Raw genomic sequence first — 56,900 nt, 5'->3', positions numbered from 1 at the left:
CTGGCCGACGGGCAGGCCGACGAGTTGCGCGCGCTCCGGCAGGGCGGCGGCGACGGCCCGGTGCTGGATACCGTCATCCGCGCGGCGGGTGCGCTGCTCGGTACGGCGGCTGCAGACGTCGCGGCCGACGCTCAGTTCACCGATCTCGGCGGTGATTCATTGTCGGCGTTGACGTTCGCGAATTTGCTCAACGACATCTTCGACATCGAGGTTCCGGTCGGCGTCATCGTGAGCCCGGCCAACGACCTGGCCGCGCTTGCGGCTTATGTCGAGAGCGAGCGGCAGCCCGGCACCAAGCGTCCGACGTTGGCGTCCGTTCACGGCCGCGGCGCGTCCGAGGCGCACGCCGCTGATCTGACGCTGGACAAGTTCATCGACGCGCAGACGCTCGCCGCCGCTTCGTCGCTGCCGGGCCCGAGCACCGAGGTGCGCACGGTGTTGCTCACCGGCGCAACCGGATTCCTCGGCCGCTACCTGGCACTGGAATGGTTGCGGCGAATGGATCTCGTCGGCGGCAAGGTCATCTGCCTCGTTCGCGCCAAGAACGACGATGCCGCACGGGCACGCCTCGACGGCATCTTCGACAGCGGTGATGCAGAACTGCTGCGCCTCTACCGCCGGTTGGCCGCCGAGCACCTCGAGGTGATCGCCGGTGACAAGGGCGAGGCCAACCTCGGGCTCGATCACCAGACGTGGCAGCGGCTCGCCGATACCGTCGACCTCATCGTGGATCCGGCGGCACTGGTCAACCACGTCCTTCCGTACGACCAGCTGTTCGGGCCCAATGCGCTCGGCACCGCCGAACTCATCCGGATCGCGCTGACCACCAGGATCAAGCCGTTCGCGTACGTGTCGACCATCGGCGTCGGCGCGGGCATCGAACCGGGCAAGTTCACCGAGGACGGAGACATCCGGGTCATCAGCGCCACCCGCAAGGTCGACGACAGCTACGCCAACGGCTATGGCAACAGCAAGTGGGCCGGTGAGGTGCTGCTGCGCGAGGCGCATGACCTGTGCGGCCTGCCGGTTTCGGTGTTCCGCTGCGACATGATCCTCGCGGACACCACTTACGCCGGGCAGCTCAACCTGCCGGACATGTTCACCCGCATGATGCTGAGCCTGGTCGCCACCGGTATCGCACCCGCGTCGTTCTATGAACTCGACGCAGGCGGGGACCGGCAGCGGGCGCACTATGACGGTCTGCCAGTAGAATTCATCGCCGAGGCGATTTCCACGCTGGGTGCAAATGTGGTCGACGGATTCGAGACTTACCACGTGATGAATCCGTACGACGACGGCATCGGCCTCGACGAGTTCGTCGACTGGCTGATCGCCGCCGGGTATCCGGTTCAGCGCGTGGGCGACTACGCCGGCTGGCTGGCGCGTTTCGAAACGGCAATCCGGGCACTGCCGGAACGGCAGCGACAGGCCTCGCTGCTACCGCTGCTGCACAACTACCAGCATCCGGCGAAGCCGATCCGCGGATCGATGGCGCCGACCGACCGGTTCCGTACTGCAGTGCAGAGTGCGAAAGTCGGGCAGGACAAGGATATTCCGCACGTAACGCCCGGGGTCATCGTCAAGTACATCACCGATCTGGAATTGCTCGGCCTGCTCTGACCCGTTAGGACGCAAGCGCCACCGCAAGGAGCCCGACCGCGATGAGCGGGAAGGCTCCTTGCGTGACTGCGGCACGCGCCTTGTCGGGCGAGGAGGCCAGCAGCACCACCGCCGCTGCCAGCATCGACCCGACTCCGGTGAAGATCAATGCGCCGCCAACCGCAGTGTGTCCCAGGCATATTGCGACGATGCCGATCGCCGTCACGATCGCCAGAAACAAGTTGTAGAACCCCTGGTTGAATGCGAGCAGCTTGGTGGTCTCGGCTTCTTGCGCCGTGGTGCCGAAGGTCGCACGGGTGCGCGGCGACGTCCACGCCAGCGACTCCATCACGAAGATGTACACATGCAGCACCGCGGCCAGCCCAGCGAAAATCAAAGCGGCTGTCAGCATTCGGCTCTCCTCTGGCTACTCGAACAACCCCTGTTGACCCAGCGTCGGCACGCCGCTCGGCGGGCTCATCCCCAGGTGCGTCCACGCCGATGCCGTCGCGACGCGACCGCGGGGCGTGCGCGCGATCATCCCGGCCCGCACCAGGAACGGCTCGCAGACCTCCTCGACGGTGGCCGCTTCCTCACCGACCGCGACCGCCAGCGTCGAAACGCCGACCGGGCCTCCGCCGAAACTTCGGGTCAGCGCCGACAGCACGGCGCGGTCCAGCCGGTCGAGTCCGAGCTCGTCGACGTCGTACACCTCGAGCGCATATTTCGCGATGTCGCGGGTGATGACGCCGTCGGCACGAACCTCGGCGTAGTCGCGCACCCGGCGCAGCAGCCGATTCGCGATTCGCGGTGTACCACGTGAGCGGCGGGCGATCTCGGTGCTGGCTTCGGAGCCGAGTTCGATACCGAGGATGCCTGCCGAGCGGGCGAGCACCCGCTCCAGTTCGGCGGGCTCGTAGAAATCCATGTGGGCGGTGAAACCGAAACGGTCACGCAGCGGCCCGGTCAGCGCGCCCGACCGGGTGGTTGCGCCGACGAGTGTGAACGGCGCGACCTCCAGCGGAATCGACGTTGCGCCAGGACCTTTGCCGACAATGACGTCAACACGGAAGTCCTCCATCGCGAGGTAGAGCATCTCCTCGGCGGGCCGTGCGATGCGGTGGATCTCGTCGATGAACAACACATCGTGCTCGACGAGGTTGGACAGCATCGCGGCCAGGTCGCCTGCGCGCTCGAGTGCGGGACCGGAAGTCACACGCAACGCCGAGCCCAATTCGCCGGCGATGATCATCGCCAACGACGTCTTGCCCAGCCCTGGCGGGCCGGACAGCAGGATGTGATCGGGGGTGCCACCGCGGTTCTTGGCGCCCTCGATGACCAGCTGCAGCTGTTCGCGGACCCGGGCCTGGCCGATGAACTCGCCCAGCGACCGCGGTCGCAGGCTGGCGTCGATGTCGCCTTCGCCGACGGTCAGTGCCGCAGAGACCTCGCGGTCCTCCGGTTCCTCTTCGGTGTCGCTGTCGAAGCGGCTCATTTGTTTCCGAGCATCGACAGCGCCGAACGCAACGCCGTCGACTGCGTCGCCTCCGGCTCATTGGCCAGCACCTTGTCGGTGGCCTCCTCGGCCTGCTTGAGCGCAAAGCCAAGGCCGACAAGTGCTTCCACGACGGGGCCGCGTACGGCGTGGCCGTTGACGGCGGGCAACCCGACAGCGGCCCCCACCGGACCGACCTTGTCACGCAGTTCGAGCACCATTCGTTCGGCGCTGCGCTTGCCGATCCCCGGCACCCTTGTCAACGCGGTCACGTCGCCGTCGGCGAGTGCCTGCCGCAGGGCGGGCGCATCGTGGACGGCCAGCGTGGCCAGTGCGATCTTCGGTCCCACGCCGGACACCGACAGCAGAGTGGTGAACAGGTCGCGCGCGTCGGCGTCGGCGAAGCCGTAGAGCGTCATCGAGTCCTCGCGCACGATCATCGCGGTCACCAGCCGGGCCTCGGTTCCGCGTCGCAGCGCGGAGAGCGTGGACGGCGTCGCGTTGACGCGATACCCGACACCGCACGCCTCGATGACGACATGGTCGAGTGCCACGTCGAGAACTTCCCCGCGAATGGATGAGATCATCGTGCCGCCTTGAGTCGTGCCCGATACTTCTTCTTCTGTTCGGCGGCCATGGCTTCAGCCGCCGCCATCCGCGCCAGCATCGGCGCGCGCCAACAGTGACAGATGGCAAGCGCCAGCGCGTCCGCAGCGTCCGCCGGTGTCGGTTTGGTCTGCAGCGTGAGGATTCTGGTCACCATCGCGGTGACCTGAGCCTTGTCGGCGTTGCCGTTGCCGGTGACCGCGGCCTTCACCTCGCTGGGAGTGTGGAAGTGGACATCGATGCCGCGTTTGGCGGCGGCCAGCGCCACCACCCCGCCCGCCTGAGCGGTGCCCATCACCGTCGAGACGTTCTGCTGGGAGAACACCCGCTCGATGGCGACGACCTCCGGGCTGTGGGTGTCCATCCAATGCTCGACCGCGTCGCTGATGATCAGCAGGCGCTGGTGCAGCGGGGCGTCCGACGGTGTGCGGACGACGTCGACGTCAAGCGCGATGACCTGTCGGCCCTTCCCACTCTCGATCACGGAGAGCCCGCAGCGCGTCAACCCGGGATCTACTCCCATTACGCGCACGTCAAACCCCTTCACGTGAACACCTGTTCGACGGCAGCCTAGCGTGGTTGACCGACGTCACCTGGGAAAGACACGCCCCTTCCTGGCGATGTGACGACAGCGCCGATCCTCGCTAACGTCGCGAGGGACCTGACGTCAACCCCGTGGAGCTGAACTCACACGATGCCCGACGAGACAGAACTGCAGTCCGCAACAAATCTCGCCGTCACACTGGCCTGGGTCGCAGCAGCTGTGGTGGCGGCATATCTGCTGGGAGTGGTCATTTCCTGGGCGCTGTTGCGCATCGGCCGCCGCAGCGGTGTGATCTGCGACATCGCCGAATTGACCCGAATGCCGCTGCGATCCGCCCTGGTGGTCTTCGGCTCATCGATCGCCGTACAGCGCACGTCGGACCCCCGCAGCGACAGCTGGCGCGGCTGGCTGGACCACACGCTGCTGATCCTGTTGATCGCCACGATCACCTGGCTCGCCGTGAGCCTTGTGCAGGTCGCCCAGCGTCGCGCGATAGCCAGATACGGAGGCGGCGACGTAGAGATCTCCGACGAAGATCGGCAGTGGCGGCGAATTCGCACGCCGGTGCTGCGCAGCGTCGCCACCGCCCTTGTCGTCATCCTGGGCGGCGCAGCGATCCTGATGACGTTCCCCCGGTTCTCCGACATCGGCACCACGGTGTTCGCATCGGCCGGCGTGCTCTCGGTGGTCGCGGGCCTCGCTGCGCAGACGTCCCTGGGTGCGGTGTTTGCAGGCATGCAGATCGCCTTCTCCGGCGCAATCCGCGTCGGCGACGTGGTGCAACTCGAGGACGGCCAATGGTGGGGCCGCATCGAGGAGATCACGCTGAGCTATGTCGTCGTGCGCCTCTGGGACGAGCGCCGGCTCGTACTGCCGTGCACCTACTTCACGACCGAGCCGTTCGAGAACTGGACGCGCAGTGCCACCGAGATCATGGGAACCGTCGAATTCGATGTCGACTTCTCCGTGGCGTTCGATGACATGCGCGCCGAATCGGACCGGCTACTCGCCGAGAGCGATCTCTGGGACGGCCGCCGTGGCGTGCTTCAGGTGACCGACGCCGTCGGCGGCATGGTGCGGGTGCGAATCGTGGTGAGCGCCCCCAACGCCGGCGCGCTGTTCGACCTTCGGTGCGCGGTGCGAGAAGGCATGGTCAGCTGGGTGCAGCACAATCGGGTGCTGCCGACGCAGCGCATCGAGGCCGCCGAGACGATCGCCGAGGCCGAACCGCGCAACGACGGAGACGGCGCGACGAAGCGGGTGGCGTCGGGCCTGTTCTCCGGCAGCCCCGAGGCCGATGCGCGGGCGCGCGCGTTCGACCACACCGACAACCGCGACGACGACTACGCCGCTCCCAACGGCCGCCGCTGAGGGCTACCCGTCGATCTGCGCGAGGATCTCGTCCGGGATGTCGGCGTTGGTGAAGACGTCCTGGACGTCGTCGCTGTCCTCGAGCGCGTCCACCAGTTTCATGATCTTGCGTGCGCCGTCGGCGTCGAGCGGCACGGTCACTGATGGCTGGAAGCCGGCCTCGGCCGAGTCGTAGTCGATACCCGCGTCCTGCAGCGCGGTGCGCACTGCGACCAGATCGCCGGGCTCGGAAAGAATTTCGAAGCTGTCACCCAGGTCGGTGATTTCTTCGGCGCCCGCTTCCAGCACGGCGGTGAGCACATCGTCCTCGGTCAGCTCGTTCTTCTCGAGTGTCACCACACCCTTGCGGGAGAACAGGTACGACACTGAGCCGAGGTCGGCCATGTTGCCGCCGTTGCGAGTCATCGCGACGCGCACCTCACCGGCGGCGCGGTTGCGGTTGTCGGTCAGGCATTCGACCAGCACCGCCACGCCGTTGGGCCCGTAGCCCTCGTAGGTGATGGTCTGCCAGTCGGCGCCACCGGCCTCCTCACCTGCGCCGCGCTTGCGCGCCCGCTCGATGTTGTCGTTGGGCACCGAGCTTTTCTTGGCCTTCTGGATGGCGTCGTAGAGCGTCGGGTTGCCGGTCGGATCACCGCCGCCGGTGCGCGCTGCGACCTCGATGTTCTTGATCAGCTTGGCGAAATTCTTACCACGCCGGGCATCGATGATCGCCTTCTTGTGCTTGGTGGTGGCCCACTTGGAATGGCCGCTCATGGGTGTACTACCTCTTTCACTACTGCCTCTTTCACTACTGCGAAGTCGCGAAGTCCGATCAATGAGTCTACGTGGACCGGTTCATCGGATCTCGCCCTCGATGTAGTGCTGGAGGTTCGGCGCGATGGCGGCGACGAGTTCATCGTCGCTCATCGAGGCGAGCGGTTCGATCTTCCAGATGTAGCGCATCATCGCCAAACCCATGAGCTGGGAGGACACCAGGCCGCTTCGCACCGTCCGGTCGCGCTCGTCGACGCCGAGCTGCGACACCCCCATCAGGCTTGTCTCGACGACCCTGCGCAGCTTCTCGCGGGTGGTCGGCTCGTGGGCGGCGGTCTGCAGCACGGCGCGCAGCACGGGCCCGATTTCGTCGTCGGCCCATGCGCCCAGCATCAGCCTTAGCAGCGCCGTGCCGAGTTCGGGTACCGGCGTGGCCCACGTCTTCGCCACGATCTGTAACCATCTCTGCGGCGGGCTCGTCGCGGAGTCGAGCAGGCCGTCCTTGTTTCCGAAGTAGTGATAGACCAGCGCCGGGTCGACGTCCGCGGCCCTCGCCACGGCACGGATCGTCGTGCCGGCCCAGCCGGTCTCGGCGAACGCCTCGCGCGCCGCGGCCAGGATCTTGGCCGCCAGCACCCCGCGTGCGTCCCGCGGGCCGGGCGGGATGGACTTCTTCGCCATTTTTGCCGCCTCCGAAGTTTCCTCTTGCCGTGAGACTTATTTCATCGTATCGTGAAACTAGTCTCAACGCACCGTGAATCAGGAGCAGAAATGACCGCCACCCAGGACGCCGACGTCACAGTCGTCGGCGCAGGCCCCGTTGGCCTGGTCGCCGCCTGCGAGCTGGCCCGTCGAGGAGTGCGTGTGCGAGTCATCGACAAGCTGGACAAGCCCACCGACGAGTCGCGTGCGATCGCCGTCCATGCCCGCAGCCTCGACATGTTCGACCGGATGGGCGTCCTCGACGACTTGATCGCCACCGGGGTCAAGGCGAAGGGCATGAACATGTTCGCCGGCCACAAACTGATGTTCCGCGCGCCGCTGGACAGTGTGGACAGCCCGTTCGCCTTCACCCTCGTCACGGCACAGACCGAGACCGAACGCATTCTGACCGAGCACCTGAGCACACTTGGCGTCACCGTTGACCGTGGGCTCGCGCTCACGACGTTGGACCAGGACAGCGACTCCGTGCATCTGAGTTTGCAGCGGTCCGACGGAACCACCGAGCAGGTCCACACGTCGTGGGTCATCGGCACCGACGGCGGCCACAGCACCGTGCGCCATCTGGTTGGCACCAAACTGCACGGTTCGTTCAAAGGCGAGCGCTTCATCCTCGGTGACGTCGAGGTCGAGCCACACTTCGACAACACCAACATGTACACCTACTTCTCTCCCGACGGGCCGGTCGTCACACTGCCCATGCGTGGCGGACGGGTGCGGTTCCTGGCCCAGATCCACGACGCACCGGGAACGCCGTTGAACCTGAATCCCACGTTGGCGCAGTTGCAGAAGATTGTCGACGAGCGGATCGGCGGGGTCACCATCACGACATCGCACTGGCTGTCGTGCTTTGAGATTCACCATGGCCAGGTGCCCGATTACCGGTGGGGACGGGTGTTCCTCGCCGGCGACGCAGCCCATATTCACAGCCCGGCCGGCGGCCAGGGCATGAACACCGGCATGCAGGACGCTTTCAATCTGTGCTGGAAACTCGCGACGGTGATCAACGGCGAGGGTGGCGAGGCCCTGCTGGACAGCTACGACGACGAGCGACGCCCTGTCGGCAAGCGCGTCATCGGCTTCACCGGCTTGCTGACCAAAGTGGCCACGCTCAAGGGTGTTGCCCGAGTGGCACGCGACGCGGTCGTCCGCGCGGCGGGCCATATTCCGCCCGCTGTCCGCGTGATGGCGAGCAACATCGAGGAGACGAACATCGCATACAAGGGCAGCCCCGCCGTGCTGGCGTCCCATCCTCGGCACACGAAAGTTGCTGCAGGTCAGCATGTTCCGTACATCGCCGACTCAGACCTGCCGAAGCAGATCGGTGCGGCGTCGGGGGTTGCCAACACCGACCACACCATCCTGACCATCACCGGGGGTAAGCCGGCACCCGCCGCAGGCCCTGCCGGCCAGATGCAGGTGCTCATCACCTCCGACGAGACTCCGGTCGGTGGTTACGACGCCGTCCTCGCGGATCCGGATGGCTTGGTCGCCAAGCGTTATGGCCTGCGCGACGGTGGTCGCGTGGTGGTTCGGCCCGACGGCTACATCGGCGCCGTCACCGAACTCGACGATCAGACCGGGATCGCCGACTATTTCGCACAAATCCGACGGGTGAGCGATCTACGCGTTTGACATCGACCCGCAGGCGATGTTCGAGGACCGCTTCGAAACGCGCGAGCGCTACGCCGATTCCGGTGATCATGTCACCGCGGTGACGGCTGGAGTCGGAGCCTTCGGCTCACGTCGGCAATTCGCCGATGGCGTGGATGAATGGCGCCGACGACTACTTCGTCCCCAGCCGAACACCCCCGTCTTCGAAGGCGAGTACACCTGAAACCCGGCACCCCGTCAGTGTCGCCACGACCGGTGAGCCGAGGTCTTGGCCGATGACCGTCGGTTGGCCGTAACGTCAATTCGCGCAGAATAGATCGCTGAGCAAATTGTCAGGCTAGAACGAGATTTCGCGCGAATATATCGCGCAGGACGCGATGACACGTTTGCTGAATTGCTACTCTGCCTAAATGCAGGCGCAGTGCCATATGAGTCGCCGATGAATGCGGCGCAACGATGGTGGCGCGGTCCTGATCACTACTACTGGTTGACCGCTTTTCTCGCCGCGCGCGGACTCCAGAGGATTACCTGCCGGGTCATCGCGCTGGTCATGTTGGGGTTGAGCGCCGTTTCGGTGACGCTGATTTGGAGCCCGACCGGCCCGCACGGCACGCCCAGCCAGTGCCTCGCGGTCGGGGTGGCCGCGTGCTGTTGGGTAATGAGCATTTTGTGGCTGCGCTCCCGCTGGCCTACCGCGCGCCAATCCCGGTTTTGTGTGTGCCTCGGATCGGTCTGCGTCGCCACTTCATGTCTGATTCAATCCGATCCGCTGGCCGGGCTGTTCGGTGCGACAGCGTTCACGCTCGTATCCATCTACGCCGCGGTATTTCACACCACCAGATGGCTGGCCGTGACCTGGATAGCGACCGCCGTGACGCTGACCGTGCTGGCGATCAAACTGGCCGGAACCGACCTGGCGTTCGCAATCTCCGCCCTGCTGTTGGTCGGCTTCATCGTCATGTTCGTCTCGCTCACCGGCCGGGCCGCGATCTGGCTCGTCGACGCCGACATCCTGCACGAGAACTTCGAGCCACTCACAGGGATGTTCAACCGCGACGGCTTCTACGAAAAGGCCACCACGCTGCTGGCATCGCGCAGCCGCGGCGACGACCGGTTCCTCGCCGTCGCTGTGGTCAACCTCGACAGCTTTTCCCTGGTGGGGGAATTCTCCGGGGTGAGCGGATCCAACCGCGCCCGCGTCGAGATCGCCGCCCGCCTGCGGGAGACCGCGCGACGCGACGCGGTGCTCGCGCACATCGCCGACTCCGAGTTCGTCATCGCCGACCTGTTCGACAGCAACGACGCGTCGGCGCTGATCGAGCGGGTTCGCGGCACGATCTCGGGCTCCCCTTCCCGCCTGTCGGCCAGCATCGGTGTGGTGACGACACCTCTGCAGCCACTCGTGCAGCTGCCTCCGCACGACGTGCTCGACGAACTCATATCGATCGCCACCAACGCGATGTACGTATCACGCAAGGGCGGCGGGAATCAGGTCACCTACGTTCGTGGTCCGTCGCTCACCGTGCTCGACGATCCCGGCAACGACGAATGGTTCGACACCGAGGAGCCGGCCTAGCGCTCACCCGTCACGCGCGGCCGGTGACGATATCGACGAAGAGCCGGTGGACGCGGCGGTCGCCGGTCATCTCGGGGTGAAACGACGTCGCCAGCATCCTGTCCTGGCGGACCGCGACGATGTGGTCGGCGGCTCGGCCGAGTACCCGCACGTCAGGACCGACTCGTTCCACCCACGGTGCCCGGATGAACACCGCGTGCACCGGTCGGTCAAGGCCGTCGAAGTCGATGTCGCCCTCGAAGGAGTCGACCTGCCGCCCAAAGGCATTCCGCCGCACGGTCATATCGATCCCCTTAAGCGGAGCGGCCTCGCGTCCCGCAACGCCTGCGTCCAGGATTTCGCTAGCCAGCAGGATCATTCCGGCGCAGGAACCGTAGGCGGGCATCCCCTCGGCGAGCCGGGCTCGCAGCGGCTCGAGTAGTTCGAACTCGCGGAGCAGATGCGTCATCGTGGTGGACTCCCCGCCGGGGATGACGAGCCCGTCGACGGCGTCGAGTTCGCTGCGGCGCCGGACCGTCATGGCCTCGGCACCCGCCTCGCGCAGCGCTGCCAAATGCTCGCGGGTGTCACCTTGCAGCGCCAGCACGCCGACGCGGGGCCCGCTCACTGCCGTGCCGAGGTGAAATCGCGCTTGTAGCGGGTCAACCCCTCCTGCATCACCGCCGCGACCATCTCGCCGGACTGGGTGAAGATCTTGCCCTGCGTCAACGACCGGCCACCGGAGGCCGACGGCGACGACTGGTCGTACAGGAGCCATTCATCGGCGCGGAACGCACGCATGAACCACATCGCGTGATCCAGCGACGCAACCATCAGATGCTTGCGCTCCTCGAGGTGAGTCACCTGTGCCGAGCCCAACAACGTGAGGTCGCTCATGTAGGCCAGCGCGCAGATGTGCAGCACCGGATCGTCGGGCAGCGGGTCGCGGTGCCGGAACCACACCTGCTGTTGTGACGCCTTGCCGGGCAGCAGCTTCAGCTCGTCGCGCGGCACCATGCGCACATCCCACTCCGCGAACTGCTGGAATCCGGCTTCGTCGAACACGCCGCCCTTGGAGATGAAATTGGGCAGATCGTCGGGCGGCACCGCGAACGGGGCGGCGTCCTGGTGCTCGATCCCGCTCTGGTCGGTCTGGAACGACGCCGACATCGAGAAGATGGTCTCGCCGTGCTGGATCGCGTTGACCCGCCTCGTCACGAAGGAGCCGCCGTCGCGCAGGCGTTCGACGATGAACACCGTCGGTGCCTTCGCATCGCCTGGCCGCAGGAAGTATCCGTGCAGCGAATGCACCTGGAACTTCGGATCGACGGTCCGCACCGCCGATACCAGAGACTGACCGGCGACGTGTCCGCCGAATGTGCGCTGCAGAAAACCGGATTCGGGGCTGAACACCCCTCCGCGGTAGATGTTGACCTCGAGTTGCTCGAGATCGAGGATCTCCTCGATCGCCATGCAGTTATCTTGGCTCTTCGCGCCGAGCACTCATCGTGAGGGGCCTACCATCCCCGCTCGGCGAGCCGATGCGGGGCCGCGATCTCCTCGACATTGATGCCCACCATGGCCTCGCCCAGCCCGCGCGACACTTTGGCCAGCACGTCGGGGTCGTCGTAGAACGTGGTGGCCTTGACGATCGCGGCGGCGCGCGCCGCGGGGTCACCGGATTTGAAGATGCCCGAGCCGACGAACACGCCCTCGGCGCCGAGCTGCATCATCATCGCGGCGTCGGCCGGCGTGGCGATACCGCCGGCGGTGAACATCGTCACGGGCAGTTTGCCCGCCCGGGCCACCTCGGCCACCAACTCGTAAGGCGCCTGCAATTCCTTTGCCGCAACGTACAACTCGTCATCCGACAGCGAAGTCAGCCGGCGGATCTCGCCGCCGATCGCGCGCATGTGCGTGGTCGCATTCGACACGTCGCCGGTGCCTGCCTCACCCTTGGAGCGGATCATCGCCGCGCCTTCGGTGATGCGGCGCAGCGCCTCACCCAGATTCGTCGCGCCGCAGACGAACGGCACGGTGAACTTCCACTTGTCGATGTGATTCGTGTAGTCGGCCGGGGTGAGCACCTCGGACTCGTCGACGTAATCGACGCCAAGGCTCTGCAGTATCTGCGCCTCGACGAAGTGACCGATGCGGGCCTTGGCCATCACCGGGATGGTGACCGCCGCGATGATGCCCTCGATCATGTCGGGGTCACTCATCCGCGACACCCCGCCTTGGGCGCGGATGTCTGCGGGCACCCGCTCGAGCGCCATCACCGCGACGGCGCCTGCGCCCTCGGCGATGCGGGCCTGCTCGGGGGTGACGACGTCCATGATGACGCCACCCTTGAGCATCTCGGCCATGCCACGCTTGACACGGGCAGTGCCGGTCTGACCGCCTGCCCCGTTTGATCCGGCTGCGGTATCCACTGCTATCTCCTCCAAATGGCTACTGATCCAGTCTAAAGGGGGCGGCAAATCCGTTGAATTCGGTGCGCACGCGAGACGAAACGATTCCAGTCAGCGGATCGACTGCAGCTGCCGCTGCGGCCCGGCGCCCTCGGCGTCGGCCAGCGCATTCGCCTCTTGAAGCAACTCGCCGAGCTGCAGCGGGTAGACGGTCTCCCCCTCGGCGACCAGCTCATCGATGATTGTCTCATCGCACCAGCGGTGCCCGTGGATGTAGCGCCGTTCCAGTGCGGTCCGCCCCGAGGCGGACGGCTCGAACCGGCTGGTCCGGTGGACGAAGAACATCTCCTCGCTGCGGATGACTGAGCCGTTGAAGTCGATGACGGCGTCCCGTCGCCACACCGGCCCGATCATGTCGGCCGGCTCCACGCGCAGGCCGGTCTCTTCGGCCAGCTCCCGCACCGCAGCCTCGGCCAGCGTCTCTCCCGGCTGGGCCGCGCCGCCCACGGTGAACCACCACCGCGGTGCCGGCTCGTCGTTGCCATCCGGCTGCGCCGGGTCCGAGCCGCAGAACAGCAGTACCGCTCTGCGCTCGTCGAGCAGCACCACGCGGGCCGACGTCCGGCGGCTGACCATGCCGACGTCGCGGTCGGCATGCTCTGCGATTTCGAAATAGCCTGGCAGCGCGGCTGTTCCGCCGAGCCGAAGCAAGCGCACCGCCAGTCGCTCGCGCAGTGCCAGTGTGTCGCGCACCGCGTCGTTGTGAAACCGGCGGGCCAGTGTCACACGCGCCTCGGCGTCGGCCAGCTCGGCGACGAGCGCCACCGGTAGCGACGCCGGGTCCACCAGCGCGAGCGCCGCCGACAGCTCGTTCTCGGTGGATTCCCTTGCGGCTCGCGGGGCGCGCTCGGCGGCGTCGGCAAGCGCCTTCAGCCGCCTGCCTTCAGGGCCTGCGCCGTAGGCGTCGACGGCGACCGCGCGGGCGACCACGGCACGGCGGGCCAGGGCACCGTCGAGCGCCTGCCAGGACAGGTCGTAGCGGACGTGTAGCCGGTCCAGCCGGTGCGCCGTTTGATACGCCCACGCTCCCACCAGCAGCAACACCACAAGCAGCACGACAAGCGTCGTCACCACGAGCCAGGTCATCAGGTCGCTACGCTCCTACCCGCCGAACCCGCCACCTGCACCTTTGCCCCCGCCCCGGCAACCGTCTCGTAGACCCGCGTGATCTGGCCCGCCACCACCGACCAGTCGTACTGATGCACTGTCTTGCTGGCCGCCTCGATGAAGCGGCTGCGGGCGGCGTCGTCCTCGAGCACCTCGATGAGGCCGGCGGCGAGACCGTCGGCGTCGTCGACCGGCACCAGCCGCCCGGCCTTGCCGTCCTCGAGCACGCGGCGGAACGCGTCGAGGTCGCTGGCCACCACGGCGGTACTCGCGGCCATCGCTTCGACGAGCACGATGCCGAAGCTCTCGCCGCCGGTGTGGGGTGCACAGTAGACGTCGGCGCTGCGCATCGCGGACGCCTTCTGCGCATCGTCGACCTGGCCGAGGAAACGAAGGTGCTCGGCCAGCGGCCCGGTCTTCTCGCGCAGCTCGTCCTCGTCGCCGCGACCCACGATCAGGACCTCGATATCGGGAAAGCGCTCGACCAATGACGGTAGCGCCGCCATCAGCACCGCAACGCCCTTGCGCGGCTCGTCGAACCGGCCGAGGAACAGCACCGACTTTTCGGGCCGGGGGTATCCGTCCAGACGCGGCGCCGACGCGAACGACGCGACGTCGACGCCGTTGGGTATCTGGACGGCGTCAGAGCCCAGCGCCTCCATCTGCCAGCGCCGAGCCAGATCCGACACCGCGATGCGACCGATGATCTTCTCGTGGTAGGGCCGCAGGATGCCCTGAAAAACACTGAGCGTCAACGACTTCGTCGTCGACGTGTGAAACGTCGCAACGATCGGCCCCTCGGCGGCCTGCAGCGCCAGCATCGACAGGCTGGGCGCGTTGGGCTCGTGCAAATGCAGCACGTCGAATTCCCCGTCGGTGAGCCAGCGCTTGACCTTCCGGTGCGTGGCGGGGCCGAACCGCAGCCGCGCGACCGACCCGTTATACGGGATGGGAACGGCCTTTCCCCCGGACACGACGTAGTCGGGCAGCTCGACATGCGGCGACGACGGGGCGAGCACGCTGACCTCGTGACCGCGCTCGCGCATCACCTCGGCGAGTTGCAGGACGTGGGATTGCACGCCACCGGGAACATCGAACGAGTATGGGCACACCATGCCGATGCGCATCACGAATCGCCCCTGAGCTTGGCCTGCCTCTCCTCGGACAGGTCGGCCAGCCACTGCGGTTGCAGCATGTGCCAGTCCTCGGGATGGGCTGCGATACCCGCGGCGAACCGGTCGGCCATCGCCTGGGTGATCACCGTGACGTCGCCTGACGATGTATCCAATGGCGACGACACGTCGAAGACCCAGCTGTCGCGGGTGTTGTAACAGTGCGTCGGCAGCACGACCGCGCCGGTCTCGATGGCGAGTTTCGCCGCCCCCGCGGGCATCCGGGTCGGCTCCCCGAAGAAGTCGACCTGCACGCCGGATCGGGTGAGGTCGCGATCGGCCATCAGGGCGACGATTCCGTTGTCGCGCAACCGCTCGGTGAGCACTTCGAACGGCGGGCGCTCACCGCCGGTGAGGGGCAACATCTCGAAGCCAAGGCTTTCCCGGTAATCGATGAACCGCTGATACAAGGATTCCGGTTTGAGCCGCTCGGCGACGGTGGTGAAGGTTCCGAAATGCGCAACCATCCACACCCCGGCCATATCCCAGTTTCCGCTGTGCGGCAGCGGCATGATCACCCCTCGACCGGCGTCGAGGGCGGCCCGGACGTGTTCGCGCCCCAACAGACACGGCTCGAGCCGATCGCGCAGCTTCTCCTTGTCCATCGACGGCAATCGGAATGCCTCCCGCCAATATCGGGCGTAAGAGGCCAGCGAAGCACGAATCAGCCCGCCCGGCACCCTGGCGGGCGGCACTCCGAGCACGCGGCCCAAGTTCTTCCGGAGCTGCGCCGGGCCCCCGTTACGGGATGCGTAGATGGCGCCGGCGTCGAAAGCGTTGCGCGCCACCAACTCCGGCATCGCGCGCACGACTCGCCAGCCGGTGGCGTAGCCCAAATCAGCGATTTGGCCGCCGAGCGACAAGCGGCTACCCCCGACACGCACGGGAGGAGCAACAGGTTCTTCCGCCTGCGGTCCAGTCGGGGTGGTGGTCACGGTTCGTCCCCCTGCTCGCCTGAATTGCCTGTGAACTCGGAATCGGCCTTCTGCAGCGGCTCCATCGCCCCGGGGGAGGTGCGAACGGTGTGCACGCGTTGGCCCAGGGTGATCAGGCTCGCCACCGCAAGCAGCCATGCGGCGACATGCAGCAGCCACGGTATGTGCAGGAACGAAACGCCCGACAGCCCCGCGCCGGTGAGCACGATGACCAGTCGTTCGGGCCGCTCGATCAGTCCGCCCGCCCCGCTCAGTCCGCTGGCCTCGGCGCGGGCCTTGACGTAGGAGATCACCTGCGAGGTGACCAGGCAGATCATCAGGGCCACCACGAGCGATGTGCTGCGCATCCCGAACGCCGCCCACCACAGCAGCCCGCAGAACACCGCGCCGTCGCCAATCCGGTCGCAGGTGGCGTCGAGCACCGCGCCGAACCGGGAGCCGCCGCCGCTCTGTCGGGCCATCGCGCCGTCGAGCATGTCGGCCAGTACGAAGACGGCGACCGCGAACGAGCCCCACCACAGCTGCCCCATCGGGTACAGCGTCAAGGCGGCGATCACCGCACCTGCGGTGCCGATGATCGTGATGCTGTCGGGGGTGAAGCCCGCCCGCAGCGCGCACTTGGCGACCGGCGTCGACAGTTTCGCGTACGCCGCCCTGGTCATCAGGTAGAAGTCGCTCACGACTGGTTGGCCCATTCTGCGGCGAGCAGCTCGCGGGTGTCGCGTAACAGCTGCGGGACGACCTTGGCGCCGCCGATGATCGTGATGAAGTTCGCGTCGCCGCCCCACCGGGGCACCACGTGCATGTGCAGATGCTCGGCCAGCGAGCCGCCCGCGGACTTGCCCAGGTTGAGTCCGACGTTGAAGCCATGCGGGTTCGATACCGACTTGATGACGCGAATCACCTTCTGGGTGAACGCCATCAGCTCTGCACTCTCCTCGCTGGTGAGGTCCTCGAGCTCGGACACCCGCCGGTACGGCACCACCATCGAATGGCCCGGGTTGTACGGATAGAGGTTCAGCACGACGTAGACGAGCTCGCCGCGCGCCACCACCAGACCATCTTCGTCGTTCAGCGTCGGGATGTCGGTGAACGGCTGCGTCGACGCCGCCGACCCGCCCTTCATCGGGGCCTCCGCCAGATAGTTCATCCGGTACGGAGTCCAGAGGCGCTGCAGATGATCGGGCTCGCCCACGCCGTGGTCAACGACCTTGTGCTCGTCGTTATCGGTCACGTCCGCGTGCCCGCCTCGACGAGCTCCGCTGTGGGAGCGGCGTTTTCGCGGTCGGCGATCCACCCTGCGATGGTTTCGACGGCCTCGTCGCGTGGCATCCCGTTGACCTGGCTGCGGTCGCCGAACCGGAAGCTCACCGCGCCTGCCTCGACGTCGCGGTCACCGGCCAGCAGCATGAACGGCACCTTCTGGTTGGTGTGATTGACGATCTTCTTCGCCATCCGGTCATCGCTGGTGTCGACCTCGACCCGGATTCCGCGTGACCTCAGTTGCCCGGCAACGCTTTCCAGATACTCGACGTGTGCATCGGCGACCGGTATGCCGACCACCTGAACCGGCGCCAGCCATGCCGGGAACGCGCCCGCGTAGTGCTCGGTGAGGATGCCGAAAAACCGCTCGATCGACCCGAACAGTGCGCGGTGGATCATCACCGGCCGCTGCCTGCTGCCGTCTGCGGCCGTGTAGGTGAGGTCGAACCGCTCGGGGAAGTTGAAGTCCAGCTGAATGGTGGACATCTGCCAGCTGCGGCCCAGCGCATCCTTGACCTGCACGGAGATCTTCGGGCCATAGAACGCGGCGCCACCCGGATCGGGCACCAGGTCCAGCCCGGATGCGGCGCCGACCTCGGCCAGCACGCTGGTGGCTTCCTCCCACATGTCGTCCGAGCCGACGAACTTGTTCGGGTCCTTGGTGGAAAGTTCCAGATAGAAATCGGTCAGGCCGTAGTCGCCGAGCAGATCGAGCACGAACCGCAGCAGGGACGTCAGCTCGTCGCGCATCTGCTCGTGGGTGCTGTAGATGTGCGCGTCGTCCATCGTCAGACCGCGCACCCTGGTAAGCCCGTGCACCACGCCTGAAAGCTCGTTGCGGTAGACAGTACCGAACTCGAAGAGCCGCAACGGAAGTTCCCGATACGAGCGGCCTCGCGACCGGTAGATCAGGCAGTGCATCGGGCAGTTCATCGGCTTGAGGTAGTAGTCCTGCCCTGGCTTACGCACCGTGCCGTCCGCGTTGAACTCGGCATCGAGGTGCATCGGCGGGAACATGCCGTCGGCGTACCAGTCCAGATGCCCGGAGATCTTGAACAACTCCCCCTTGGTGATGTGCGGGGTGTTGACGAACTGGTAGCCGGCCTCGCTGTGCTTCTGACGCGAGTAGTCCTCCAGCTCACGGCGGATGATGCCGCCCTTGGGGTGGAATACGGCCAAGCCCGAGCCGATTTCGTCGGGAAAGCTGAACAGGTCCAGCTCGGCGCCAAGCCTGCGGTGGTCGCGTCGCTGGGCTTCCTCGATCAGCTCGAGATGGCGGTCGAGGGCTTCCTGCGACTCCCATGCCGTGCCGTAGATCCGTTGCAGGCTGGCGTTGTTCTGGTCACCGCGCCAGTACGCGGCCGAACTGCGGGTGAGCTTGAACGCCGGGATGAACTTCGTCGTCGGGATGTGCGGGCCGCGGCACAGATCGCCCCAGACCCGGTCGCGGGTACGGGGATTGAGGTTGTCGTAGGCGGTGAGCTCGTCACCGCCGACCTCCATCACCTCGGGGTCGCCGGACTTGTCGTCGACGAGCTCCAACTTGTAGGGCTCGTTGGCAAGTTCTTCGCGCGCTTGGTCTTTCGAGTCGTATACCCGCCGGGAGAACAGCTGGCCGTCCTTGACGATCTGGCGCATGCGCTTCTCCAGCGCCTCCAGATCCTCGGGTGTGAAGGCCTGGGCGACGTCGAAGTCGTAGTAGAACCCGTCGGTGATCGGTGGCCCGATGCCGAGCTTCGCTTCGGGGAACAGTTCCTGCACCGCCTGGGCCAGCACGTGGGCCGCCGAGTGCCGAATCACGCTGCGGCCGTCGTCGGTGTCGGCGGCGACCGGCGTCACCTCGACATCGGTTTCCGGTGCCCAGCTCAGGTCGCACAGCCGGCCGTCGGCATCACGGACCACGACGACGGCATTGGAGGCACCCCGGCTCGGAAGTCCCGCGTCGCGAACCGCCGCCGCAGCGGTCGTCCCGGCAGCGACCCGGATCGGGGCTGCGGGGGCGGGGCTGGGGGCGGCGGTCATCGGTCACTCTCTGTAGAAGTCGTGCTCCTCGCGTACGCGGGGATCGTGTGGGTGTTACGAACGCGACCCATGCTATCGGTGCAGGAGGTCAGTCCCCGACCCCGATCGGGCTGTTCAGCCACGGATGTTCGATGCCGACGAACTCGGCGGACCAGTCGAGCGCCCCGAGCAGCCACAGCGTCGCAGCCACGATCAACGCGGTGACCAAGCCGCCGAGGATCTGCACGAACTTGCCCTGTCGGTGAAACCAGTCCATGACCTTGTCGTAGCGCTGCTTGGCGTAGGCCAGCAGCCGCCGCGCCCAGTCGAATTCGGTGGCCAGGATGCCGAGTCCGATGAAAACGATGGCCCACCCTGGCCCGGGATACGGGATGGCGACGATGCCGAGGCCGAGGACCGCGAGCCCGATCACTCCGACCACGATGCGGTAGCCGAACTCGGCCCTGGGGCGCTCCCGCAGCCGGTCGCGCCAGCGCGCCCAGTGGCGTTTGGTGGCCGACCACCTGGATCCGATGTCGCCGCCGCCGCGGCTCCGCGACTCGGTGCTGGTTTCGTCGCCTGTCACGGCTGCCCAGGGTTGAGTGTCAGGAACAAAGCCTCTGCGTCGCAGAGCACCTCATCGTGGTCGAGGAGCCGCCCCGTGACGAAGATCTTGCGGCCCTCGCTGCGGTCGATCCTGGCGTCGACTTGCAAATCCATGTCGATCGGGACGATCTTGCGATAGTTCACGTGAAGGTATGCGGTGCGTTGTTTGAGGCTGCGGGTGAGCCGGAACGCGGCGAAGCCGAGGACCGAGTCCCACATCAGCGCGAGCGCCCCGCCGTGCACCGCTCCGTTGCGGCCGAGGTGGAAGCGACGAAAGCGAACCGTGCCGTCCACCTCGTCCCCGACGGTCTTCAGGTCGGCGGGCACCTGCATGATGTTCCCCCGGTTGGGCAGGTCCATGCGCCGCCCCGACGGTGTTGTCCATTCGTCGGCGTCGTAGGGCGCCAGCAGGCCGGACACCGCCTCGATCATGTCGGCCGCCTCGGTGATCACGTGGTCTGGCGCATCCACCGCGCGGGTATGGTCCCCCAGCGTGCGGACGGCCTCGATGAACCGGCCGTAGTCCGGGCCGCCTCGGGTGGTGGGTTCGGGCGGGTTGAACCCGCCACCGGCGTGCGCCGCATTGGTGTCGGTGGCCACCCGCTCACCGTATTGCCTGCCGCGATTCGTCGATCGTCGTGGTCACCGACACGACCTGCGGCGCGGACGGTGCCGACGAGAAGCCGAAACTCACCGGCGGCCGCAGCGGTGCCAGCCCACCGAAGGGCGAACCTCGGTAGTGGCCGTCGATCGCGGTGATGCGCCGCGACCGCCGCACGCCGTAGTACTCGACTCGGCCGTTGCCCGCGGTCCCGTAGGTGTGCACCCCCGGCAGCACGCGCGCCGCGACCGGGTCGATCACCCGTAACCAGCGCGGCGAGGTCGCCAATCGCCGCGGCACCAGCCGCAGCAGATGGTCGACGCGTGCGGGTCCGCCGATACGGAAGCGCGCGTCGAAGTTCTCGGTGGTGACCACGAGCTGCCCTGCGCCGAAACCCGCCGACACCGCGCCCACTTCGACCCGGTCGAATCGGTAGGTCGATCCGACGAACTCGGCGACGCTGTCATCGGGAGCCAGCAGCACGCGTTCGTCGTCGGCGCACTGCAGCATGACGTCGGTGAAAGTGCCGAACGGCGACTCGTCCCAGGCGCCGACGACGATGCGCAGCCCGGAACCCGTGCCCGCGCCTGCGATGTGTCCGGTGAAGGCCAGCCGCACCGCTAGCCGGATTCCGCGCCGGCCTTGCTCAACGTCTCGAATTCCTGGTCGGAAAGCGTGATCTCGGCCGCGGCCACGTTCTGCTCCAGATGGCTCACCTTCGACGTGCCCGGAATGGGCAGCATCACCGGCGAACGCTTCAGCAGCCACGCCAGGGCGAGCTGCGACGCTGTGGCTCGGTGGTCCGCGGCGATGCGCTGCAGCGGGCCATCGGGTGCCGCGAGCGGTCCGGCGGCGAGCGGGAACCACGGAATGAAGCCGAGCCCTTGGGCCTCACACGCCTCGAGCACCGGCTCGGCCGCGCGGGCGGTGAGGTTGTACATGTTCTGCACCGACACGATCGGGGCGATCTTCTGGGCCGCCTCCAACTGCGTGACGTCGACCTCCGACAGGCCGATGTGGCGGATCTTGCCCTCCTGCTGCAGCGCGGCGAGCTCACCTATCTGATCCTCGAGCGGGAACTTGTCGTCGATGCGGTGCAGCTGGAACAGGTCGATCCGTTCGAGGCCGAGGCGCCGCAGGCTCAGCTCCACCTCCTGGCGCAGATAGGCTGGAAAGCCCAGCGGAACCCAGACGTCGGGACCGGTCCGCAGCAGCCCGGCTTTGGTGGCGATCACGAGATCGTCTCGGTACGGCGAGAGAGCCTCGCGAATCAGTTCCTCAGACACGAAGGGGCCGTAGGAGTCCGCGGTGTCGATGAAGTTGACGCCGAGGTCCACCGCGCGCCGCAACACGCGGATGGCTTCGTCGTGATCCTCCGGCGGCCCCCACACGCCCTTGCCGGTGATCCGCATGGCACCGAATCCGAGTCGATTGACGGTGAGATCGCCGCCGAGGGCAAAGGTTCCTGCGGCTTGGGCGACGGATGAAGTGGTCACCTTTCAGACCGTACGCCGGGTGGTGACATGGTGTCGGGGTGAGATTGACCGACTTGTCGGCACTGCAACTGACATACCGCGAAGTGGGTGCGACGGCGGGCCCGTTGCCCGAGGGCTATCACCATGTGCGCAAGTCGGCCGTGATCGGCCGCGGGCGTCCGCGATTCGACGAGGCGGCGGCGAAGGTGATGCGGTGGGGAATGCTGCGCGGGGCCGGCGTGCGCGTCGACGCGAGCAGCGAGGTGGCGGCCGTCGGGTCCGAGGTGCTGGTCGGGCTCGGGCCGCTACGTGCACCCTGCCGGGTCGTGTACGTGGTCGACGAGCCGGACCGCCGCGGGTTCGCCTACGGCACCCTTCCGGGTCACCCCGAAACCGGCGAGGAGATGTTCGGCGTCCGCTACGACTCCGCGACCGACGAAGTGCACGCCGAGGTCGTTGCGTTCTCCCGGCACGGCACGTGGTGGAGCAGGCTCGGCTCGCCCGTCACGGCGTTGGCGCAACGCGTCATCACGGCGCGCTACCTGACGGCGCTGTAGCCCACGCCTCCGGAGGGACGACGGCCCGCGCGGCGAGGTCGAGCTGATAGGACATGATCGCCAGCGTGAACAGGCCGACCGACATGTTGAGCAACGCGCCGAAGCCTTCCGTGGCGAAGTCGACCAACGCGTTGAGCAGCGTGAACACCAGCGCGGCGTTGCGCAGCCAGACCAACGGCCACACGCTGTCGGAACGGCGCCGCACGATCATCGCGGGCAGCGCCATACCGAGCGTCAGACCCGCGCTGACGAGCAGGATGACCGACGAGATGCTCATCCCGTCCAGTTCGAGGGTCATTCGATCGTCCTCGTAGTACCAGCCACCGAGCGCGACGCCGAGCGCACCGAAGACGACACTGAAGAACGCGCCGACCACTATCAGCCAGCCGAGGATCGGCACCCACCGGGGGCTGCGCAGGAAGTCGGGGACCAACCGAATCGCACGCTCCTGCAACGCATGCAGGCGATCGGACGCGGGGTCGGCAGACAGCAGCAGCGCCCGCACCGCGGCCACCTCGTCGGCGTCGGCTCCCCCTGCGCCGGCCCGTTCGGCGAGGCTCAACCCGATCTCACGGCGCCGGACGGCCAGCCCGCGCGCGACGCCGTAGGCTGCGACCGTCGCGGCCGACGCCAGGCACTCCCTGGCGCTGAGCGGCCGGAAGTCGCGCACGATCCGCGCGCCGACCAGAATGACGACCACCAGGATGTACATGATTTCGGCGGCGGGCCCGTAAAAGTAGTCGTTGTTCTTAGTGACGAACTTGCCGACCTCATCGAGGAACAACCCGAACCCGATGCCGCCGAGTATCACGCATGCCGCCCGGGCGCCGAAGCCGAGCATCAACCAGCCGATCAGTAAGGCAAGCATCATCAAAGCCCCGCCGTAGAGCGCGTGGGCGATGTGCAGGTCACCCCCGCCGACCTGCGGATAGCCCGTCAGCGCAAGATACAGACGGGTAATCAGGATGGTCGCGATCGCGATGATCGTGAACGCTTCCGCGGCACCGGGACCGGTCGCGCTTCGGGTGATAACACCGTGGCGGTGACGCCGTTGTCCATACATACGCTCTCCGCCTTACGCCCGCGTTAGCCTAAAGCAACTTATCGGAGCAGAATGATCGGATGACAGCGGTGAACGATCCAGCTGAGGTGGTAACGGCCCACCTGCGCATCGCCGAGATCGTGCAAGAGCTCTACGGCCGCGGGGACGTCGATTCCGATACCGTCATCGCCGAGCTGGCCGAGCACGCCGCAGTCGAGATACCCGGCGCGCAATACGCCGGGGTGACGGTCACCCGAAACGGCAGGCAGATCGACACGCCCGCCGCGACGCACAAGTGGCCGATACTGCTCGACGAGATTCAGCAGCGCCATCGCGAGGGACCGTGCCTGACGGCGGCCTGGGAAGAGAAGACCATCCACGTCAAGGACCTCGAGACTGACGAACGGTTTCCGCGGTATGCACGGGATGTACTGGCGAAGACTCCAATTCGCTCGGTGATGTCCTTCCAGATGTGGATCGCGGGCGAGACGATGGGTGCGCTCAATGTCTACGCCGAGTCAGCGAATGTGTTCGGTACCGAAACGCGTGAAATCGGCCTCGTCTTCGCGGCTCACTCCTCGGTCGCGTGGAATGCGGCCCGCCGCGACGAGCAATTCAAGAAGGCGCTGGCGAGCCGCGATGTCATCGGGCAGGCCAAGGGCATGCTGATGGAGCGTTACAGCGTCAGCGCAATTCAAGCGTTCGACCTGATGCGCAAGCTGTCGCAGGACTCCAACACGCCGTTGATCCAGATCGCCGCCGACCTCGTGGAAAAGCAGCAGTCCTCGATCGAATAGCGTGTTTCGTCCCGTGTGGCCGGGGAAATCCACCCGGCATGAGTGTGGAATCGAAACCGGCTGCCGATGCCTCGATCGGCGAATTGATGAGCCAGTTGTCGACGCAGACGTCGCGCCTCGTACGCGATGAGATGCGGTTGGCGACCAAGGAGCTACAGCAATCCGCGAAGCACGCCGGCGTCGGCGCCGGGTTGTTCAGCGCGGCGGGTCTGCTGTCCATCCTGGGCCTGATGACGTTGATCGCCGCCAGCGTGGCGGCACTGGCGCTCGTGCTGCCGGTGTGGGCCGCCGCCGTGATCGTTGCGGTGGTCCTTTTCCTGGCGGCGGGCGTCGCGGCGCTGGTGGGCCGCAAGCAGGCAGCGGAGATCGCGCCGCCGCCGAAGGAAAGCGTCGAAAGCCTCAAGGCGGACATCAAGGAAGTGAAGGACGCGCGCTCATGACTAAACCCGAACCCGCTCGTCCAGAGCCCGGTCCCGACGCGGACATCGACGACATCCAGACCGACATCGAGCAGACGCGCAAGGAACTCGGCGAAACCGTCGAGGCCTTGTCGGCCAAGATGGACGTCAAGCAGCGAGCCAAGGAGAAGGCCGCCGAGACCAAAGAGGCCGTCGTCGACAAAGTGCACACGGTTCAGCACGCGACCATCGACGACGGGCGCGCAAAGGTCACGGTGCCGATGGCCGCGGTGGCCGTCGTCGGCGCCGCGACGCTGGTGTGGTTTCTACGGCGGCGGCGCCGCTGAGGTGGCTGCTAGGTCTTGCTCGGGACGGCAGTCACCAGGCCGCCGTCCATGACGAATTCGCTGCCGGTCGAGTATGACGACTCGTCGCTGGCCAGGAACACGATGAACGTGGCCACCTCTTCCGGTTCCCCGGGACGGCCGAGCGGAATGGTCACCATGTCCTCGGGTAGGTGCGCGGTCATCGGGGTGCGGACGAACCCGGGATGCACCGAGTTGACCCGGATGTTCTTGGGCGCCAACTCGAGTGCGGCCGACTTGGCCAGCCCGCGCACCGCCCACTTGGACGCCACGTAGGGGTGAACAAAGGGGGCACCGCGGAGGCCCTCGATCGACGACACGTTGATGATGGAACCGCCGCCCGCATCGATCATGGGCTGGACCGCCGCGCGCATGCCGAGGAACGTGCCGGTCAGATTGACGTCGATGACCTTCTGCCACTCGTCCAGGTCGAACTTCTTCAGCGGCCCGAGCGCCACGATGCCCGCGTTGTTCACCAGCACGTTGAGCTTGCCGAATTCGCCGACGGCGACGTCGACGGCGGCCTGCCACTGGTCGGGCTGGGTGACGTCGAGGTGGACGTAGCGCGCGCTGTCGCCGATGTCATCGGCCAGCGCCTTGCCCTCGTCGTCGAGGATGTCGCCGATCACGACCTTGCCGCCCTCGTCGACGAGCATCCGCGCATGCGCGGCGCCCATACCCCGCGCGCCGCCACTGATGAGCGCAACCTTTCCGTCGACGCGTCCCATGCGGTGTTCTCCTTTGTCGTTGTCGGGCGCCTTATCTGGCGTCGAAAAGTCCCTTGCCGGTGATCAGCGGCAGGTCGATTGTCGTCCTGATCCCCGGTGGCGCGGCCACCACCGCAGGAATCGCGTTGACGACCCTGCCCGCGCCTGCCGCGATGGCGGCGTAGTTGTGGTCGCCCTTCCGGCTGGTCGGGCAGATGTCGACGGTGTACGACGGTTCACCGACAATCTCGACCTTGTAGGAACCGCCCGGCTGTGCGGGCTGGGGCCATTCCGGAGCCAGGTCCTCACGGAGCCGTGTGACGTGGTCGATGACGATGGCGGGCTTGCCCTTGACCATGCCAAGGATCTCGAAGCGCAGGGCCGCCTGGCCGCCCTCGGGGATGTGCCCGGCGGCGACGTCGAAAGCCTCCGGCGCCGGTATCCGCGTACACGCATCTTTGATCTCGTCGACCTCGATGCCGAAGCCGGCCGCCAACTGCCTGATCGTTGTGCCCCACGCCATCCCAAGCACACCGGGTTGCAACAACATTGGCGTCTCATCGAGATTCCAGCCGAACCCCATCACGTCGAACATCACGGTCGAGCCGTCGTAGGTGGCGTAGTCGGCGATTTCCATGCAGCGCACCTGTTCGATGCTCTGACACGTGCTCGCGATGGCGAAGGGGATCAGATCGTTGGCAAACCCGGGATCCACGCCTGAGATGAACAGACTCGAATTGCCCTGTCGCGCAGCTTCTTCGATGGGAGCGATGTACTTGTCGGGCATGACGCCCCACGGGTACTGGAACACGCCCGGAGACGTGCCGACGACGTTGATTCCCGCGGCCAGGATGCGCAGGACGTCGGTCACCGCCTCGGGTATCCGGTTGTCGCCCATCGCGCAGTAGACGGCGCAGTCCGGTTGCGCGACCAGCAGTGCGTCCAGATCGTTCGTCGCCGCAATACCGGTCGAGACGTCGAGACCGGCGAGTTCGCCCGCGTCCTTGCCGACCTTGGCGTCCGACGACACCCATACCCCGGTGAGTTCGAAGCGGGGGTCGCTGATCAGGTGGTTGAGCGCGATGCGCCCCGCGTTGCCGGTGCCGATGTGTGCGACGCGGATCGCCATTGCTGTCTCCTCAAGGCCGCGGCTGGACAGCTGTCCAACTTATCGGATGCGACCCGAGGCAAACAAGGCAGGTCACCGGCGTGTGCCGGTACCCGCCGAGGCTGCGAGCCCGGGACCAGCTGGAGTGCCGGACAGTTGTCCAGCACTCCAGCCGGCGCCACTACGTCTGCAGCCTGCGACGCCCGAGGTAGAGGGCCAGGCCCAGGGCGGCCAGGCCCAGCCCGCCGACCACTCCTGCCGCCGCCGTCAAATACATCTGCGTGCGGTCGGCCGCGGACTCGTCGGAGGCCAGCTGCATCCGGTAGTCGCCCGGCAGCGGCGCCTCCTGCGGATCACCGAGCCCGGGGTACTGCTGGGTGCGATGCACCTCGAACTGGCGCTCGCCCGTCGGCGAGGTGGTCCACTGGCCCCAAGCCGGCGTCGCTCCGTCGAGCAGCACCTTCCGTCCGCCGTATTGGACGTCGTCGCCGAGGTCGACGATCTGGTTCACCCGGAACGGCTGGTAGGTCGCGTTGGAGTACCGCACCTGCACCGGCACGTTGTCATAGCGCAACAGCGGAGGGGGCGGCACGAACGGCGCGCCGATTGGCGGGATGTAGCCGCCACCGAAGAATGTGCCGACGGCCACGTCTGCGGCGAGGTTCGCCGAATTGAGCACCACCGCGGTGAAGCTGTAGGCGGCCAACGCGGCAGCGTCGATGACGGCCCGTCCCAGCGGCGGGACGATCACGATGCGGGGCGCGCGTTCGTAGATGTAGACGATCCGCACGGGCGCGCGGTAGGGATTGCAGAAGACGGGCCGATACCAGTCGTCGTACTCGACCCATCTCCTGTCCCACTGCCGGACCTTGTGGTCCCAATGCTTCTTATCCCAGTCCCAGTCACGGTCGTGGTCACGGTCACGGTCCCAGTCACGGTGGCCGATCGAGAATTCCGAACCCGCCCTGAATTCAGACTCAACCGGGCCGAGCTTGGTCTTGCTGTCCACGTTGATCGCGCTCGACAGGAAGTCGACGTCGTTCTTCTTCGCCGGTTCCGGCTTCAGCTCAACCGGTTTCGACTGCCTGGCGAACTCGATGTCCTGCTCCGGAGCCTGCATGGTGTCGGGCTGGGCGGTAGGGATCCGCTGTGCGGCCTTCGACACCGTCGACGGGTCGCTCTTCGTGTCGCCGGTGGCGTCGCGTGCGCCGTCGGCTCCCGGCTTCACCTGATCGACTGCGGGTGGCTGCTTGCCGTCGGGAGCGTTGTCCTTGCCCCCGGGCGTCTGCCCGGACGCCGGATACCTGGGCATCTGCGCATCCTGCTTCGGGTCGCTCGGCGCGGCCGGCTGATTTGCGGCAGGCAATGGAGCCGGGTCATCGACCTTCGGCGTGTCGACCTTCGGCGTGTCGACCTTCGGTGTGTCTGTCGGCACGTCCATCTGTGGCGCATCGGGTTTCGGCGCATCCACCTTCGGCGCCTCCGCCTTGGGCGGATCGACCTTCGGCGCCTCCACGACTCGCGGTGCCTCTTTCTTCGGCGGCGCGGGCGCCTGAACCTGCGGTGCGGGAGCTAGAGGCTGAGGTGGCGGCGCCTGGATCTGCGGGGCGGCCGCTTGAGGTTGCGGGGCGGCTTCAGGCGCAGGCGCGGGCGCTTGAATTTCGGGAGCCGGTGCGAGCTGCTTAGGCGGCGCTTCGACCTTCGGCGGGGCAGGCGCCTCCTTCGGCGCAGGCGGCGCTTCCACAGGGGCCTGCTCCTGAACCTGAGGCGCCTCCGGAACGACGACCGTCGGCGTCGGGATGACCGGGCCCGGATCACTGTGGTCGCCGGGTTTGGCGAAGGCCGGCGCGACACCCCCGCTGAGCGCACTCAAGGAAATGACCGCTCCGGAGGAAAGCACAGCGACTGCACTTCGCCAAGAGCACGTTTTAAGTGGGGTACGCATCTGAGTATCGACTCCTCTGGTCTGACAGAGGGTGGCGTCAGCCGCCACCACTGCTTTGCAGCCATCTCCCCCGACACTGGAAATGGACCCAGCAGGCGCCGCGACGTTCCTGGATTTGGTTGGACCGACGCCTGTGGCGGGGCGACGTTTCCGTTCCAACAGTTAGATCGCTCGCCTAAGGAATGCGTTACAGCCTTACGATCAGCTCACACCTCAACGCGATCGGAGTGCTCAATGGAGACGCGCGACCGACTGTTCATCGGCAACGAATGGGTGGCGCCGGCTACCGAAGCCACCATCGATGTCATCTCTCCGATCTCTGAAGAGGTGTACGCCCGCACACCTGACGGATCGCCGGCCGACATCGATCGAGCGGTCGCCTCTGCCCGCGACGCATTCGACAACGGTCCGTGGCCCACAATGACGCCTGAGGACCGGGCCGACGCCATCGCCGCGCTGTCGCAGGCGCTGCAGAAGCGCGGCGCGGAGATCGCCGACGTCGTCACCAACGAGAACGGGGCCCCTGCCTCGCAGTCGATGGGTATGCAGGTGTTCGCGGCCACAATGGTTCTCGACATCTACGCCGACATCGCGCGCAGCTATCCATGGAGCGACGAGCGTATCGGCGCCATGGGTCAGAAGGTCGTGGTGCGCCGTGCACCCGTCGGCGTCGCGGCGGGGATCATTCCGTGGAACGTGCCGCTTTACATCATGGCGATGAAGCTCGGGCCGTGCCTCGCGTCGGGCTCGACGATGGTGCTCAAGCCGGCACCCGAGACGGCGCTCGACCCATACCTGCTCGCCGAGGCGGTGCTGGAGGCCGGGCTTCCACCTGGCGTTATCAACATCGTCACAGCGTCGCGCGAAGCCAGCGAGCACATCGTCACCCACCCTGGTGTCGACAAGGTCAGCTTCACCGGATCGACGGCGACGGGCGCACGCATCGGCGAGCTGTGTGGTGCCCAGATCAAACGCGTGACGCTCGAGCTGGGTGGCAAGTCGGCGGCGATCCTCCTCGAGGACGTAGACCTCGACGCGCACCTGCAGAACATCATCATGTCGGGAATGATGAACAACGGGCAGGCCTGCGCCGCGCAGACCCGCATCCTCGCACCGCAATCGCGCTACCGGGAGACGGTCGACGCGCTGGCCGCGGGCGTGGGCGCGATGCAGGTGGGCGACCCCAATGATCCCGCCACCGCCGTCGGCCCTGTGGTGGCCCGACGGCAGCGCGACAAGATCGTCGGAATGCTCGAGTCGGGCAAGGAGGAGGGCGCCAAGGTGGCGGTCGGCGGCGGCACCCCGGCGCATCTGGACAAGGGCTGGTTCATCGAGCCGACGGTTTTCTATGACGTCGACAACGCGATGCGCATCGCCCGTGAAGAGATCTTCGGCCCGGTGCTGTCGGTGATCCCGTACGAGAACGAGGACGACGCCGTGCGCATCGCCAACGATTCGGAGTACGGCTTGTCGGGGTCGGTGTGGACGGCCGACGTCGAGCACGGCGTGGAGATCGCGGCCCGGCTGCGCACCGGCACCGTACCGGTCAACTCGGGGCTGCTGCTGGACTTCAAGTCGCCGTTCGGCGGCTTCAAGAAGTCGGGCATCGGGCGGGAATGCGGCCCAGAAGGCGTCGACCCGTACATCGAGTACCAGTCGATCATCTACCCGAGCTAGGCGAGCCTGCGGCGACGGCCGGTACCGTCGCGATGTGATCCCGTTGGTCCGGGTTGGGCTCGTTGTCGCCTCGGTGGCGTTCACCGTGGCCGGCTGCAGTCAGGCCACCGTCCTCGATGGGCGCGCCGTATCGATGCGCTACGACCCGTATCGTGTGGCGGGCCTGCCGACCTCCGACGGCGCCAGCGGGCCCCGCGCCGCCGCACCGTCGGCCGAAGGCAGGGTGGAGAACACCGACGACGGGGAGATCGACCGCGCGGCGCTGATGGCCGTCGAGGACATCGAGGATTTCTGGTCTCAGCACTACTCGGATGCCTTCGCAGGGACGTTCGCTCCGGTGTCCCGGCTCGTGTCGGTTGATCCGAGGGCGTCGATGACCGTCTGCAACGAAGATGCGCGTGCATTCGACTACAACGCCCTGTATTGCGCGCCCGACGATTTGATCGCCTGGGACCGTGTCGATCTGATGCCGGTCGCCAAGGAGTTCTTCGGCGACATGACGATCAACGGGCTGCTCGCCCACGAGTACGGCCACGCGTTGCAGACCCGCGCCGGCCTCGTCGGCGAGCAGAGGTCGTCGATCCTGGTGCGCGAACAGCAGGCCGATTGCCTGGGCGGGGTGTACATGCGCTGGGTTGCCGAGGGGCACTCGCCGCGGTTCAGCCTCAACACCACCCGTGCATTGGATCAGGTGATGGCCGGCGCGATCGCAGGGCGCGACCCGATCTCCACCTACGACACGCGGTCGCTCGATCCGCCATCGCACGGCACCGCCCTCGACCGGGTGAGCGCGATCCAGACGGGCTTCGACTTGGGTGCCCAAGGTTGTGCCGCAATCGATTCCGCCGAGATCCAGCAGCGCCGCGGCAACCTTCCTCAGTTGCTTTTCGATCCGGCGAGCCCGCAGAGCGACATCGCGATCAACGACCAGACGTTGTCGACACTGTTGGAACTGCTGGGGCAGATCTTCAGCCCGGCGAACCCGCCGACACTCGCACCCGAGGGAGGCGGCTGCGCGGTGAGCCAGCAGCAGCCCGTCGCATACTGCCCGGACACCAACGAGATTGCCGTCGACATGTCCACGCTGCAGAAGGTCGGTGCGCCTGCCGACGAAAGCGATTTCGTCCTTCTGCAGGGCGACAACACAGCCTTGTCGATGGTGACGTCGCGCTATGTCCTTGCACTGCAACACGAGCGGGGACTGCCACTGAGTTCGGCCGCCGTGGCCATGCGCACCGCCTGCCTGACCGGCGTCGCACAGCGCAAGATGGCTGACCCGATCCGGGGGCCATCGGGCAACCAGTTGGTGCTCGGTGCAGGCGATCTCGACGAAGCGGTGTCCGGCCTGCTGACCAACGGCATGGTGGCGACCGACGTCAGCGGAACTCCCGTGCCGTCGGGGTTCACCCGGATTCTTGCGTTCCGTGCCGGACTTTTCGGCGATGCTGAGGATTGCTATCAACGGTTCGCCTGAGAGAATCGGCACGTGACCGGACCGCGCGACCAACGGCCGCGCCGCCCAAGGTCCGACGACGACACCGTCGAGGTACCGCTGCGGTCGGCCAGACGTGCAGATCCCCCGCCCGCAGGGGAGCCGTGGTGGAAGGACGCGAACCAGCGGATTCCATCACCGCCGCGGACGCCGTCGCCGCCACCCGCACCGAGACCTGCGAAGCCGCCGGTTGATCGCAACGGTTGGCCTCCCGCCCCCGCGCGCAATCGCCACGCGCGTCCGACTTCCGCCCGGCAGAAGAGCGGCCAGTTGGCGCTGTTGATCGCCGTCGGCGTCGTCGCGATATCGGTCGCCGCAGTTCTGCTGATGGTGGTGCTGTCGCGGTTCGACGTGTTGAAGGGAAAGGTGCTCAACGTGTCCAAGGCAGAAGCCGGCGTTGCGCGGATACTCGCCGACCCGGCAGACGGATACGGCGCCACGAACGTTTCAGACGTTCTGTGCAACAACGGCGACGACCCCGAAATCAAGAAGGGCGGCATCTTCACCTGCGAGGTGGTCGTCGGCGGCCAGAAACGTCAGGTGCTGGTGGTATTCCAGGACGACAACGGCACATACGAAGTAGACCGACCTCGCTAGACATCTTCAGCGGCGGTCAGCGAGATTCACTCTGGCAAGCCGAAAAGCCGAAAAACGCCATGGTCTCTCTGCCCGCGGTATAGCCACCGTCGACGGCGATCGCCTGGCCGGTGACGAACGAGGCGTCGGACGACACTAGGAAGGCCGCCATGGCCGCAATCTCGTCGGGCCGCCCGAGCCGCTGCAGCGCGTGTTCGTCGGTGATCGACCGCAAGGTGCCCTCCATTCCCGGCATGCGAAAGACACTGTCCAACATCGGCGTCGCGATAAAACCAGGGCAGATTGCGTTCGCCCGAATGCTGCTCGGCCCGTAGTCGAGCGCAATGTTTTTGGTGAGCAGCACGACCCCGCCCTTCGCGGCGTTGTAGCCGCTGCCGCCCGCTGTTCCCTCGAGGCCCTCGACGCTGGCAAGGGTGACGATCGAGCCCCGCTCACCGTCGACCCGTGGTTGCTCGATCATCCGGCTCAGTGCCGCCTTGGCCACGAAGAAGGTACCGGTGAGGTTGATTGCGATCACCCGGTCCCATTCGGCCTTGTCGAGCAGATGGACCGGACCGCCACTGGCGATCCCCGCGGCACGGACGACGCCGTCGAGTCGGTCGGGCAGGGCGGCGAAAACCTCGGCGACCGCTGATTCGTCGGAAACATCGGCCGTCACGAAAGTGAACCGCTCACCGAGGGTCGGCGGTGGGTTCACATCGGCGCCGACGACGGTGCCGCCCTCGGCGAGTAGGCGTTCAGCCACAGCAAGGCCGATGCCCGATGCCGCTCCGGTCACAACGAACGTTCGCGAACGGGCTCGATCACTTCTTTCGGTCACGTCACGGGACCCTAAGTCACGGTTCGGGGGTCGAAGGCCGGAAAAGCGCTATCCGCTCTGCTGTCCGAATCAACGACTCCGGGCAGATCCTGTGCGAACGAAATTGGAACCTCGGAGCGGCGCAGCCCATCGGCGAACGTTGCCGGGACCTCTTCGGGCTCTGCGGAATTAATCTGCGCGCACAGGCGGTTCTCATCGATTAAGAGCTGACCAACCGAAAAGAGCCGACGATGCGCAGCCGCGACCCCGTTGCCACGACATTCCCCCGGACGTTGCGCTGGCTTGGTGCGGTCTTCGTTTCCATAATGGCGTTGCTCGGGCCGCAGGCGACAGGGTTGGCGGCGGCCGCCGAGGACTCGTCATGCTCGGACGTCGAGGTGGTGTTCGCCCGAGGAACCTTCGAAGCTCCCGGGGTCGGAGCGACCGGACAGGCGTTCGTCGACGCCCTCAGCGCCCGCCTGGGCGGCAAGACCGTCGAGGTTTACGGGGTCGACTACCCCGCGTCGCTGGACTTTCAGGCAGCAGCCAACGGGATCGCGGACGCGGACAACAAGGTCGAGGCGATAGCCGCCAACTGTGCGAACACCCAGATCGTGCTCGGCGGCTACTCACAGGGCGCGGCGGTGGCCGGTTACACCACCACCGACACCGTGCCCGCCGGAATCGTCCTGCCCGCCGGAATCGCCGGCACGCTGCCGCCCGCGATCGCGTCTCACGTCGCCGCCGTGGTCTTGTTCGGCACTCCGTCGGACTGGTTCCTGAATCTGGTTGCCCACGACGCCCCGCCCATCACCATCGGTCATCTCTACACGGCCAAGACCATCGAGCTGTGCAACCCCGGCGACCCGATCTGCTTCCCGGGCGGTGGTGATCGGGCCGCCCACAGCGCCTACAAAACCAACGGAATGGCCGACCAGGCAGCCGATTTCGCGGCCCACGCGTTGACCACGCGCCTCTGAGAGACCAAGCTGACATCGATCACTTGATCAGTTCGCGCGGCCAAGACGTCGCGCACGGTGCTGCCCGCAATCGCCGACAGCGTGCCAGCAGGGCGGCGGCGAACCAGCTCGCTCCGTTGTCGACCGCCAACGCCGCGCCGGCGGTCGCGAAGAACCCCATGCCGCTGCCCGGACACCGCGAACACCGCAATCCCGGCGAAGTTGAGAATCATCTGCAACACGGTCGAACCGTAACGCCGCCTCAGAAGCCGCATGCCCCGTTGGCAGGGCGCGCTGGAAATGATCACTGATCCCGCTGTTTCAAACCCGCGCCGGGCAGGCAATACTGCCTGCAATACGATCCACAAGTCACAGGTTGCGAGGGGTTGAATGTCTCAGTCGGCAGAGTCCGGAGTCGAGGACCAGGCCAACGAGCCGACTGAGATCACCTTCGATGAACACCTTCATCCCGCACGGCCGCGTTCGCTGCGATTCCGGCCCCGGGTACGCACACCGTTCGCCCGCCGCTCCCTCACCCAGGACGGGACACCCACAGGAGACAATCCGGCCTATGTGTCATGGCTGCTGAGCCAGTCGATGTTGGCCGACGCCAACGAGATCAGCCAGCAATTCTCCGGGCAGGGCTCGATGTGGCAGAACCCCTACGCCACGCCCAGTCCGCGTGGCGCCGTCGAGACCGCTTCGGTGTGGTTCACCGCTTATCCCCTGTCACTGATCACCCGGCCCGACGAGTCGTTCCTCAAAGCGATGGCTGACGAGAACATGTGGAAGGCCTTCGCCGAGGTCGGTATCGAAGCCGTCCACACCGGACCGGTGAAACGGGCGGGCGGGCTTTCCGGATGGGAACAGACCCCCAGCGTGGACGGCCACTTCGACCGCATCAGCACACAGATCGACCCGGCATTCGGAACCGAGGACGACTTCCGCAGCATGTGTGGAACGGCAGGTTGGTACGGCGGGACGATCATCGACGACATCGTGCCGGGACACACGGGTAAGGGCGCGGACTTCCGGCTGGCCGAAATGAAGTACGCGGACTACCCCGGCATCTATCACATGGTCGAGGTCGATCCTCGTGACTGGGAGAACCTGCCAGACGTTCCGTCCGGCGTCGATTCGGTGAACATCGACGCAGCAACGGAAGAGTGGCTCGACAGGGCGGGTTACATCATCGGCCGACTGCAGCGGGTCATCTTCTACGCCGAAGGGGTCAAAGAGACCAACTGGAGCGTTACGCGGCCTGTCGTCGGCGTCGACGGGGTCGAGCGTCGATGGGTGTACCTGCACTACTTCAAGGACGGACAACCGTCGATCAACTGGCTGGACCCTTCCTTCGCCGGGATGCGCCTCGTCATCGGCGACGCCCTGCATTCGCTGGCGGATCTGGGCACCGGCGGTCTTCGCTTGGACGCCAACGGCTTTCTTGGAGCAGAGAAAACCGCCGCCGAGAACAGTACCGCGTGGTCGGAGGGTCATCCCCTGTCGGAGGCGGCCAACCACCTGGTTGCCAGCATGGTGCGCAAGGTGGGCGGCTTCACTTTTCAGGAGCTGAACCTCACGATCGATGACATCCGCGAAATCGGACAAGCCGGCGCGGACCTGTCCTATGACTTCATCAATCGACCGGCCTATCACCACGCCCTGGCGACGGCGGACACGGAGTTTTTGAGGCTGACTCTGCGCACCACGCTGGAGCTGGGAGTTGACCCGGCCTCTCTGGTGCACGCACTGCAGAACCACGATGAGCTGACCTACGAACTCGTGCACTGGTCGACGGGTCACCGCGACGACATGTACACCTACAAGGGAGAGGAAATCACCGGAGGGCATCTTGGTGAGACGATCCGCTCGGATCTGACGCAGAAGCTCACCGGCGAAAATGCACCGTACAACTTGGTTTTCACCACCAATGGGATCGCATGCACCACGGCGACGGTGATCGCGGCAACGCTCGGTATCGATGACCTCGACACAGTCGAAGACGTTGACCGCGTCCGAAAAGCCCACCTCCTGTTGGCGATGTTCAACGCGCTACAGCCCGGTGTATTCGCCTTATCGGGATGGGACATCTGCGGGATGCTGACGTTGAACCCGTCGGACGTGACGGAACTCTTGCGCGGCGGCGACACGCGATGGATTCACCGCGCGGCACACGACCTGATGGGCGTCAACCCGTCAGCGACTCAATCGATGGCTGGAATACCGCGCGGCAGAAGTCTTTACGGCGCGATACCTGACCAGCTCTCCGATGACACGAGTTTTCTCAGGCAGCTGCAGGCCATCCTGAAGGTGCGCTCGCACTACGGGATCGCTACCAGCCGCCAGATCGATATACCCGAGGTGTCGCACCGCGCCATGCTGGTTCTCGTCCACCAGTTGGCCGACGAACGGCAGTACCAGCTCACGGTGTTGAACTTCGCCGGCGAGGAAGTCAGTGGAACGGTGCGCTCGGAGAAGTTGCCTGCGGGCAGCACCGTCTCGGATATGTTTACCGGAAAAGCCCTTGCCACCGTGGACGATCTGCACAGCTTCTCGGTGGACTTGCCTGCATACCACGGCATGTCGCTTCTGGTCGAGGCCCCGGTCGAGGCTGACGAGAACCACCGCCAATCGGGGTCAGCGTCGACATCGGTCGCACAGACCTGAAGTGCGTGGATCTCAGGTGGTCAGCGGATCGGTTAGCCCTATCCTCGGACCCATGAGCGGATCAGAAGCCTTCGAGGAGATAGTTGCGGCACTCAACTATCCGATGTTCGTGGTGACCACCAAAAGAACCGACCACGATGAAGCCCTCGCAGGCTGTCTGGTTGGCTTCGCCAGTCAAACCAGCATTCACCCTCCTCGGTTCCTCGTGGGCCTTTCTAGGCGAAACCACACCTTCCGCACAGCGCAACATTCCACGCATCTGGCCGTACATGTGCTGTCCCGCAAACATTTGGCGCTCGCGCAACTTTTCGGAGGTGAGACAGGCGACGAAGTCGACAAGTTCGCCCGGTGCGCTTGGGAGGCTGGCCCTATGGGCTTGCCGATACTGACTGACGCCTCGGCATGGTTCGTCGGCCGCATCCTCGAGCGGTACGACCTGGGCGACCACGTTGGCCATCTGCTGGAACCCATAAATGGCAGTGCGTCAGGTATGTCTGGTGATTGGGTTTCATTCGCCGACGTACGCGACCTTGAACCAGGGCACGAAGCATGACGGACCTCACGAGCATTGAGGATCCCTGTGATCTGGCAGGGCTCTATGCCGACGCACCCCACGGTGTGCGCGCGAACATGATCTTCAGCGCCGACGGCGCTGCGGCGTTCCAGGGCCGCGCCGGCACACTCTCTTGCCCCGCCGACCAAAACCTCCTCCGCGACCTGCGTGCTTTCGCCGACGTCGTCTTGGTCGGAGCGGGCACCGCGCGCGCCGAACAGTACGGCCCGGCACGTTTCACTGCGGCTCAGGAAGCGCTGCGTGGAGCAGATCGCGGGTTCGCGCCGCCACCGATCGCGGTCGTCAGCCAGACCGGACATCTCCCGCCGACGTTGTTCGTCGAAGCCGCATCGACCCCGATCCTCGTGACCAGCGCCAGCGCTGCGCGAACCCATTCTCTGAACAGTGACCCCCGCTGGAGACTTCTGGTGGCGGGCGAGGACACCGTCGATGTCGACGTGGCGATAAAGCAGCTTCGTGGCCTCGGCATGCAGCGGATCCTGTGCGAGGGCGGCCCTACTCTTCTCGATCAACTCATCGACGCGGATGTCGTTGATGAAATCTGCGTCACCATCGCGCCGCTGCTCGCCGGCAGTCAACCCGTCGGCCATCGCACACCTAGCCGACAATCTGTCCCGGCTTCCATGGAACTCCGCCACGCGCTGCTATGTGACTCGTACGTCTTCCTCAGGTACAGGCGCGCGAGCGAGGTGTAGCTGACCGCACACTCCGAGAACGAAGCGACCTGATTTGCTGGATCTCAGAGGTCGGGATCAGCGGCAACCTGTCGACATACCGATCCTCACGGTTGAGTGCCGGTCCGCCCGCCGTCGTTGTCGCAAAGGCTCCTGATCTCACGCTCCCAAGCGGCGTCGTGAAGGCGGTCCAGCCACCATCGCACGACAGCGACCAGCGCAGCCGCCGCGGCGACCACACCCAACCAGATCATCACAGCGGTGAAGACGGCGTCGAACGCTGCTCGCGATGGCCTGGGCGGTGGGTTGACTCGCCGCCCCTGGCTGTCCACCCAAATCTCGATCAGGTTGCCGGCCGCGACCGCACGGTCCCAGCTGAAGGTGCCGGTGTGCTCGACGCCTTTCGCATGCCAGTGAGCGTGCACCGTGGTGGTGATGATGGCGTATTGCGGCGCGCGCGCTGTCTGCCCGGTCGAGGTCACAATTGCGGTGGCTCGATACCGCTTCTGTGCCGCTTCGGCGTACACCCGGCTGCGCGCATCGTGAACTGCTGTGCCGACGGCGCCGGCGGCGGGCGCGGCGATGAGCGCGACCGTGACCGCGAGGGCGACCGCCATCGCTTCGACCCGGTCGCTGATGCGCACGAGTGGGCTACTCCCCAAGGCCCGGACTGTCCGCCATCGCGCTGGAGCGAGGGTGAATATCTCCATTACCAGTCCTCGAACATCGGTGACACTTCCCGAAACGAAACATCTGCCGTCGCTTGGGGTTTCCGCGGGCACCAGAGCCAAACGGCCCGAAGTCAGAATGGTTCTGGCGATACAAATGCCCCTTATCGTTTTCGGCCCCGCGGGTTCAGCGATCTGCTCGAGCGAGCGGCGACGCCGGCGCATTGCCTTCGCCGGCCGCCCTTGCATACACGTGCAAGGGCCTCAAGGGTCACGTCTTGGAGCCGAAGTATTCGTGAATTTGTCGGATTGCCATAGATCCTTCGCCGACGGCGGACGCCACCCGCTTGACCGAGCCGCTACGCACGTCGCCCGCTGCGAACACACCCGGTCGGCTGGTCTCCAGGATCATCGGCTGCCGTTTCGTTCGTTCCTGATTGCCGTGGGTGTCCGAGTAGAGTGCGGCCGAGCCGGTCGACACGTAGCCGTGATCGTCGAGCTCGATAGCACCAGCGAGCCAGGAGGTGTTTGGGTCGGCGCCGATGAAGACGAACAGAGCGCGGGTCTCGATCGTATGACGCTCGCCGGTCCGTTTGTCCTCGGCCACGACCGCCGTGAGTGCATCGTCTCCGTGCACCTCCCGGACCTCGGTACACAACCGCACGGTCACCCGCGGGTGCTGGTGGATCTGGTCGACGAGATATCTCGACATGTCCTTGTTCAGGTCGTCGCCGCGAATCATCACATAGACCCGAAAAACCCGCGCGGCGAGGAAGATCGCCGCCTGCCCCGCGGAGTTACCACCTCCGACGATGACGACGGGCCCCGTGCCGCACATCAACGCCTCTTGAAAGGTGGCGGCGTAATACACGCCGTTGCCCTCAAACGATTCGATTCCCGGGACGGCGAGCTTGCGATACCGCGCTCCCGTGGCAAGCACGACGGCACGGGCGACCACCGACGCTTGATCGGCGAGTCGGAGCAGATGGTGTCCGCTGTCGGATTCCAGTCCGATGGCCTCCGCGGAGACGATGATCCGCGCGCCGAACTTCCCGGCCTGCAGACCGGCTCGTTCTGCTAAGTCGGCACCCGAGATCCCGCCCGGGAATCCGAGGTAGTTCTCGATTCTCGATGACGTCCCGGCCTGTCCGCCGATCGCCATCCGCTCCATGGCCGCGGTGATCAGACCGTCCGAGGAGCCATACACCGCCGCTGCGAGTCCGGCCGGACCGGCCCCCACCACAACGACGTCGGATTCGTCGGGCACCTTGTCGGGTACCGGCAGCCCGACCCGGCGGGCCAGCTCGGTGTTGGTCGGGTTGCGCAGCACCTCACCGGCCCAGATCACCACCGGGGTGTCTTGGGGCGACACCCCGAACCGCTGCAGCAGCCGCTCGGCATACTTGTCACGCTCGAGGTCAATCCATCTGTGTGGTAACCGATTTCGCGACGCGAATTCTCGCAGCCGCATGGTATCGGGGTCAAAACAGGAGCCGATGATCCGAAATCCGGTTTCCTCCTGGATGAGAAGCGAGCGGCGTGACAGGTATGCGCGCAAGATGAGGTCACTGAGCGCCGGATCGTGGGCGACCAGGGCCCGCACCTGCTCGGTGGGTACCACGAGTACTTCGCCGGGTTCCACCACCTCGGCGGTGTAGAACGCGGGTTGACCTTCGAGATCGCCCAGCTCCCCCAGGAACCGCCCTGGGCCGTGTACCCGGATCACGCGCCGATTGCCCGCGTCGTCGGTTGTGGTGACGGCGACCTTGCCGGACAGAATGACGAAGAAGTCATGGGAACGCTCACCCTCGCGGACCAGCGTTTCGCCTGTGTCGATGGGCCGCCGAGCCCCACCGGCCTCGAGGGTGGCGATCTGGTCGTCGGCCAGTCGCGGGTACGCGCCGCCTATGTCGGCGGTTTCCACCAGATGACTCGAGGCGCGCTGGTCGGTGCTGACCTCAGACATAGTCTTCGTGGACGTAACACCAACGCCATGTCGGCCCCGGCTCCATGTTCTGCACGATCGGGTGGCCCACGGTGTGCGCGTGCGCCCGGGCATGCCGCATCGGTGAGGAGTCGCAGCAGCCGACGTGCCCGCACGTCAGACACAGCCGCAGGTGCACCCACGGTGTGCCGAGCCGCAGGCATTCCTCACAGCCGTCCGAGCGTGGGCTCACTTCGCGGATCGCCGCGACGTGTGGGTCGACAGTCGCTGATGTCATGACCGTGCCTCCTTCGCGTTGCTGGCTGACAGTGCCTGATCCAGCCACTTACGCAGTGCGGCAACGGGAGCGGCGCCGGACTGACGTCCAAGGACTTCGTGGTTGTTGAGCACCAGAAGTGTCGGTACCGCCTGGATTGCGAACTGCTGCGCGATCGCGGGCGCCTTGTCCACATCCACCTTTACGAGTTTCAGCTGGCCTGCACGTTCGGTGGCGAGTTGTTCAAGTGCCGGGCTCACCATCCGGCAGGGTCCGCACCAGGTGGCCCACACATCGACGAGCACCGGTACCGAGGAGGTCTCGACGACCTCGGCGAAGTCCTCGTCGCCGGCCGCGGCGATCCAGGGCAACCACTGGTGACAGTTGGCGCACCGCGGCTTCCCCGTGCCCGCCGCGGGCACCCGGTTGCGTTTTCCGCAGTGCGGGCATGTCACGATTTCTGATTCCATGGCGCCTCCTCCGTCACGCCGCCAGGGCCGGTTCCGAATAGCCCACGGCGAGTTCGCCATTTTCCAGGGTGACGCGGATCTTGCCACCGGCCGCAATGTCGCCGCGTAGCAACGCCCGGCCGATCTTGGTCTCCACCTCGTGGGCGATGTAGCGACGCAGCGGCCGCGCCCCGTACACCGGATCGTAGCCGCGTTCGGCGATCATCCGGCGAGCCTCCGGGCTGATTTCGAGCTCGATTTGCCTTTCCGCCAACCGATCCTTCAGCTCGGCCAACTGCAGCTCTACGATCCGCTCGATCTGCGGCATCGATAGCGGAGTGAACAAAACGATGTCGTCGACGCGGTTGAGGAACTCAGGCCGGAAGTGTCCGCGCAACTCGGCCATCACGCGGTCGCGCGCGTCGGGCTTGATCTCTCCGTCCGCGGTGACGCCGTCGAGCAGGTGGTGCGATCCGATGTTGGAGGTCATGATGATTACCGTGTTGCGGAAGTCGACCTGACGTCCCTGTGAATCGGTGAGCCGGCCGTCGTCGAGCACCTGCAGCAGGGTGTTGAACACATCGGTGTGCGCCTTTTCGATCTCGTCGAGCAGCACCACCGAGTAGGGCTTGCGACGCACTGCTTCAGTGAGTTGACCGCCCTCCTCATAGCCGACGTATCCCGGTGGCGCGCCGACCAACCGGCTCACCGTGTGCCGCTCCTGGTACTCGCTCATGTCAAGCCGGACCATGTTGTCCTCGCTGTCGAACAACGCGGCAGCCAGCGTCTTTGCCAGCTCCGTCTTACCGACGCCGGTGGGTCCCAGGAAGATGAACGAGCCGATCGGGCGGCGCGGGTCCCGGATGCCGGAGCGGGCCCGAATCACCGAATCGGCGACCAACTGGACCGCCTCGTCCTGGCCGATCACTCGCTCGTGCAGTATCTCGTCGAGCCGCAGCAGCTTTTCCCGTTCGCCCTCCTGCAACCGTGCGACCGGTATGCCGGTCCATGCGGCCACGATTTCGGCGATCTCGTCCTCGGTGACGACCTCGCGGAGCAGCGGCTTGTCGCCCTGCTTGGACTTCAGCTGCTCCTCGGCGGCCCGCAATTTGCGTTCCAGTTCGGTGATCTGGCCGTAGCGCAACTCGGCGGCCCGGTTCAGGTCGTAGTTGCGCTCGGCTTCTTCGGCCTCGTGCCGCACCTGCTCGAGTTGTCCGCGCAGTTCCTGTACCCGCTTGATCGCCTGCCGTTCGGCATCCCACTGCGCGTGCCGGGCGTCGGCTTCTGCCCGCAGGTCGGCCAGTTCCTTGCGTAGCTGCTCGAGGCGCAACTTGCTGGCCGGGTCGGTTTCTTTGGCCAGCGAGACCTCCTCAATCTCGAGCCGGGTGACCCGCCGGGTGATCTCGTCCAATTCCGCTGGCAAGGAGTCGATTTCGGTGCGCAGCCGTGCACACGCCTCGTCCACCAGGTCGATCGCCTTGTCGGGCAGGAAGCGGTCGGTGATATAGCGATGGGACAACGCGGCCGCCGCCACCAGGGCGGCATCCTGAATTTTCACGCCGTGGAACACCTCGAGGCGTTCGCGCAGGCCGCGCAGGATCGAAATGGTGTCCTCGACGTCAGGTTCGTCGACCAGTACGGTCTGAAACCGGCGCTCCAACGCGGCGTCCTTTTCAATGTTCTTACGGTATTCGTCGAGTGTGGTGGCACCGATCATGTGCAGTTCACCGCGGGCAAGCATCGGTTTGAGCATGTTGCTGGCGTCCAGCGACCCCTCCGTAGCCCCGGCGCCGACCACGGTATGCAATTCGTCGACGAACAGTAATATTCGGCCTTCGGCCGCCTTCACCTCCGACAGCACCGCCTGCAGCCGTTCCTCGAACTCACCCCGATACTTCGCACCTGCGACCAGCGAACCCATGTCGAGGGAGAAAATCGTCTTGTCCCGCAGTCCTTCCGGGACATCGCCGCGCACGATCCGCTGGGCCAGCCCCTCCACGATCGCTGTCTTGCCGACTCCGGGGTCGCCGATGAGCACCGGATTGTTTTTAGTCTTGCGGCTGAGGATCTGGATCACCCTGCGGATCTCGGCGTCTCGGCCGATCACCGGGTCCAGCTTGCCGGCGCGGCCTTCGGCGACCAGATCGCGGCCGTATTTTTCCAGCGCCTCGTACGCCCCCTCCGGCGACGCTGACGTAACCCGCTGGTTGCCGCGGACCTTGGTCAGAGCGCCGAGAAACGATTCCCGGGTGACGCCATGGGAGGCCAGAATCCGTCCGGCGGCACTCGCTGAACCCTCTTCGGCGAGGGCGATGACAAGGTGCTCCACCGACACGTATTCGTCCTTGAGCCGCTTGGCTTCCCGCTCGGCGGCCTCCAGCAGGTTCGCCAGACGCCTGGTGACAGAGACCTGGCCTGGCGCGGCGCCCGGGCCGCTCACCTTCGGGCGCCGGTTCAGCTCGCGTTCCAGGTCCGCGCGCAACGCCGCGGTGTCGGTGTCCGTCTGCTCAAGCAGCCGCGGTACGAGACCCTCGGGCTGGTCGATCAGCGCCATCAACAAATGTTCGCCGTCGACCTCGTTGTGACCCATCCGGGTCGCGATGCTCTGCGCTTCGGCCAACGCCTCCTGTGACTTCTGCGTCAGCTTGTTGATGTCCACCGTGGTGTCCTCCTTCGGTGAGAAGCGGATTCCAGCTCTTCGATTCGGTCCAGCAGGTCGAGCACCAGCCCGATCGCCGCGTAGTTCAGTCCCAGACCGGTCCTCAACCGCTGGATGCGGGCGACTGTCACCACCGCGGACGGTTCGAACCAGAGATCGCCGTGGGCATCCGGCCGGGAAGCGACGAGACCGAGCGCCACCAGCCGGCGCACCATGTCGGGATGCAACCCACAACGTGTCGCGAAGACGTCGAGCTGCATTCCGGCCCGCCGCGACAGGACATAGCGTGGTGCGGTCATCGTCCCCTCCTGGGGTCGAACGTGGACTCCGCTGCCAGTTGCTCGAACAGCTCACGTTCGCGCGCAGTGGGTTTCGGTGGCACCATCACCTTGATTTCTGCGTAGAGGTCGCCTGGCGCACCGCGCGGGTTGGGCATGCCTTCGCCCCGCAGCCGCAACCGACGGCCGGTTGAGGAACCCTTCGGCACCTTGACTTTCGCCTCGCCGCCGGGGGTTCGGATAGCGACGGTGGTGCCCAGCACCGCCTCCCACGGCGACACCGGCAGATCGACTGTGACGTCGCGTCCGGCAAGCCGGAATCGGGGGTGCGGCTTGATCCGCACCACCAGGTAGAGATCTCCGGCCGGTCCATTGCCGCTCCCCCGGCCGCCCTCTCCGGCCAGCCGTATCCGCTGACCGTCGATGACGCCGGGGGGAATGTTGACGTCGTAGCTGCGGCCGTCCAGTGAGACCTGCCGTTTGCCGCCCCGGTAGGCCTCCTCGACGGTCAGCTCGAGCACCGCTTCCTGATCGGCGCCCGGAATCGGCCCGAATCCGCCACTGCCGCCGAACATGTCGCCGAAAAGGTCTTCGATGTTGATGCCGCCGGCGCCCCCGCCGAAGCCCTGGCCGTAGCGCACCCGGCCGCCGGCAGGCCGACCACCACGGGAGCCACCTGCACCGGCGCCGACCCGCTCTTCCCAGTCCTCGGGAACCTGTCGGAAGTCTTCGCCGAATCGGTCGTAGCGCTTGCGGGTTTCGGGGTCCGACAGCACGTGGTAGGCCTCGTTGATTTCCTTGAATCGGTCTTCGGCCGCCGGATCCTTGTTGACGTCGGGGTGATACTTGCGGGCCAGTGTGCGGAACGCCTGCTGGATCTGATCGGCGGTCGCGTCCCTCGACACCCCGAGCACTTCGTAGTAATCGCGGGCCACGAAGGGTCACTCTCCGCGTCGGCTGACCACCACGGCCGCCGGCCGCAGTTGTGTGGCACCTTCGCCGTAGCCCGGTCGAAGCACTTCGACAACCGTCCCCGGCGCGCTGTCCGGCTGATCCACCACACCGACCACCTCGTGACGCGCCGGGTCGAAGGGCACCCCTGCCTCGGCATCGCGGCGATAGCCGAGTTGCTCCAGAAGCTGTTGCGCTTGTCCGAGAATGGTCCGCACACCCTCGACGACCGCGTCGGACTGGTCGCCGGCATGACTGATTGCCCGCTCCAGGTTGTCCACGATCGGCAGCCACGCGCTGGCCACGCCGAATCGTTCCGTTGCTCGTTCGCGGTCCAGTTCGCGGGCATACCGCTTGCGCAGATTGTCCAGATCGGCGACGGCGCGCCGCCAGCGGTCCTCGAGCTTGGCCAGCTCCTTGTCCGAATCAGGTTGGGAGACAGCCGTTTCTGGCGGGTCTTCGCCTACGCGACTGTCGCCCTCGTCGGTCTTGGAATGCTCTGCGGGGCTGACCATGCGGCTCAGCCCCGATCGAACTCTGCGTCGACCACGTCGTCGTCACCCACTGTTGAGCCCTGCCCGTCGCCCGTCGGTTGCCCGTTGCCGCCACCGGACGGCGTGGGTTGCAACCCGTAAAGCACTTGCTGCAGTTCGGACGTCAGGGCCTGCAGCCGGTCCATCGGCGCGTCTTCCTCGATCGCTCGGCGCGCGTCGGCGACCAGCATCTCGGCACGTGCCCGCTCGTGTGGCGCCGCAGAGTCGCCCAGTTCGGTAAGCCGCCGCTCCACTTGGTATGCCGCCGAGTCGAGCGCGTTGCGCGCCTCGACGGCCTGGCGCAGTTGCTCGTCTTCGCGGCGGTTTGCCTCGGCCTCGGCGAGCATCCGCTCCACCTCGCTCTTATCGAGGTTGGATTGCTCGCTGATGGTGATGCCCTGCTCGGCGCCGGTGTCCTTGTCGCGCGCTGTGACATGCAGGATGCCGTTGGCATCGATGTCGAAGGTGACCTCGATCTGCGGTTCACCCCTTGGCGCCGGGCGGATGTTCTCCAGCTTGAATCGACCGAGTACCCGGTTGTCCTTGGCCAGCTCCCGCTCACCCTGCAGCACAACGATATCCACGGCCGGCTGGTTATCGGCCGCGGTGGTGAACACCTCGCTGCGCCGTACCGGGATGGTGGTGTTGCGCTCGATGATCTTGGTCATCAGCCCGCCGGCGGTCTCCACACCCAGCGACAACGGTGTGACGTCCAGCAGCAAGACGTCGGAGACCTCGCCCTTGAGCACACCGGCCTGGATCGCGGCACCGAGCGCGACGACCTCGTCGGGGTTCACGCTCATGTTGGGGTCCTTGCCGCCGGTGAGCCGGCGCACCAAGGCCTGGACTGCGGGGATCCGGGTAGAACCGCCCACCAGGATGACCTCGTCGATGTCGTTGGCCGTCACTTTGGCGTCGCTCATGGCCTGCTTGACCGGGCCCATGGTGCGCTCCACCAGATCATGCGTGAGTTCCTCGAACTTCGACCGATTGATGGTCATGGTGAGATGCTTGGGACCGTTGGCGTCGGCGGTGATAAACGGCAGATTGACCTGGGTCTGCGCCACCGACGACAGTTCGACCTTGGCCTTCTCGGCCGCCTCGAACAGCCGCTGCAGCGCCTGTGGATCTTTCCGTAAATCGATGTTGTTCTCACGCTGGAACTCATCGGCGAGGTAGTCGACGAGCCGGCGGTCGAAGTCATCGCCACCCAGATGCGAATCACCCGCCGTGGCGCGGACCTCGACCACCCCATCACCCACGTCGAGCAGGCTGACGTCGAACGTGCCGCCGCCCAGGTCGAAGACGAGCACCGTCTCGTGCCCCTTCTTGTCCAGCCCGTAGGCCAGTGCCGCGGCCGTAGGCTCGTTGATGATGCGCAGTACGTCGAGGCCGGCGATCCGGCCGGCATCCTTGGTGGCGTTGCGTTGGGCGTCGTTGAAATAGGCCGGGACGGTGATCACCGCTTCCTTGACCCGCTCACCGAGGAACTTGCCGGCGTCGTCGACGAGTTTGCGCAAGATCAGCGCGCTGATCTCCTCAGGCGAATACTGCTTGCCGCGTATTTCGAAACGTGCCTCGCCGTTGGGACCGGGAACGACGTCGAAGCTGACCGCCTTGGCTTCATCTGATACCTCGTCGAAGCGGCGGCCGATGAATCGCTTTGCCGAATAGATGGTGCCCTTCGGGTTCATGATCGACTGGCGCCTGGCCAGTTGCCCGACCAGGCGCTCGCCGCTTTCCGTGAACGCAACCACAGAGGGCGTGGTGCGCGCCCCCTCGGCGTTCGGGATCACGACCGGTTCCCCGCCCTGCCACGCGGCGATTACCGAGTTGGTTGTGCCGAGATCGATTCCTACTGCTGTGGCCATGACCTATTCCCTTCTGTCGGTGGCCCCGCCGAGCAGTCGAATGGCACGGTCGGCCACCGCCACGTCGGCGAGGACGTCGTAGTACTTGGGCCGCAGTCCGCTTGCCGAGTAGAAGTCCCGGCGGCCGCGTTGCAGGGCGTGGGCGACCAGTCCGACTAGGGCGCCCACGACGGCGCCGAAGATCAATCCATAGCCGGCCAGCACCAGGGCGGAGACCAATGGTTGGATCCAATTGAACAGCCCGAAGATCCACCCGATCAGCAGGCCGACAAGGGCGCCCGACCCGGCGCCACGCAGGGCGGCGCCACCGTAGTTCAGCCGGCCAAGGATTTGTTCGTGGTACTCCATGTCCCGGCCGACTATGGCCAGCCTGTCTACCTCGAATTGCCGATCGGACAGGTAGTCGACCACCCGTTCGGCGTCGGCGTAGTTATCGAAGGTGGCGATGACCTGGCGGGGCGGCTCGTTCGGCCGGACCGCCGAGGTTTCCACCGTTGAATGCGCAGCCATCACTGCACCGCCGCATCCGCGGTTTGTGGCGTCCTTGTTTCGGGTTGAATGGCCTGCTGACCCTGGTTGGGTTCGGCGATCTCAACCTTGCGGGGCTTGCTCTCCTGCGACACCGGAATGGTCAACGTCAGCACGCCTAGATCACATACAGCGGTCATCTTGTTCGGATCGAGGTTGTCACCGAGAAACAGTTGGCGACGGAACTCGCCCTGCGGCCGCTCATCAACGATCAGCTCATCGCCCTCCTGTCGAATCGGGCGGCGGCGTCCGGTGATCTCGACGACGTTGCGCTCGACCGTTACATCGATATCGCCACGCTGCATGCCCGGTGCATCAAGGGCGACAATGAATTGGTCACCGCGACGGAACGCCTCCATGGGAAGAGCGCGCGTCGTACTGCGGGCGCCAGCCAGGGCCTGGTCGGCCAGCCGGTCGAGTTCGCGAAACGGATCGAATCGCATCAAAGCCATGGGATCTCCTTCAGTTTCCAGGGTTGCTGTACCGGAAAGCTCCGGCAGCCGATCGCCCGTAAGCACGGCCCGCCAGTGCCTCCGAACAACAAGTCTGGCAAGTCAATTCGGCGAGCGCGTGCTCCCAACGAGCCGGAAATTTGGATCGCGATTGGACCTGTCAGCACGAATGGACGCACTCCCTGGACGGACCGTTCCAAAGCTCCCGTCCCCGCCGGGGTGACCCACGACGGCGCGGGCCACGTCGCACCCTCGTCCCGACGACGGGATCACGCGTGCCGCCCGGTCATTTACGCAGCGTGACATGCGGACTTTGGCCGTAGGTTTGGCGGTAGAAGACCGCGAACCGACTGGTGTGCATGAATCCCCAACGGGTCGAGATCGCGGTGACGGTGTCGTGTCTGCGGTCGGAGGCCAGCAATTCAGCGTGGGCATGGTGCAATCGGATTCGGCGAAGGTACTGCAACGGGGTCATGTCCAGGTGACGGCGAAACATGTACTGCACCGCACGCGGGGTGAGACAGACAGCTTCGGCAATGTCGCCCAATCCAATGTCTTCGATGACATTGGTCTCGATGAACTCGATGGCGCGGCGCAGCAGCACGGGCTGGTGATCGTTGCGATCATGCGGCGTAGGACCGGGCGTTGCCGTATTGGGAAAGGTGGAGAGGGTGACGCCGGCCAGTAAGCGGCCGACGATGCCCAGGACCAGTGGACTCGCGAGGGTGTCGTCGTTCAGCACAACGTCCTTCACATATCTGACCGTGTCTCGCCACCTTTTGGCGGCCGCGGCATCGACCGGTGTGAAACTGGTGAACCGGATCGGCAAGGGTCCCTGGCCGATCGGCATACCGGCGGCTACACCGGCGACCAACGACGGATCCAACAACAGAACAATTGAATGCAGACCTTCGGCGTGCGTGAAATGGGGCAGGTCCGGCTGCGCCGCCATCGTCACCTCGCCGGCCGTGGCACCGGCGGCCATACCATTGCAGTGGCCCGCCAACGAACCGTCGACCACCGCCGCGGCGACCACCTTGTTGAGCGGGTCCGACAATGCCTTCACGACACCGGGCAGGTGGATATGGTCGAGCGCAAATGAACCGACGTCGGCGCGCGCGTGTGTCATCAACGGACTGCCGTGACGCGGAACAGCGGGTATTCGTGAAAGGCGCATCCTGGCGCCGTAGGCGCTCGTCAAGAATCCGGGCAGCTCAGCGGGATCGGACACTGCGACACACGAACGCTCGGGCCGATGGAGCTGCTTTGGGCCGGCGATCGTCATTGCATGACCTCACGAGGTGGCGCGGTCGTGGGCAGCAGTCCAGGCCGGGAATCGAGTTGACGTTCCACCTCGCCACCCGAGGCCCGGGCGTGACGGCCGATAGGGGCTTCTTGTCGCGCGCTTTGCACCAAGTGCGGATGGCGCAGCCCGAAGCCGGCCGCTCCGAAACCGTCCGGGGCAGCTCGGTGAAGGTGTGCCGCGGCGGTTGGCAGCCGGACGCCTACTCCAGCGAATTGCCTTAGCCCCCTGGGTCATCGACAGTCACCGAGTCGCCATAGCGCCGACGCGACAGGCACTGCGGCCGGTGTGCGGCCGGCCCGCCGTGCGCGCTCTTCAGCTATCAAGATGTACCCCCGACCATCGCCAACAACCACCACACCCCGGCGGTGTCTGCTGGTGTAACCACTGTGCCAATCGGACCAGGGTCAGCGCGTCGGCCCCACGGTTGCAAAGCATGGCCACAGAACAGACCCACGGGGCCCAACGTCCCCGCGTTCGTTGGGGCCTCGGAAAATCACCGTGGCTGCGACGTACCCGCCCTGGGGAAGTCTGACGGCAGCTGACTGAGCACATCATCGAACTCGCCGGGTGTGACTGCGTCACGCAGCGTAGCGAATACCGCGACTACCGCCACCTCGGCCACGTCAACATCGGTGCCGGCGCGTTCGGCGGTCCGTTCGACGAATTCTTCGAAACTGAATGCCTCGGCATTCTCCTGGGCGCCAGTCAGCGCGGTCTTCAGGGGGCCGGGTAACTGGGCTGCCAGATCTTGCGCCTCACCGCCGGTGATTCGTTCCGCGAGAGTGGCCAACGTGGCGCGGGTCAGTTTCTCCGCATCCTCCTCTGACAGATCAGCGTACTCTGCCACACGGGCGATGAACTCTTCATATTTCATGTCGATTCCTTCCGATGTGGGCTGCTGCCATCGTGCTCGATTCGCATCCGCCATGCCTCCATCTGGCCGAGCTGAATTCACGGGCGAAAATCGACCTGTTAGGTGAAGTCGTCCCCCGATACCCAGCGCCGCACGCCGCCGGACAAGACGTTTGGAGAAACTGCGGCTTGTCCGTTATCCACATGCCCGCAACGACATTGGCGACCGACCGACTATCACCGAGCCGGCTTCCGCGATCGGCGCGGGTAGGTTGCGGGTCATCGACGATTTCGGTGCCACTGAATCGGACCTGTTGAATCACAGAAGCGTTGCGCCCATTCACTGATTTGGACGCAATCAGGTGCCGCGCACTCGGATCGATTCATGCGTCGTCCGATGGTGGGACGACCTCGAACAGTTCCGTCAAGTCGGCGGCCGCGAGGGCGTCCCCTGTTGGACGCCCCTCAACGCCGACGAGGCAGAGTGAAATGTCTGATTCCCCCGCCAGCGTCGCTGCCGATACGAGTGCATCGACGCCGTTGGCATTGATGTCGGTGACAGCCGACAGGTCGAGTACCAAGGGCGAAGGGACTCGCGCCAGCTCTTCTTCCACGATCCGAATCATCTGCGTCGTTGCATCGCGGATCAGCTCGCCCATGACGCGCACAACGCATTTGCCGGACGGGAACCGTTGCACATCGACGCGGACGCATTCGGACTGCCGCGCACCTCTGTCGCTGTCCCTCACTTCACCTCCAGGCACCCAAGATGTTGCATCGAGTGAAAGTGGCGGTCAGCAATGCGATATCTGTGAAGCGCTCTCAACGTTGTTCGCTTCCTCGACCCCTACCGATGTCGTTGTGATGACGATCGATGTTTCTCAGTCGGCTCGCGAGCACGCGGACGCTATTGCGTGCTCACGCCGGGGCTCTGTCGTGGTGCCAGTCGAAGACAAGGCCATGACGAAAGAGCGGCAGCCGGCGAATTGGTGGTGTGCGCCCCCTGGCGTCTTTCGAGTCACGGTCGGCGACCGGGCTGGTGATCTTGTGCCGGGATATCTGCGCCGGAGGCTGTCCGAAGTTGGTTTGTCACCAGCCGAAATTCACCAGGGAGGCCGGTGACTTGCAGGTCACCGTCCTCGTCCACTGTGATGCCGAACCGCTTGCCGGCCAGTGGAATGTTCTCCACTCGAAGCGGGAGCCATCGGGCGGGCAGCGCGGGGGCAAGATGCACCTCCCCATGCGGGACGTTCGGGTTCAGCTGAAGCAGGCTACGAAGGACCAGCCGCGACGCCGCGGCGGCCCACGCCTGCGGTGAACATGAGGTTGGGTAGGGAACGGGGCTGGGAAAGTCGGTTCGGTCGAACCCGCAAAACAGCTCGGGTAGCCGGCCTCCGAAATGCTGGGATGCCTCTATCAACCCGATCGAGATCCGTTGCGCCTCTGCGAGGTAACCGTAGCGCGCCAACCCCGCCACGTTGATGGCCGTGTCATGCGGCCACACCGAGCCGTTGTGGTAGCTCATCGGGTTATAGGCGGTCATATCGGTGGCCAACGTGCGGACCCCAAATCCGGAGCACAGCGCCGGCCCGGCCAGATGAGCCGCTACGGGCGCCGCCTTGTCCGCGTCGACGATTCCCGTCCAAAGGCAGTGGCCCATATTGGAGGTGATGGCATCCGCCTGCTGTTTCGAGCCATCCAGCGCCAACGCGAATGCTTGGCGTTCGGGCATCCAGAACGCGAGGTTGAATTCCGCCTTGAGTCGTGCCGCCTTGCTCCGCCATTGTCGGGCTGTGGTGGCATCGCCGTCGGCCTCGGCCAAACTGGCGCGCGCCCGGTAGGCGCCATACACGTATGCCTGTACCTCGCACAGCGCGATCGGCGGGGCGGCCAGATGTCCATCGGCGTGTGTGACGCCGTCGAAGGAGTCTTTCCAGCCCTGGTTGACCAACCCACGGTCGGTGTGCCGGCGGTATTCGACGAAGCCGTCCCCGTCGGCATCGCCATATTGCCCGATCCACTTCAAGGCCCGGTCCGCCGCAGCGACAAGCGCCGGACGGTCGGTGTCGGGTAGTCCGCCCCAGCGGTCGAGTTCGCCGAGCAGCATGACGAACAGTGGGGTGGCGTCGGCGGTGCCGTAGTAGGTGGTGCCGCCGCCTAGCGCCAACGCAGCTTCTCGGCCGAGTCGGACTTCGTGCAGTATCCGGCCGGGTTCCTCTTCGGTCAGGGGATCCACGCGGACGCCCTGTAGCCGGGCCAAGGTGCGCAGCGTGCACAGCGCCAGACGAGGATCCAAGGCGAGCGTCATCCATCCGGTCAACAGCGAATCGCGTCCGAACAACGCCATGAACCACGGAGCCCCTGCGGCCACGACGGGGCAGTCCGGATGGCACGGGTCTTCAATCTGGAGGGCTCCGAGGTCGCGGGCGCCTGCTTCGATTGACCTCGCTAACCCGTTGTCGGGCGTGCTGATTCGGGGGTTCGACAGTCGCCACGCCTGTAATCGGCGCGCGGGCGCGCTGGTCTCGATCGGTTCGCCGCAAATGTGTCGCGGCCGGAGCCGTCGACCACCGATGGTTGCTTCGACGGCGAAGCAGGTCGACCACTGCGACCGGGCGGGCACCACCGTGCGGAAGGTGAATCTGCCGGCTGTGACCATCGGCTCCCCTGTCGCGGTGATCACGGCGCAACTAGTGTCGTCTTCGCCGGGGCGCGTGAATGTCAGTGACGCCGCCCCGATGTCGACCCCCACCCCGTGCGGCACGTGCGCGCGTCCCTCTTTCACCGCGAAGAGGTCGGCGAAGTCCACGTCAGCGGCGACTGTCACGGTCACACCGACCGGTTCTGCACCGTGGTTGCGCAGCACCACGTCCTCGCGCATGCCGTCCCCGACAAACCGGCTGCGCAGCACCAGCATTGTGCTGTCGGCGACCCATTCGCCAGGTGAAGTTCGACCGACGAACGTCGCGTGGAAGGGCTCGCCAGGGTCCTCGACAATGGACAAATTTTCCACCGGGTGTCCGTCCACGGCGAGCCGCCAGCACGAAAGCATCCGCGTGTCGGCGACGAACAGGCCGTGGGGCCGGTCACGGTGGACGTCGCCGGCCATCGCCGAGATGCAGAAGGTGGACCCCTCGAGGAGAGTGACCGTGCCGGTTTCGGCTATCACGGGCGGGCCGGAGCCGGACGCCCAGGCGCCGACTGCACACTCCTCGCCATCTATAAACGTCACTGCGCCAACATGTCACGGTAGAGCGCGACGTGGTCGGCGACCATGCGCGCGCTGGAGAACCGTTCGATCACCGCGGCCCGGCAGGCCGCCCGGTTCAGATCAGGGACCTGGTGAATGGCCTCGACGAGCGAAGCGGACTCCGAGCACAGGAAGCCTGTCCGGCCGTCGTCGACTATCTCCGGCGCGGCACCGTTGGGGCAGCCGATCACGGGCGTCCCGCACGCCAGCGCCTCGATCATGACGAGGCCGAACGGCTCGGCCCACTGAATCGGATTGAGCAGCGCCGACGCGCCGGCCAGCAGTGCCACCTTGATTTCGCCGGTAACCTCGCCCACGAAGTGCACCCCGTCGTCGAGCAGCGGCTCGATCTCTTCAGCGAAGTATCGCTGCTCGGCGGCCTCGCGCGCCTTGGCCGCAATGACCAAACGGCGGCCGGCCGCTCGCGCTGCCGACACTGCCTCTCGAACCCCCTTATCCGGTGTCATCCGCCCCAGAAACAGCAGATAGCCGCCGTCACCGCGGCCCAGCGGGTACTGATCAGGGTCGACGCCATGGTGGATGACGCGGTCGACGGCAATTTCGGGTGCGCTGGCGGCCTGGCTCCGCGATATTGCCACCACCGGCAGCCGCTTGCCGTAGCGGCGGTAGATGGCCCGCAGTTCGCCGTCGAACGGACCGTGGCATGTCGTGACGACGCGGTCGTAGCCACAGGCCAATGCCCACGCCGGCCCGAGCGTTGTGTGATCGTGCACGACATCGCAGCCAGCGAGCGCCTCGTAACCGTGCATGACATGTGGAAGTTCCACGACACCCTCGCCGACGCGATCCCAGGCGCCCGTGGCTAGCCCACAGACGATGGGCACCGGTGCGGTGCTGTCGCCGGTGGCGTAGAGCACGACGTCATGTCCCGCCGCCACCAGGCCGCGTGCAATTTCATTTACCACCGACTCCGTGCCGCCGTAGGCCGGTGGCGGAACCGAAAACCACGGAGGCGCCAATAGTCCGACGCTTAGAGTTCGAGGTCTCATCGACCAATCGTCAGAAACGAGGGGTGCCCACCGCACCGGCCCGACGGAGCAGAAAACACCGACGATGGTAGTCCCGCCGAAACTAGTCTCGTGACCCCCTGTGGTACTTCACGTTTCGCTTCGCAGCGGATGAAACGAACGGTGAGGTCACCGGTCGCGATCGTGCGGGGACTCAGCCGTTGCTCCGTGAGTAGATGGCTGCCGCAATCGGAATGGCAATGAGCGCTCCGAGCGTCCCCGCCGCGTCGGAGTGTCCTGGCCCGCCGGGCGATGATGCGGCCGGCGGTGCAGAGACAACGCCTCTCTCCGGCCGAATACTGATCGGAGAATCGGCCTGGAGAGGGAGCGAAAGTGCCCGGGGCGCTCAGCGTGAGCCGTCGCCCGACTCGGTCACCTGGATATTGCTCGGCTTGCCGCTTTGCGCTTTGGGCACATGAACCCTCAGCACCCCGTAAGCCAACGAAGCTTCCACGTCGTCTGCCCGAAGGTCACCCGGCAGCGTGACACGGAACTCGAACTCGCCACGGCGCCGGGTACGGCGGCGAAACAGGCCCTCGCGCTTGCGCTCTTTGAGCTCCCCGGTTACCACCAACTCATTGCCGTTGAGCCTGACGTCGACGTCTTCGCGGCGCACGCCGGGCAATTCGATCTCGATATCGTAGGCGGCATCAGTCTCAAAGATGTCGGCCGAAGGGATCCAGGTGCCATCACCTCCGGTACTGCCGATCACAGACTGCACAAGGCGGTCCATTTCCGCGTACAGATCCTCGAACCCACGAACGGGTCGCCAGTTGTCCGCCTGGCCGGCGGAACGTCGCACGGGCAGAGACATGTCAAATCCTCTCATCTGATGGTTGCGCCCCTAGATTGACCTATCGAAGCCGACCGGCGCTTCGCGCTGAGGAGATGAATCGGACCCCGTGAATTCACTCGCCCGGATCAACACCCGGCAGAGGAGAAACGCGGCCCACGGAGGCACCATCGAAACAGATCGGGTCAAAGTGACTGACCGCCTGAGTGTTTCACCGGTGCGGAGCTGGTAAGTCCGACCCGTGGTCCAGAATGTCGAATCGATTCGCCGATCGGGTCACCGCGAGCAGCCGCCGCACGGGGGCGGGGAGTTGAGACAACCGGATCGAGCCACCGGCGGCGGTGGCATGGCGGTCCAGCTCGTCAAGCGCCATCAGACCTGCTGTGCCGAAGAAATCGATGCCGGCAAGGTCGATGACGATGTCGCGCCCGGCCGTTGCTACGGGTCGCAGTCGATCGACAAGGCAATGCACTGTGTTCATGTCCAGTTCGCCGTTCAGGTAGGCGACAGCATGCTGCTCATCGATGTCCAGCGCGCATGTGAATATGTTCATCGTTTCGCTCCATTCACCGGGTCGGTTCATGCTGAGGGCACACTCTGCCAATCCGCACCCGATCGCTGCATCGACCCTCCAGGGCGAAAGAAGGTCAACCAGTCAGACCTTCGGGTACGGGCATGCGCGCGTCGGCGCGTGGCGGTGGTGTTGGTTTTTGTGGGTGGGTGGGGGTGGGGGTGGGTGGTTAATGTGTGGTTAGTCAACCGGATTGAGGAAGCGCCAGGCGCGGGTCGCGGCGTGCAGGTTGAACCGGGTATCGACCACGCTGAGGTCGCA

At 65.9% G+C, this 56,900-nt stretch carries 57 protein-coding genes and 2 pseudogenes (1 of these 59 running past the window's edge); 15 read left to right on the top strand and 44 right to left on the bottom strand.

Translation table 11 applies throughout. From position 1 onward, the window contains the following. On the top strand, positions 1-1,620 hold the end of the coding sequence (car, locus tag QOC76_RS09165; protein ID WP_526356418.1) for a carboxylic acid reductase. Its footprint begins 1,878 nt before the window's first position; 1,620 of the gene's 3,498 nt are visible here — the last part of the coding sequence; the start codon falls outside the window, past its left edge; the stop codon is at positions 1,618-1,620. A gap of 4 nt (positions 1,621-1,624) precedes the next feature. Here the strand turns inward: car and QOC76_RS09160 are convergent, their stop codons facing one another. The 4 genes from QOC76_RS09160 to ruvC are packed head-to-tail and all read right to left on the bottom strand — an operon-like array spanning position 1,625 to position 4,232. Next, positions 1,625-2,011 (bottom strand): DUF1304 domain-containing protein, encoded by a 387-nt coding sequence (locus QOC76_RS09160; RefSeq protein ID WP_526356416.1) that lies wholly within the window; start codon positions 2,009-2,011, stop codon positions 1,625-1,627. A gap of 15 nt (positions 2,012-2,026) precedes the next feature. Then, complete coding sequence (gene ruvB / locus QOC76_RS09155; RefSeq protein WP_526356414.1) at positions 2,027-3,094, bottom strand: Holliday junction branch migration DNA helicase RuvB; 1,068 nt, start codon at positions 3,092-3,094, stop codon at positions 2,027-2,029. Beyond that, on the bottom strand, positions 3,091-3,681 hold the full coding sequence (gene ruvA, locus QOC76_RS09150) for a Holliday junction branch migration protein RuvA (RefSeq protein WP_526356412.1): 591 nt from the start codon (positions 3,679-3,681) through the stop codon (positions 3,091-3,093). The genes ruvB and ruvA overlap by 4 nt, the downstream gene beginning before the upstream one ends. After that, positions 3,678-4,232, bottom strand: coding sequence for a crossover junction endodeoxyribonuclease RuvC (ruvC, locus tag QOC76_RS09145; protein ID WP_526356444.1), 555 nt, complete (start codon positions 4,230-4,232; stop codon positions 3,678-3,680). Before ruvC ends, ruvA begins: the two co-directional genes overlap by 4 nt. A gap of 162 nt (positions 4,233-4,394) precedes the next feature. Between ruvC and QOC76_RS09140 the strand changes: the two genes are divergently transcribed. Next, positions 4,395-5,615 carry a mechanosensitive ion channel family protein gene (locus QOC76_RS09140; RefSeq protein WP_526356410.1) on the top strand — a complete coding sequence of 407 codons (1,221 nt, stop codon included), beginning with the start codon at positions 4,395-4,397 and terminating at the stop codon, positions 5,613-5,615. A 3-nt stretch (positions 5,616-5,618) separates the two neighbouring features. Here the strand turns inward: QOC76_RS09140 and QOC76_RS09135 are convergent, their stop codons facing one another. Together QOC76_RS09135 and QOC76_RS09130 are read right to left on the bottom strand one after the other, a co-directional pair. Further along, positions 5,619-6,371, bottom strand: coding sequence for a YebC/PmpR family DNA-binding transcriptional regulator (locus tag QOC76_RS09135; protein ID WP_526356408.1), 753 nt, complete (start codon positions 6,369-6,371; stop codon positions 5,619-5,621). A gap of 81 nt (positions 6,372-6,452) precedes the next feature. After that, complete coding sequence (locus tag QOC76_RS09130; protein WP_526356406.1) at positions 6,453-7,052, bottom strand: TetR/AcrR family transcriptional regulator; 600 nt, start codon at positions 7,050-7,052, stop codon at positions 6,453-6,455. Positions 7,053-7,142: 90 nt separating this feature from the next. Between QOC76_RS09130 and QOC76_RS09125 the strand changes: the two genes are divergently transcribed. Next, on the top strand, positions 7,143-8,726 hold the full coding sequence (locus tag QOC76_RS09125; RefSeq protein ID WP_526356404.1) for an FAD-dependent monooxygenase: 1,584 nt from the start codon (positions 7,143-7,145) through the stop codon (positions 8,724-8,726). Between the two features lie 459 nt (positions 8,727-9,185). Here QOC76_RS09125 and QOC76_RS09120 read toward each other — a convergent pair whose 3' ends face one another. Further along, positions 9,186-9,371, bottom strand: coding sequence for a hypothetical protein (locus tag QOC76_RS09120; protein WP_526356402.1), 186 nt, complete (start codon positions 9,369-9,371; stop codon positions 9,186-9,188). Here QOC76_RS09120 and QOC76_RS09115 point away from each other — a divergent pair. Next, a complete protein-coding gene (locus QOC76_RS09115; RefSeq protein WP_526356400.1) occupies positions 9,364-10,281 on the top strand; it encodes a GGDEF domain-containing protein in 918 nt (305 codons plus the stop codon). The genes QOC76_RS09120 and QOC76_RS09115 overlap by 8 nt on opposite strands. 10 nt (positions 10,282-10,291) lie before the next feature. Here QOC76_RS09115 and pdxT read toward each other — a convergent pair whose 3' ends face one another. From pdxT to QOC76_RS09050, 13 genes are all read right to left on the bottom strand, one after another. Continuing rightward, complete coding sequence (pdxT, locus tag QOC76_RS09110) at positions 10,292-10,888, bottom strand: pyridoxal 5'-phosphate synthase glutaminase subunit PdxT (RefSeq protein WP_526356398.1); 597 nt, start codon at positions 10,886-10,888, stop codon at positions 10,292-10,294. After that, positions 10,885-11,733, bottom strand: coding sequence for an acyl-CoA thioesterase II (tesB, locus tag QOC76_RS09105; protein ID WP_526356396.1), 849 nt, complete (start codon positions 11,731-11,733; stop codon positions 10,885-10,887). The genes pdxT and tesB overlap by 4 nt, the downstream gene beginning before the upstream one ends. Before the next feature lie 44 nt (positions 11,734-11,777). Beyond that, complete coding sequence (pdxS, locus tag QOC76_RS09100) at positions 11,778-12,692, bottom strand: pyridoxal 5'-phosphate synthase lyase subunit PdxS (RefSeq protein WP_526356394.1); 915 nt, start codon at positions 12,690-12,692, stop codon at positions 11,778-11,780. A gap of 90 nt (positions 12,693-12,782) precedes the next feature. Next, positions 12,783-13,817: an NUDIX hydrolase gene (locus QOC76_RS09095; RefSeq protein WP_526356392.1), complete on the bottom strand. Its 1,035-nt coding sequence runs from the start codon at positions 13,815-13,817 to the stop codon at positions 12,783-12,785. Further along, complete coding sequence (locus QOC76_RS09090) at positions 13,817-14,965, bottom strand: glycosyltransferase family 4 protein (RefSeq protein ID WP_526356442.1); 1,149 nt, start codon at positions 14,963-14,965, stop codon at positions 13,817-13,819. The genes QOC76_RS09095 and QOC76_RS09090 overlap by 1 nt, the downstream gene beginning before the upstream one ends. Further along, a complete protein-coding gene (locus QOC76_RS09085) occupies positions 14,965-15,894 on the bottom strand; it encodes a phosphatidylinositol mannoside acyltransferase (RefSeq protein ID WP_526356440.1) in 930 nt (309 codons plus the stop codon). The genes QOC76_RS09090 and QOC76_RS09085 overlap by 1 nt, the downstream gene beginning before the upstream one ends. 47 nt (positions 15,895-15,941) lie before the next feature. Continuing rightward, on the bottom strand, positions 15,942-16,625 hold the full coding sequence (gene pgsA / locus QOC76_RS09080; protein ID WP_526356390.1) for a phosphatidylinositol phosphate synthase: 684 nt from the start codon (positions 16,623-16,625) through the stop codon (positions 15,942-15,944). Further along, complete coding sequence (locus tag QOC76_RS09075) at positions 16,622-17,179, bottom strand: ATP adenylyltransferase (protein ID WP_526356388.1); 558 nt, start codon at positions 17,177-17,179, stop codon at positions 16,622-16,624. Before QOC76_RS09075 ends, pgsA begins: the two co-directional genes overlap by 4 nt. Further along, complete coding sequence (thrS, locus tag QOC76_RS09070; protein ID WP_526356386.1) at positions 17,176-19,230, bottom strand: threonine--tRNA ligase; 2,055 nt, start codon at positions 19,228-19,230, stop codon at positions 17,176-17,178. Before thrS ends, QOC76_RS09075 begins: the two co-directional genes overlap by 4 nt. Positions 19,231-19,318: 88 nt before the next feature. Beyond that, on the bottom strand, positions 19,319-19,744 hold the full coding sequence (locus QOC76_RS09065; RefSeq protein WP_526356438.1) for a TIGR02611 family protein: 426 nt from the start codon (positions 19,742-19,744) through the stop codon (positions 19,319-19,321). A gap of 47 nt (positions 19,745-19,791) precedes the next feature. Continuing rightward, the gene (locus tag QOC76_RS09060; RefSeq protein WP_526356384.1) at positions 19,792-20,415 is read right to left on the bottom strand and encodes a PaaI family thioesterase; all 624 of its coding nucleotides are present in this window, start codon (positions 20,413-20,415) and stop codon (positions 19,792-19,794) included. A gap of 4 nt (positions 20,416-20,419) precedes the next feature. Next, positions 20,420-21,034: a hypothetical protein gene (locus QOC76_RS09055; protein WP_526356382.1), complete on the bottom strand. Its 615-nt coding sequence runs from the start codon at positions 21,032-21,034 to the stop codon at positions 20,420-20,422. Between the two features lie 2 nt (positions 21,035-21,036). Next, positions 21,037-21,912 carry an aldo/keto reductase gene (locus tag QOC76_RS09050; protein ID WP_526356380.1) on the bottom strand — a complete coding sequence of 292 codons (876 nt, stop codon included), beginning with the start codon at positions 21,910-21,912 and terminating at the stop codon, positions 21,037-21,039. Positions 21,913-21,950: 38 nt separating this feature from the next. Here QOC76_RS09050 and QOC76_RS09045 point away from each other — a divergent pair, with 38 nt between their 5' ends. After that, on the top strand, positions 21,951-22,448 hold the full coding sequence (locus tag QOC76_RS09045) for a DUF1990 domain-containing protein (protein WP_526356378.1): 498 nt from the start codon (positions 21,951-21,953) through the stop codon (positions 22,446-22,448). Here QOC76_RS09045 and QOC76_RS09040 read toward each other — a convergent pair. Then, the gene (locus QOC76_RS09040) at positions 22,420-23,511 is read right to left on the bottom strand and encodes a hypothetical protein (RefSeq protein WP_526356376.1); all 1,092 of its coding nucleotides are present in this window, start codon (positions 23,509-23,511) and stop codon (positions 22,420-22,422) included. The genes QOC76_RS09045 and QOC76_RS09040 overlap by 29 nt on opposite strands. Before the next feature lie 59 nt (positions 23,512-23,570). On the opposite strand from QOC76_RS09040, the gene QOC76_RS09035 reads away from it, so the two are divergent. From QOC76_RS09035 to QOC76_RS09025, 3 genes are read left to right on the top strand one after another with little or no spacing between them, the layout of a single operon-like run. Further along, positions 23,571-24,287 (top strand): GAF and ANTAR domain-containing protein, encoded by a 717-nt coding sequence (locus QOC76_RS09035; protein ID WP_526356374.1) that lies wholly within the window; start codon positions 23,571-23,573, stop codon positions 24,285-24,287. A gap of 38 nt (positions 24,288-24,325) precedes the next feature. Further along, positions 24,326-24,727, top strand: a complete 402-nt coding sequence (locus QOC76_RS09030) for a phage holin family protein (RefSeq protein WP_526356372.1) — start codon at positions 24,326-24,328, stop codon at positions 24,725-24,727. Next, positions 24,724-25,032 (top strand): DUF3618 domain-containing protein, encoded by a 309-nt coding sequence (locus QOC76_RS09025; RefSeq protein ID WP_526356370.1) that lies wholly within the window; start codon positions 24,724-24,726, stop codon positions 25,030-25,032. Before QOC76_RS09030 ends, QOC76_RS09025 begins: the two co-directional genes overlap by 4 nt. Before the next feature lie 8 nt (positions 25,033-25,040). Here QOC76_RS09025 and QOC76_RS09020 read toward each other — a convergent pair whose 3' ends face one another. The 3 genes from QOC76_RS09020 to QOC76_RS09010 form a co-directional block, all read right to left on the bottom strand. Continuing rightward, complete coding sequence (locus QOC76_RS09020; RefSeq protein WP_526356368.1) at positions 25,041-25,778, bottom strand: glucose 1-dehydrogenase; 738 nt, start codon at positions 25,776-25,778, stop codon at positions 25,041-25,043. Between the two features lie 31 nt (positions 25,779-25,809). Further along, a complete protein-coding gene (locus QOC76_RS09015; protein ID WP_526356366.1) occupies positions 25,810-26,886 on the bottom strand; it encodes an NAD(P)H-dependent amine dehydrogenase family protein in 1,077 nt (358 codons plus the stop codon). A 160-nt stretch (positions 26,887-27,046) separates the two neighbouring features. Then, positions 27,047-28,738 carry a hypothetical protein gene (locus QOC76_RS09010; protein WP_526356364.1) on the bottom strand — a complete coding sequence of 564 codons (1,692 nt, stop codon included), beginning with the start codon at positions 28,736-28,738 and terminating at the stop codon, positions 27,047-27,049. Positions 28,739-29,044: 306 nt separating this feature from the next. On the opposite strand from QOC76_RS09010, the gene QOC76_RS09005 reads away from it, so the two are divergent. From QOC76_RS09005 to QOC76_RS08995, 3 genes are read left to right on the top strand one after another with little or no spacing between them, the layout of a single operon-like run. Further along, a complete protein-coding gene (locus tag QOC76_RS09005; RefSeq protein WP_526356362.1) occupies positions 29,045-30,487 on the top strand; it encodes an aldehyde dehydrogenase in 1,443 nt (480 codons plus the stop codon). A gap of 34 nt (positions 30,488-30,521) precedes the next feature. Continuing rightward, positions 30,522-31,961 carry a neutral zinc metallopeptidase gene (locus QOC76_RS09000; protein ID WP_526356360.1) on the top strand — a complete coding sequence of 480 codons (1,440 nt, stop codon included), beginning with the start codon at positions 30,522-30,524 and terminating at the stop codon, positions 31,959-31,961. A 12-nt stretch (positions 31,962-31,973) separates the two neighbouring features. Beyond that, positions 31,974-32,576 carry a DUF4333 domain-containing protein gene (locus QOC76_RS08995; RefSeq protein ID WP_526356358.1) on the top strand — a complete coding sequence of 201 codons (603 nt, stop codon included), beginning with the start codon at positions 31,974-31,976 and terminating at the stop codon, positions 32,574-32,576. Between the two features lie 26 nt (positions 32,577-32,602). Here the strand turns inward: QOC76_RS08995 and QOC76_RS08990 are convergent. Further along, a pseudogene (locus QOC76_RS08990) lies at positions 32,603-33,396 on the bottom strand (SDR family NAD(P)-dependent oxidoreductase). Positions 33,397-33,626: 230 nt separating this feature from the next. Between QOC76_RS08990 and QOC76_RS08985 the strand changes: the two are divergent. From QOC76_RS08985 to QOC76_RS08970, 4 genes are all read left to right on the top strand, one after another. Continuing rightward, the gene (locus tag QOC76_RS08985) at positions 33,627-34,355 is read left to right on the top strand and encodes a cutinase family protein (RefSeq protein ID WP_526356356.1); all 729 of its coding nucleotides are present in this window, start codon (positions 33,627-33,629) and stop codon (positions 34,353-34,355) included. A gap of 369 nt (positions 34,356-34,724) precedes the next feature. Continuing rightward, positions 34,725-37,001, top strand: a complete 2,277-nt coding sequence (treS, locus tag QOC76_RS08980; protein ID WP_526356354.1) for a maltose alpha-D-glucosyltransferase — start codon at positions 34,725-34,727, stop codon at positions 36,999-37,001. 52 nt (positions 37,002-37,053) lie between these two features. Next, positions 37,054-37,554 (top strand): flavin reductase family protein, encoded by a 501-nt coding sequence (locus tag QOC76_RS08975; RefSeq protein ID WP_526356352.1) that lies wholly within the window; start codon positions 37,054-37,056, stop codon positions 37,552-37,554. Next, on the top strand, positions 37,551-38,270 hold the full coding sequence (locus QOC76_RS08970; protein WP_526356350.1) for a pyrimidine reductase family protein: 720 nt from the start codon (positions 37,551-37,553) through the stop codon (positions 38,268-38,270). Before QOC76_RS08975 ends, QOC76_RS08970 begins: the two co-directional genes overlap by 4 nt. An 86-nt stretch (positions 38,271-38,356) precedes the next feature. On the opposite strand, the gene QOC76_RS08965 is transcribed toward QOC76_RS08970, so the two are convergent. The 19 genes and pseudogenes from QOC76_RS08965 to QOC76_RS08875 form a co-directional block, all read right to left on the bottom strand. Further along, positions 38,357-38,959, bottom strand: a complete 603-nt coding sequence (locus QOC76_RS08965; protein WP_526356348.1) for an Rv1733c family protein — start codon at positions 38,957-38,959, stop codon at positions 38,357-38,359. 229 nt (positions 38,960-39,188) lie between these two features. After that, positions 39,189-40,883, bottom strand: a complete 1,695-nt coding sequence (locus QOC76_RS08960; RefSeq protein WP_526356346.1) for an FAD-dependent oxidoreductase — start codon at positions 40,881-40,883, stop codon at positions 39,189-39,191. Then, positions 40,876-41,139 (bottom strand): UBP-type zinc finger domain-containing protein, encoded by a 264-nt coding sequence (locus tag QOC76_RS08955; protein ID WP_526356344.1) that lies wholly within the window; start codon positions 41,137-41,139, stop codon positions 40,876-40,878. Before QOC76_RS08955 ends, QOC76_RS08960 begins: the two co-directional genes overlap by 8 nt. Continuing rightward, on the bottom strand, positions 41,136-41,588 hold the full coding sequence (gene trxA, locus QOC76_RS08950) for a thioredoxin (RefSeq protein ID WP_526356342.1): 453 nt from the start codon (positions 41,586-41,588) through the stop codon (positions 41,136-41,138). The genes QOC76_RS08955 and trxA overlap by 4 nt, the downstream gene beginning before the upstream one ends. Before the next feature lie 13 nt (positions 41,589-41,601). Then, positions 41,602-44,226, bottom strand: coding sequence for an ATP-dependent chaperone ClpB (gene clpB, locus QOC76_RS08945; protein WP_526356340.1), 2,625 nt, complete (start codon positions 44,224-44,226; stop codon positions 41,602-41,604). After that, positions 44,208-44,525 (bottom strand): chaperone modulator CbpM, encoded by a 318-nt coding sequence (locus QOC76_RS08940; protein ID WP_526356338.1) that lies wholly within the window; start codon positions 44,523-44,525, stop codon positions 44,208-44,210. Before QOC76_RS08940 ends, clpB begins: the two co-directional genes overlap by 19 nt. Next, positions 44,522-45,439 (bottom strand): DnaJ C-terminal domain-containing protein, encoded by a 918-nt coding sequence (locus QOC76_RS08935; protein WP_526356336.1) that lies wholly within the window; start codon positions 45,437-45,439, stop codon positions 44,522-44,524. Before QOC76_RS08935 ends, QOC76_RS08940 begins: the two co-directional genes overlap by 4 nt. Positions 45,440-45,445: 6 nt before the next feature. Further along, a complete protein-coding gene (locus QOC76_RS08930) occupies positions 45,446-45,970 on the bottom strand; it encodes a nucleotide exchange factor GrpE (RefSeq protein ID WP_526356334.1) in 525 nt (174 codons plus the stop codon). Between the two features lie 5 nt (positions 45,971-45,975). Then, positions 45,976-47,859 (bottom strand): molecular chaperone DnaK, encoded by a 1,884-nt coding sequence (gene dnaK / locus QOC76_RS08925; RefSeq protein ID WP_526356332.1) that lies wholly within the window; start codon positions 47,857-47,859, stop codon positions 45,976-45,978. Positions 47,860-47,862: 3 nt separating this feature from the next. After that, entirely contained in the window at positions 47,863-48,369 is a 507-nt protein-coding gene (locus QOC76_RS08920) for a general stress protein (RefSeq protein ID WP_526356330.1), read from the bottom strand. Then, positions 48,369-48,839, bottom strand: coding sequence for an Hsp20/alpha crystallin family protein (locus QOC76_RS08915; RefSeq protein WP_526356328.1), 471 nt, complete (start codon positions 48,837-48,839; stop codon positions 48,369-48,371). The genes QOC76_RS08920 and QOC76_RS08915 overlap by 1 nt, the downstream gene beginning before the upstream one ends. Before the next feature lie 286 nt (positions 48,840-49,125). Further along, positions 49,126-50,070 carry a helix-turn-helix transcriptional regulator gene (locus QOC76_RS08910; RefSeq protein WP_526356326.1) on the bottom strand — a complete coding sequence of 315 codons (945 nt, stop codon included), beginning with the start codon at positions 50,068-50,070 and terminating at the stop codon, positions 49,126-49,128. Between the two features lie 50 nt (positions 50,071-50,120). Continuing rightward, a pseudogene (locus QOC76_RS08905) lies at positions 50,121-50,404 on the bottom strand (hypothetical protein); the annotation flags it as partial. Between the two features lie 234 nt (positions 50,405-50,638). Then, on the bottom strand, positions 50,639-51,019 hold the full coding sequence (locus QOC76_RS08900; protein WP_526356324.1) for a DUF2267 domain-containing protein: 381 nt from the start codon (positions 51,017-51,019) through the stop codon (positions 50,639-50,641). Positions 51,020-51,380: 361 nt separating this feature from the next. Next, positions 51,381-51,695, bottom strand: coding sequence for an STAS domain-containing protein (locus QOC76_RS08895; protein ID WP_526356436.1), 315 nt, complete (start codon positions 51,693-51,695; stop codon positions 51,381-51,383). 320 nt (positions 51,696-52,015) lie between these two features. Continuing rightward, positions 52,016-54,229, bottom strand: a complete 2,214-nt coding sequence (locus tag QOC76_RS08890) for a glucosylglycerate hydrolase family protein (RefSeq protein ID WP_526356322.1) — start codon at positions 54,227-54,229, stop codon at positions 52,016-52,018. Then, positions 54,226-55,257, bottom strand: a complete 1,032-nt coding sequence (locus tag QOC76_RS08885) for a glycosyltransferase family 4 protein (RefSeq protein WP_526356320.1) — start codon at positions 55,255-55,257, stop codon at positions 54,226-54,228. The genes QOC76_RS08890 and QOC76_RS08885 overlap by 4 nt, the downstream gene beginning before the upstream one ends. 364 nt (positions 55,258-55,621) lie before the next feature. Next, positions 55,622-56,089, bottom strand: coding sequence for an Hsp20/alpha crystallin family protein (locus tag QOC76_RS08880; protein WP_526356318.1), 468 nt, complete (start codon positions 56,087-56,089; stop codon positions 55,622-55,624). A 190-nt stretch (positions 56,090-56,279) separates the two neighbouring features. After that, positions 56,280-56,549, bottom strand: coding sequence for an STAS domain-containing protein (locus tag QOC76_RS08875; protein WP_526356434.1), 270 nt, complete (start codon positions 56,547-56,549; stop codon positions 56,280-56,282). Positions 56,550-56,900 lie beyond the last annotated feature (351 nt).

The sequence above is a fragment of the Mycobacterium sp. genome, assembly GCF_032159565.1.
In the GTDB taxonomy this organism is placed as follows: domain Bacteria; phylum Actinomycetota; class Actinomycetes; order Mycobacteriales; family Mycobacteriaceae; genus Mycobacterium.
This window is presented reverse-complemented; position numbering and strand designations above follow the sequence as displayed.

Excerpts from the sequence above, each read along its gene's own strand:
- ruvA (WP_526356412.1), bottom strand. The coding sequence starts at position 3,681 with ATGATCTCATCCATTCGCGGGGAAGTTCTCGACGTGGCACTCGACCAT.
- QOC76_RS09020 (WP_526356368.1), bottom strand. The coding sequence starts at position 25,778 with ATGGGACGCGTCGACGGAAAGGTTGCGCTCATCAGTGGCGGCGCGCGG.
- QOC76_RS09135 (WP_526356408.1), bottom strand. The coding sequence starts at position 6,371 with ATGAGCGGCCATTCCAAGTGGGCCACCACCAAGCACAAGAAGGCGATC.
- QOC76_RS08880 (WP_526356318.1), bottom strand. The coding sequence starts at position 56,089 with ATGTCTCTGCCCGTGCGACGTTCCGCCGGCCAGGCGGACAACTGGCGA.
- trxA (WP_526356342.1), bottom strand. The coding sequence starts at position 41,588 with ATGGAATCAGAAATCGTGACATGCCCGCACTGCGGAAAACGCAACCGG.
- QOC76_RS08920 (WP_526356330.1), bottom strand. The coding sequence starts at position 48,369 with ATGGCTGCGCATTCAACGGTGGAAACCTCGGCGGTCCGGCCGAACGAG.
- QOC76_RS08875 (WP_526356434.1), bottom strand. The coding sequence starts at position 56,549 with ATGAACACAGTGCATTGCCTTGTCGATCGACTGCGACCCGTAGCAACG.
- QOC76_RS08955 (WP_526356344.1), bottom strand. The coding sequence starts at position 41,139 with ATGACATCAGCGACTGTCGACCCACACGTCGCGGCGATCCGCGAAGTG.
- QOC76_RS08900 (WP_526356324.1), bottom strand. The coding sequence starts at position 51,019 with ATGAAATATGAAGAGTTCATCGCCCGTGTGGCAGAGTACGCTGATCTG.
- dnaK (WP_526356332.1), bottom strand. The coding sequence starts at position 47,859 with ATGGCCACAGCAGTAGGAATCGATCTCGGCACAACCAACTCGGTAATC.
- QOC76_RS09005 (WP_526356362.1), top strand. The coding sequence starts at position 29,045 with ATGGAGACGCGCGACCGACTGTTCATCGGCAACGAATGGGTGGCGCCG.
- QOC76_RS09035 (WP_526356374.1), top strand. The coding sequence starts at position 23,571 with ATGACAGCGGTGAACGATCCAGCTGAGGTGGTAACGGCCCACCTGCGC.
- QOC76_RS09115 (WP_526356400.1), top strand. The coding sequence starts at position 9,364 with ATGAGCATTTTGTGGCTGCGCTCCCGCTGGCCTACCGCGCGCCAATCC.
- QOC76_RS09160 (WP_526356416.1), bottom strand. The coding sequence starts at position 2,011 with ATGCTGACAGCCGCTTTGATTTTCGCTGGGCTGGCCGCGGTGCTGCAT.
- QOC76_RS08940 (WP_526356338.1), bottom strand. The coding sequence starts at position 44,525 with ATGACCGCACCACGCTATGTCCTGTCGCGGCGGGCCGGAATGCAGCTC.
- QOC76_RS08985 (WP_526356356.1), top strand. The coding sequence starts at position 33,627 with ATGCGCAGCCGCGACCCCGTTGCCACGACATTCCCCCGGACGTTGCGC.
- QOC76_RS08965 (WP_526356348.1), bottom strand. The coding sequence starts at position 38,959 with ATGGAGATATTCACCCTCGCTCCAGCGCGATGGCGGACAGTCCGGGCC.
- QOC76_RS09120 (WP_526356402.1), bottom strand. The coding sequence starts at position 9,371 with ATGCTCATTACCCAACAGCACGCGGCCACCCCGACCGCGAGGCACTGG.
- QOC76_RS08885 (WP_526356320.1), bottom strand. The coding sequence starts at position 55,257 with ATGAGACCTCGAACTCTAAGCGTCGGACTATTGGCGCCTCCGTGGTTT.
- QOC76_RS09095 (WP_526356392.1), bottom strand. The coding sequence starts at position 13,817 with ATGACCTGGCTCGTGGTGACGACGCTTGTCGTGCTGCTTGTGGTGTTG.
- QOC76_RS09015 (WP_526356366.1), bottom strand. The coding sequence starts at position 26,886 with ATGGCGATCCGCGTCGCACACATCGGCACCGGCAACGCGGGGCGCATC.
- tesB (WP_526356396.1), bottom strand. The coding sequence starts at position 11,733 with ATGGCGATCGAGGAGATCCTCGATCTCGAGCAACTCGAGGTCAACATC.
- treS (WP_526356354.1), top strand. The coding sequence starts at position 34,725 with ATGTCTCAGTCGGCAGAGTCCGGAGTCGAGGACCAGGCCAACGAGCCG.
- QOC76_RS09140 (WP_526356410.1), top strand. The coding sequence starts at position 4,395 with ATGCCCGACGAGACAGAACTGCAGTCCGCAACAAATCTCGCCGTCACA.
- QOC76_RS08915 (WP_526356328.1), bottom strand. The coding sequence starts at position 48,839 with ATGGCTTTGATGCGATTCGATCCGTTTCGCGAACTCGACCGGCTGGCC.
- QOC76_RS09090 (WP_526356442.1), bottom strand. The coding sequence starts at position 14,965 with ATGCGCATCGGCATGGTGTGCCCATACTCGTTCGATGTTCCCGGTGGC.
- QOC76_RS09125 (WP_526356404.1), top strand. The coding sequence starts at position 7,143 with ATGACCGCCACCCAGGACGCCGACGTCACAGTCGTCGGCGCAGGCCCC.
- QOC76_RS08960 (WP_526356346.1), bottom strand. The coding sequence starts at position 40,883 with ATGTCTGAGGTCAGCACCGACCAGCGCGCCTCGAGTCATCTGGTGGAA.
- thrS (WP_526356386.1), bottom strand. The coding sequence starts at position 19,230 with ATGACCGCCGCCCCCAGCCCCGCCCCCGCAGCCCCGATCCGGGTCGCT.
- QOC76_RS09030 (WP_526356372.1), top strand. The coding sequence starts at position 24,326 with ATGAGTGTGGAATCGAAACCGGCTGCCGATGCCTCGATCGGCGAATTG.
- QOC76_RS08975 (WP_526356352.1), top strand. The coding sequence starts at position 37,054 with ATGAGCGGATCAGAAGCCTTCGAGGAGATAGTTGCGGCACTCAACTAT.
- QOC76_RS09040 (WP_526356376.1), bottom strand. The coding sequence starts at position 23,511 with ATGTATGGACAACGGCGTCACCGCCACGGTGTTATCACCCGAAGCGCG.
- QOC76_RS09025 (WP_526356370.1), top strand. The coding sequence starts at position 24,724 with ATGACTAAACCCGAACCCGCTCGTCCAGAGCCCGGTCCCGACGCGGAC.
- QOC76_RS08930 (WP_526356334.1), bottom strand. The coding sequence starts at position 45,970 with ATGGTCAGCCCCGCAGAGCATTCCAAGACCGACGAGGGCGACAGTCGC.
- QOC76_RS09130 (WP_526356406.1), bottom strand. The coding sequence starts at position 7,052 with ATGGCGAAGAAGTCCATCCCGCCCGGCCCGCGGGACGCACGCGGGGTG.
- QOC76_RS08970 (WP_526356350.1), top strand. The coding sequence starts at position 37,551 with ATGACGGACCTCACGAGCATTGAGGATCCCTGTGATCTGGCAGGGCTC.
- ruvB (WP_526356414.1), bottom strand. The coding sequence starts at position 3,094 with ATGAGCCGCTTCGACAGCGACACCGAAGAGGAACCGGAGGACCGCGAG.